General features: G+C 47.6%; 53 protein-coding genes, 2 pseudogenes and 1 riboswitch (1 of these 56 cut by a window edge). Of the genes and pseudogenes, 22 read left to right on the top strand and 33 right to left on the bottom strand.

Features of this window, described 5'->3' with window-relative positions; all coding sequences use genetic code 11:
* Positions 1–57: 57 nt before the first annotated feature.
* Positions 58–1428: a DUF1254 domain-containing protein gene (locus U2F10_RS10050; protein WP_499871917.1), complete on the bottom strand. Its 1371-nt coding sequence runs from the start codon at positions 1426–1428 to the stop codon at positions 58–60.
* A 571-nt stretch (positions 1429–1999) separates the two neighbouring features.
* Positions 2000–2928 (bottom strand): annotated as a pseudogene (locus tag U2F10_RS10045) (IS1595 family transposase).
* Between the two features lie 166 nt (positions 2929–3094).
* On the opposite strand from U2F10_RS10045, the gene U2F10_RS10040 reads away from it, so the two are divergent.
* Entirely contained in the window at positions 3095–3553 is a 459-nt protein-coding gene (locus U2F10_RS10040) for a shikimate kinase (RefSeq protein ID WP_499871916.1), read from the top strand.
* On the opposite strand, the gene U2F10_RS10035 is transcribed toward U2F10_RS10040, so the two are convergent.
* A complete protein-coding gene (locus U2F10_RS10035) occupies positions 3548–4786 on the bottom strand; it encodes an FAD/NAD(P)-binding protein (protein ID WP_499871914.1) in 1239 nt (412 codons plus the stop codon). The genes U2F10_RS10040 and U2F10_RS10035 overlap by 6 nt on opposite strands.
* Before the next feature lie 202 nt (positions 4787–4988).
* On the opposite strand from U2F10_RS10035, the gene U2F10_RS10030 reads away from it, so the two are divergent.
* Positions 4989–6242: a metal ABC transporter substrate-binding protein gene (locus tag U2F10_RS10030; RefSeq protein ID WP_499871913.1), complete on the top strand. Its 1254-nt coding sequence runs from the start codon at positions 4989–4991 to the stop codon at positions 6240–6242.
* Positions 6243–6341: 99 nt separating this feature from the next.
* Here U2F10_RS10030 and U2F10_RS10025 read toward each other — a convergent pair whose 3' ends face one another.
* Positions 6342–6632, bottom strand: coding sequence for a hypothetical protein (locus tag U2F10_RS10025; protein ID WP_499871911.1), 291 nt, complete (start codon positions 6630–6632; stop codon positions 6342–6344).
* A 185-nt stretch (positions 6633–6817) separates the two neighbouring features.
* On the opposite strand from U2F10_RS10025, the gene U2F10_RS10020 reads away from it, so the two are divergent.
* The 3 genes from U2F10_RS10020 (at position 6818) to U2F10_RS10010 (ending at position 11304) form a co-directional block, all read left to right on the top strand.
* Complete coding sequence (locus U2F10_RS10020) at positions 6818–8305, top strand: aminotransferase-like domain-containing protein (protein ID WP_499871910.1); 1488 nt, start codon at positions 6818–6820, stop codon at positions 8303–8305.
* Between the two features lie 2 nt (positions 8306–8307).
* A complete protein-coding gene (locus U2F10_RS10015; RefSeq protein WP_499871909.1) occupies positions 8308–9252 on the top strand; it encodes a M14 family zinc carboxypeptidase in 945 nt (314 codons plus the stop codon).
* A gap of 729 nt (positions 9253–9981) precedes the next feature.
* On the top strand, positions 9982–11304 hold the full coding sequence (locus U2F10_RS10010) for an AAA-like domain-containing protein (protein ID WP_163669639.1): 1323 nt from the start codon (positions 9982–9984) through the stop codon (positions 11302–11304).
* On the opposite strand, the gene U2F10_RS10005 is transcribed toward U2F10_RS10010, so the two are convergent.
* The 3 genes from U2F10_RS10005 to U2F10_RS09995 all read right to left on the bottom strand — a co-directional run bounded on the left by U2F10_RS10005 (position 11301) and on the right by U2F10_RS09995 (position 16531).
* The gene (locus U2F10_RS10005; RefSeq protein WP_163698376.1) at positions 11301–11687 is read right to left on the bottom strand and encodes a PleD family two-component system response regulator; all 387 of its coding nucleotides are present in this window, start codon (positions 11685–11687) and stop codon (positions 11301–11303) included. The two genes, U2F10_RS10010 and U2F10_RS10005, sit on opposite strands and share 4 nt — an antisense overlap.
* A gap of 345 nt (positions 11688–12032) precedes the next feature.
* Entirely contained in the window at positions 12033–15569 is a 3537-nt protein-coding gene (locus U2F10_RS10000) for a WD40 domain-containing protein (protein ID WP_499871907.1), read from the bottom strand.
* A gap of 14 nt (positions 15570–15583) precedes the next feature.
* Positions 15584–16531 (bottom strand): glycosyltransferase family 2 protein, encoded by a 948-nt coding sequence (locus tag U2F10_RS09995; protein WP_499871906.1) that lies wholly within the window; start codon positions 16529–16531, stop codon positions 15584–15586.
* Positions 16532–16657: 126 nt separating this feature from the next.
* On the opposite strand from U2F10_RS09995, the gene U2F10_RS09990 reads away from it, so the two are divergent.
* Positions 16658–17536: a sulfotransferase gene (locus U2F10_RS09990; RefSeq protein WP_499871904.1), complete on the top strand. Its 879-nt coding sequence runs from the start codon at positions 16658–16660 to the stop codon at positions 17534–17536.
* A gap of 27 nt (positions 17537–17563) precedes the next feature.
* Here the strand turns inward: U2F10_RS09990 and U2F10_RS09985 are convergent, their stop codons facing one another.
* From U2F10_RS09985 to U2F10_RS09975, 3 genes are all read right to left on the bottom strand, one after another.
* On the bottom strand, positions 17564–18328 hold the full coding sequence (locus tag U2F10_RS09985) for an SDR family oxidoreductase (protein WP_499871902.1): 765 nt from the start codon (positions 18326–18328) through the stop codon (positions 17564–17566).
* 143 nt (positions 18329–18471) lie between these two features.
* A complete protein-coding gene (locus U2F10_RS09980; RefSeq protein ID WP_499871901.1) occupies positions 18472–18843 on the bottom strand; it encodes a VOC family protein in 372 nt (123 codons plus the stop codon).
* 109 nt (positions 18844–18952) lie between these two features.
* Positions 18953–19303 carry a winged helix-turn-helix transcriptional regulator gene (locus U2F10_RS09975; RefSeq protein ID WP_163669625.1) on the bottom strand — a complete coding sequence of 117 codons (351 nt, stop codon included), beginning with the start codon at positions 19301–19303 and terminating at the stop codon, positions 18953–18955.
* Between the two features lie 210 nt (positions 19304–19513).
* Here U2F10_RS09975 and U2F10_RS09970 point away from each other — a divergent pair, with 210 nt between their 5' ends.
* From U2F10_RS09970 to U2F10_RS09955, 4 genes and pseudogenes are all read left to right on the top strand, one after another.
* On the top strand, positions 19514–20356 hold the full coding sequence (locus U2F10_RS09970) for an enoyl-CoA hydratase/isomerase family protein (RefSeq protein ID WP_163698385.1): 843 nt from the start codon (positions 19514–19516) through the stop codon (positions 20354–20356).
* Entirely contained in the window at positions 20356–20760 is a 405-nt protein-coding gene (locus tag U2F10_RS09965; RefSeq protein WP_499871900.1) for a nuclear transport factor 2 family protein, read from the top strand. Before U2F10_RS09970 ends, U2F10_RS09965 begins: the two co-directional genes overlap by 1 nt.
* A gap of 30 nt (positions 20761–20790) precedes the next feature.
* Positions 20791–21758, top strand: a pseudogene (locus U2F10_RS09960) (LLM class oxidoreductase).
* A 24-nt stretch (positions 21759–21782) separates the two neighbouring features.
* Positions 21783–22580, top strand: a complete 798-nt coding sequence (locus U2F10_RS09955; protein ID WP_499871899.1) for an SDR family NAD(P)-dependent oxidoreductase — start codon at positions 21783–21785, stop codon at positions 22578–22580.
* 143 nt (positions 22581–22723) lie between these two features.
* Here the strand turns inward: U2F10_RS09955 and U2F10_RS09950 are convergent, their stop codons facing one another.
* The 4 genes from U2F10_RS09950 to U2F10_RS09935 form a co-directional block, all read right to left on the bottom strand.
* Positions 22724–23011, bottom strand: coding sequence for a helix-turn-helix transcriptional regulator (locus tag U2F10_RS09950; protein ID WP_499871898.1), 288 nt, complete (start codon positions 23009–23011; stop codon positions 22724–22726).
* Positions 23012–23015: 4 nt separating this feature from the next.
* Positions 23016–23711: a DUF547 domain-containing protein gene (locus tag U2F10_RS09945; RefSeq protein WP_499871897.1), complete on the bottom strand. Its 696-nt coding sequence runs from the start codon at positions 23709–23711 to the stop codon at positions 23016–23018.
* A gap of 362 nt (positions 23712–24073) precedes the next feature.
* Positions 24074–24316, bottom strand: coding sequence for a DUF1816 domain-containing protein (locus tag U2F10_RS09940; RefSeq protein ID WP_163669609.1), 243 nt, complete (start codon positions 24314–24316; stop codon positions 24074–24076).
* Between the two features lie 189 nt (positions 24317–24505).
* A complete protein-coding gene (locus tag U2F10_RS09935) occupies positions 24506–24958 on the bottom strand; it encodes a VOC family protein (RefSeq protein ID WP_163669607.1) in 453 nt (150 codons plus the stop codon).
* A gap of 333 nt (positions 24959–25291) precedes the next feature.
* Between U2F10_RS09935 and U2F10_RS09930 the strand changes: the two genes are divergently transcribed.
* Positions 25292–25510: a hypothetical protein gene (locus tag U2F10_RS09930; protein WP_250565152.1), complete on the top strand. Its 219-nt coding sequence runs from the start codon at positions 25292–25294 to the stop codon at positions 25508–25510.
* Positions 25511–25639: 129 nt separating this feature from the next.
* On the opposite strand, the gene U2F10_RS09925 is transcribed toward U2F10_RS09930, so the two are convergent.
* The 6 genes from U2F10_RS09925 to U2F10_RS09900 all read right to left on the bottom strand — a co-directional run bounded on the left by U2F10_RS09925 (position 25640) and on the right by U2F10_RS09900 (position 30201).
* Positions 25640–26080 carry a VOC family protein gene (locus tag U2F10_RS09925; RefSeq protein ID WP_163669605.1) on the bottom strand — a complete coding sequence of 147 codons (441 nt, stop codon included), beginning with the start codon at positions 26078–26080 and terminating at the stop codon, positions 25640–25642.
* A gap of 61 nt (positions 26081–26141) precedes the next feature.
* Positions 26142–26513, bottom strand: a complete 372-nt coding sequence (locus U2F10_RS09920; RefSeq protein ID WP_250565151.1) for a cupin domain-containing protein — start codon at positions 26511–26513, stop codon at positions 26142–26144.
* A 325-nt stretch (positions 26514–26838) separates the two neighbouring features.
* Positions 26839–27303 (bottom strand): glutathione peroxidase, encoded by a 465-nt coding sequence (locus tag U2F10_RS09915; protein WP_163669603.1) that lies wholly within the window; start codon positions 27301–27303, stop codon positions 26839–26841.
* 68 nt (positions 27304–27371) lie between these two features.
* On the bottom strand, positions 27372–27599 hold the full coding sequence (locus U2F10_RS09910; RefSeq protein WP_163669602.1) for a hypothetical protein: 228 nt from the start codon (positions 27597–27599) through the stop codon (positions 27372–27374).
* A gap of 244 nt (positions 27600–27843) precedes the next feature.
* Positions 27844–28593 carry a class I SAM-dependent methyltransferase gene (locus U2F10_RS09905; RefSeq protein WP_163669600.1) on the bottom strand — a complete coding sequence of 250 codons (750 nt, stop codon included), beginning with the start codon at positions 28591–28593 and terminating at the stop codon, positions 27844–27846.
* A 6-nt stretch (positions 28594–28599) separates the two neighbouring features.
* Positions 28600–30201 carry an alpha/beta hydrolase gene (locus U2F10_RS09900; protein WP_499871896.1) on the bottom strand — a complete coding sequence of 534 codons (1602 nt, stop codon included), beginning with the start codon at positions 30199–30201 and terminating at the stop codon, positions 28600–28602.
* A 378-nt stretch (positions 30202–30579) separates the two neighbouring features.
* Here U2F10_RS09900 and U2F10_RS09895 point away from each other — a divergent pair, with 378 nt between their 5' ends.
* Positions 30580–31140: a TetR/AcrR family transcriptional regulator gene (locus U2F10_RS09895; protein ID WP_163669596.1), complete on the top strand. Its 561-nt coding sequence runs from the start codon at positions 30580–30582 to the stop codon at positions 31138–31140.
* Positions 31141–31303: 163 nt separating this feature from the next.
* Here U2F10_RS09895 and U2F10_RS09890 read toward each other — a convergent pair whose 3' ends face one another.
* On the bottom strand, positions 31304–33022 hold the full coding sequence (locus U2F10_RS09890) for an adenylate/guanylate cyclase domain-containing protein (RefSeq protein WP_163669594.1): 1719 nt from the start codon (positions 33020–33022) through the stop codon (positions 31304–31306).
* A gap of 103 nt (positions 33023–33125) precedes the next feature.
* Positions 33126–34880, bottom strand: a complete 1755-nt coding sequence (locus tag U2F10_RS09885) for an adenylate/guanylate cyclase domain-containing protein (protein WP_163669592.1) — start codon at positions 34878–34880, stop codon at positions 33126–33128.
* A 221-nt stretch (positions 34881–35101) separates the two neighbouring features.
* Here U2F10_RS09885 and U2F10_RS09880 point away from each other — a divergent pair, with 221 nt between their 5' ends.
* The 4 genes from U2F10_RS09880 (at position 35102) to U2F10_RS09865 (ending at position 41494) form a co-directional block, all read left to right on the top strand.
* Positions 35102–35611 (top strand): GNAT family N-acetyltransferase, encoded by a 510-nt coding sequence (locus U2F10_RS09880; protein WP_163669590.1) that lies wholly within the window; start codon positions 35102–35104, stop codon positions 35609–35611.
* A gap of 128 nt (positions 35612–35739) precedes the next feature.
* A complete protein-coding gene (locus U2F10_RS09875) occupies positions 35740–36564 on the top strand; it encodes a class I SAM-dependent methyltransferase (protein WP_163671817.1) in 825 nt (274 codons plus the stop codon).
* Positions 36565–37464: 900 nt separating this feature from the next.
* Positions 37465–40116 (top strand): protein kinase domain-containing protein, encoded by a 2652-nt coding sequence (locus U2F10_RS09870; protein ID WP_499871893.1) that lies wholly within the window; start codon positions 37465–37467, stop codon positions 40114–40116.
* Between the two features lie 604 nt (positions 40117–40720).
* Positions 40721–41494 (top strand): hypothetical protein, encoded by a 774-nt coding sequence (locus U2F10_RS09865; RefSeq protein WP_499871891.1) that lies wholly within the window; start codon positions 40721–40723, stop codon positions 41492–41494.
* 89 nt (positions 41495–41583) lie between these two features.
* Here U2F10_RS09865 and U2F10_RS09860 read toward each other — a convergent pair whose 3' ends face one another.
* From U2F10_RS09860 to U2F10_RS09835, 6 genes are all read right to left on the bottom strand, one after another.
* Entirely contained in the window at positions 41584–42009 is a 426-nt protein-coding gene (locus U2F10_RS09860; RefSeq protein WP_163669584.1) for a universal stress protein, read from the bottom strand.
* Between the two features lie 15 nt (positions 42010–42024).
* On the bottom strand, positions 42025–43584 hold the full coding sequence (locus U2F10_RS09855; protein WP_499866497.1) for an alanine/glycine:cation symporter family protein: 1560 nt from the start codon (positions 43582–43584) through the stop codon (positions 42025–42027).
* Between the two features lie 437 nt (positions 43585–44021).
* Positions 44022–45407 (bottom strand): aminotransferase, encoded by a 1386-nt coding sequence (locus U2F10_RS09850; RefSeq protein WP_499871890.1) that lies wholly within the window; start codon positions 45405–45407, stop codon positions 44022–44024.
* 271 nt (positions 45408–45678) lie between these two features.
* Entirely contained in the window at positions 45679–46401 is a 723-nt protein-coding gene (locus U2F10_RS09845) for a sulfite exporter TauE/SafE family protein (RefSeq protein WP_499061324.1), read from the bottom strand.
* 2 nt (positions 46402–46403) lie between these two features.
* Positions 46404–47183 (bottom strand): SDR family oxidoreductase, encoded by a 780-nt coding sequence (locus U2F10_RS09840; protein WP_499061325.1) that lies wholly within the window; start codon positions 47181–47183, stop codon positions 46404–46406.
* 41 nt (positions 47184–47224) lie between these two features.
* Positions 47225–47404 carry a hypothetical protein gene (locus U2F10_RS09835; protein WP_499871888.1) on the bottom strand — a complete coding sequence of 60 codons (180 nt, stop codon included), beginning with the start codon at positions 47402–47404 and terminating at the stop codon, positions 47225–47227.
* Between the two features lie 691 nt (positions 47405–48095).
* On the opposite strand from U2F10_RS09835, the gene ald reads away from it, so the two are divergent.
* Positions 48096–49187: an alanine dehydrogenase gene (gene ald, locus U2F10_RS09830; protein WP_499871887.1), complete on the top strand. Its 1092-nt coding sequence runs from the start codon at positions 48096–48098 to the stop codon at positions 49185–49187.
* Positions 49188–49280: 93 nt separating this feature from the next.
* Here the strand turns inward: ald and U2F10_RS09825 are convergent, their stop codons facing one another.
* The gene (locus U2F10_RS09825; RefSeq protein ID WP_499871885.1) at positions 49281–49634 is read right to left on the bottom strand and encodes a hypothetical protein; all 354 of its coding nucleotides are present in this window, start codon (positions 49632–49634) and stop codon (positions 49281–49283) included.
* A 138-nt stretch (positions 49635–49772) separates the two neighbouring features.
* On the opposite strand from U2F10_RS09825, the gene U2F10_RS09820 reads away from it, so the two are divergent.
* Positions 49773–51386 carry an IS1634 family transposase gene (locus tag U2F10_RS09820; protein WP_499871633.1) on the top strand — a complete coding sequence of 538 codons (1614 nt, stop codon included), beginning with the start codon at positions 49773–49775 and terminating at the stop codon, positions 51384–51386.
* Here the strand turns inward: U2F10_RS09820 and U2F10_RS09815 are convergent, their stop codons facing one another.
* Together U2F10_RS09815 and U2F10_RS09810 are read right to left on the bottom strand one after the other, a co-directional pair.
* Complete coding sequence (locus U2F10_RS09815) at positions 51387–51701, bottom strand: hypothetical protein (RefSeq protein ID WP_499871884.1); 315 nt, start codon at positions 51699–51701, stop codon at positions 51387–51389.
* 37 nt (positions 51702–51738) lie between these two features.
* Positions 51739–51867: a hypothetical protein gene (locus U2F10_RS09810; protein ID WP_431732036.1), complete on the bottom strand. Its 129-nt coding sequence runs from the start codon at positions 51865–51867 to the stop codon at positions 51739–51741.
* A 455-nt stretch (positions 51868–52322) separates the two neighbouring features.
* Here U2F10_RS09810 and U2F10_RS09805 point away from each other — a divergent pair, with 455 nt between their 5' ends.
* From U2F10_RS09805 to U2F10_RS09790, 4 genes are all read left to right on the top strand, one after another.
* A complete protein-coding gene (locus U2F10_RS09805) occupies positions 52323–52712 on the top strand; it encodes an SET domain-containing protein-lysine N-methyltransferase (protein WP_163669572.1) in 390 nt (129 codons plus the stop codon).
* 37 nt (positions 52713–52749) lie between these two features.
* Positions 52750–53637: a formyltransferase family protein gene (locus tag U2F10_RS09800; RefSeq protein WP_499871882.1), complete on the top strand. Its 888-nt coding sequence runs from the start codon at positions 52750–52752 to the stop codon at positions 53635–53637.
* A 430-nt stretch (positions 53638–54067) separates the two neighbouring features.
* A riboswitch (glycine riboswitch) is annotated at positions 54068–54180 on the top strand.
* A 44-nt stretch (positions 54181–54224) separates the two neighbouring features.
* Entirely contained in the window at positions 54225–55484 is a 1260-nt protein-coding gene (locus U2F10_RS09795) for a D-amino acid dehydrogenase (RefSeq protein ID WP_499871880.1), read from the top strand.
* A 199-nt stretch (positions 55485–55683) separates the two neighbouring features.
* On the top strand, positions 55684–56361 hold the full coding sequence (locus tag U2F10_RS09790; protein WP_163669567.1) for a dienelactone hydrolase family protein: 678 nt from the start codon (positions 55684–55686) through the stop codon (positions 56359–56361).
* A gap of 673 nt (positions 56362–57034) precedes the next feature.
* Here the strand turns inward: U2F10_RS09790 and U2F10_RS09785 are convergent.
* Together U2F10_RS09785 and U2F10_RS09780 are read right to left on the bottom strand one after the other, a co-directional pair.
* Positions 57035–57589, bottom strand: coding sequence for an ester cyclase (locus tag U2F10_RS09785; RefSeq protein ID WP_163669565.1), 555 nt, complete (start codon positions 57587–57589; stop codon positions 57035–57037).
* 40 nt (positions 57590–57629) lie between these two features.
* Positions 57630–57671: the final stretch of an SDR family NAD(P)-dependent oxidoreductase gene (locus U2F10_RS09780; protein WP_163669562.1), read on the bottom strand. 795 nt of this gene lie beyond the right edge of the window; only the last 42 of its 837 coding nucleotides appear in the window; its start codon lies beyond the right edge, outside the window; the stop codon is at positions 57630–57632.

The raw sequence follows: 57671 nt of genomic DNA, 5'->3' as shown, positions 1-57671 counted from the left end.
AAAAGAGACTAGTTATCCCTATATTGGTTGATGACTTAATTAGCATCGAAGATACGCTTAATGGGGGTAGTCACCGGCGCGAAAGAGAGCTAGAAAGATACGCTTAAGCCTGATTGTCCAGTGCAGTGCAGGCTTTACTCGCTTTAGTGGTGGCGTTTGCCAGGTGCCATTAATCGCCTCTTGTTGCGGTAAGTAAAGCCGTAAGGATATGAAGAAGCCCTGATCCGGTGCAGGTAGCCAGTTCTTCCTCTTTTTTTCTTCAGTGGGTTGAGCGTATTGGATATAAAGCGTCAGTCCCCCGTCTTCGTCGAGAACAAGTTCGTTGTTGTCTAACATCGTTGAATTAATCAGGTAGCGCTCGAGTTTGTTCTCGACAAGGAGTTGCTCGGGGAGGTTATACATGGTTGCCGACCAGAAAGCGTCAGCTGGTGGCAATCCACCTGGCTCAAAGCGTAGCGTATAACAGACGTCGCCTGATGCATTTAATTCGTTGCCGTCTGAATCGTTATAGTAGGAGGGATACATGGCCTCTTCAATAGAATTGCCCCAGATGCCAAGAATCGCGCCAGCCAGGCGGTATAGATAAATGTTACCGGTTGCCGTCAAGTGTTCACGGGTGCCAAATAGGTCGGCGGCGGTGACGTCTTGAGTGGCAAGTTTAGTCTTCTTCAGCTCCAGATAAGTCTCCCAACCGTCTTTTATGCCTTGCTCGATGGCCTGTTTCAATTTCTCAGAGAGTTTTGTCGGGTTAAAGGTTAGACCAGGTCCGATGTTGAGCTTAGCGAAGCGTGTCATCAATTCTGTTTCCGATTCGTGTGTTGAACAAAATGTCGTGAGCAGGAAGTTCAACAGGCGAAATATTCTGGGTGACGTTTCGCCCTCGTCAAGCCTTACAGGTCTCGGGTATTTCACCGCTGGTATTTTTGCTGGTGGTTCCGTATTTGTAAACTGGCTCAGCGGCTGAACCTTATACCCGTTCTCAATGATGTTTTTGACATTCTCTAAGTCATCTGAGTCGAAAAGCTGGGTGCGGTACAAGGCTAGGGCAAGACTGGTTTCGCTACGGATAACGGCGGTGATTCCAGCCGGTGTCTGCCCCGTCCAGTCAGGCCCTACCAGCAAGTACTTGCCTCCGCCATTGCCCGTCGTTCGAGTACCAACGTATTCGAAATTGTGAGTGTAAGCATCAATGAGTTGGATAGAGTAGTATCGTTTAGGGTCTATAGTTGGGACCGTCAAAACTAAAGGTTCCGCCCGAAGATCTGCGCCAACCACACAGTAAGGTGTATCCGCGTTCGGTGTCTGGACTGTTGTATCCGATGGTGTGAACAGTCGTGCTTCGCCAAGCAATTGATTCAAGGGTCCCTTGTATTCGGCATTATTGGGCCAAAGAAAGTAGGCAAAAAGAATCCGATAGCTGTCCACCATTGGATACGCGTAAATAAACGCATCTTTTGCGATCAATCAGGCTTCTTGTGGAGTCAGTGTAGACGAACCAATCATTCTCAATTTTCCTTTATGTGGTATTCAATGAACATAGAAAACTGATGGTGAAGCTGAGTTGCAACCAGTAAGTCTATGATTCATATTCAATGTATGAAAATTGCCCATTTCTGCGAAGTATCAGATGTAATACAGGGCTAGGAAGATTTTCATGCACCAACAATGACTTTTTGCATTTATGCACAAAATTGATATCTGTTGACCCATGGTTCACTCAAACTAGAGGGTTAAGGAATGCACCACCCACCAGTTTTCTTTTAATCTTGGGAGATTCTATCTAGTGCAGGGATTCCTCCCCACGCCCCACAGGAGCCAGCAATCCACCTAAATCCGCTGCGATACCTGCATAGCAGGTAACGGACACAAGTAGTGATTATCATTTTCTTTATTCTTATAAGCTATTTCAGCGAAACATAAGAAGGTAAACTTTTAGGACCTTACAAAACCACCGATGCCCTCAGACATTATTCTTAGGCTCAATCGACGTTTCAGGGAGCTAGACAAGCAATGTAGTCAATAGACTGCCTAGCAAGGCTTTACCCCGTTTTCTGGCATTGTGTACAAATTCGAAGAACCCCAAATAAATCGGTAATTTTTCTTGTGAGATGCCTCGATGGGGTCTCAACCATGACCGCAGCAATGACCAGAAGCCTTCCATCGTATTGACATGGACTTCACAGAATCCATCGCCATCGTCATCTCGGGCATATTCTCCGGCACTGTGGCAAACACTTTTGTGAGTATAGCCCCAACTCTCTAAGCGAGCGTAGATGTCATACTCATCAGTATAGATAAGGGTGCCAGGTTCTACTATTGACTGAATAATCGGTTTGATGGTTTGTTGTTGAACATTCGACAGCATTTTAATCACCACCTCTCCGCCTCGCTGAATCATCCCGAAGATCGGCGGTTTTTCCGTTTCGAGCGTACCGCGCCCCCGAAGCCCTTTGAGTTTCCGTCTGCGTCCCTTACGCCCTTTTTTTTGACCTTTTCTGGCTGCCCCTTATGGCCTGCTGTCACATAGACTTCATCAAACTCCACCGTTCCTGATAACTGGACTTCTGGACGCTTATCGGCCACCGCTTGACGTAATTCACTCGTCATCTGATGGACATCATCTTTATGCAGACTCAACTCTTCGGCAATTTGTTGATTAGACACATTGAGACCCATCAAATATAGGCACGCTATCCAGATATGTAACGGTTGATGACGACCGGCAAAGAGGGTGCCGGTTAAGTCATCAAAGTGACGACCACACTCACCACAGATATAGCGTTGCCGTGCCGAATAGGTATCATGCTTCCCTCGTTTGGTAATGCTTTTCGCGCCACAATCAATGCAGCAAACGCCCTCAGGCCAACGCATCGTGCGAATAGTCTCGTAGCATTTGTTCTCATCGATTAACTTAGAAAGCGTTAGCATAGGTAGTCTGACCGGGGGCTTTATTCCCTGACACTACCCTGCTCATCTTGAAGTTAGCAACCTCCCTGAAACAGCTATTGAGCCTATTCTTATTGGCCCCCAAGGGGTTGGCAAATCGACTGTTGGAGAATTATTAGCACAACAATTAGATCTGCCACAATGTTCCATGGATGAACATCGATGGAACTATTACAACGAAATTGGCTATGATGACGCCATCGCCAAACAAAAGCGGGAAACGGAAGGAGCTTGGGGTATTATTCGCTATTGGAAGCCATTTGAGGCCTATGCGGTAGAGAGGTTACTGTCAGAGCATACAAACTGTGTGATTGATTTTGGTGCAGGTCATTCCGTCTATGATGATCCGCTGCTGTTTCAACGGGTAAAACGAGCGTTAGCCCCCTATCCTAATGTTGTTCTTTTAATGCCATCACCGGATTTAGAAGAATCGCTCGATATTTTGAATACGCGTAACCACAAACTGCCAGAGGATATTCGCAGGACTAATGAACATTTTGTTAAACATCCTTCAAATTGCACTCTGGCTAAATTCACGGTGTATACAAAGGCTAAAACACCAGCAGAAACCTGTCATGAGGTGTTGCAAGTGGTGAATGTCTCATGAGCAACGATGCAGACCCACTTGTTTAATGAGTGCAGGCACAATGCGATCGCAACACAATTTGCCACCAAACAAATTTCGGGCCACTGGCCCCACCTGTAATGCCGCCCATGGTCCCATTAGAAACAACTCGCATCCCGGCCATCGCAGATGTTTATCCAAAACAGGTACCCCATTGACTATCTCTACCGGATAGCGAGCCATCACATCTTTGAGTAACGGCTGATTTGCAACATCAAGCTGGTTGCCAGTTGCCAGCCAAATGCGATCAATCGACTGATGATTTAAACAATCATGCACCGCGTAATTCTGACAGTGCACTTGCCAGGCATTCCCCGTCCAAGCCAACTCTTTCACCTGACAATGTTCGTACAATGTCACCTTATCCTCACGGGACAAACGCCTGAGCTTGGTCAACATATCGGGCGTTAAGGAACCACCGTCTCGCGCTTGTTGAATCATCTGACTGCGCTGGTGCCAGTCAGTTTCCGCATGAAATCCCTTGAGATATTTTGGTCCGAGCCAGCCAGGAGCAGCATCAAAAATCTTTTCTTGAAATCTGCGGCGAGCCATTAACAACACCCTGGCCCCTCGCTTCACTGCCCCTATGGCCAGGTGGCCACTAGTGAGCCCGCTGCCCACAATCAAAACAGTTTCTCCTTGTAGTGACGGTAAATTACGAAGATCCACCGCTGTACTATGGCATAGACGACCCGGTGGGGCATCCACTGAAACTGCCCAGTCGGGTAACTTGGGTATGGCATTACCCACCGCTAGCACCACCCGTCGAGCGATCACCTTTTGCCCATTGTCTAACGTTAGTGCAAACCGTCTTCTCTGGTAGATAAGCTCCGTCACCTGTGCTGGTAAAACCCGATCTCGTAATTGCCAGCCTTCAATCACCCTTTCACAAAAGTCTCGAAACAGAGATGTCCCTGGACGATTGTAGGGGTTGTGCAGTTCCAGATAACGCCGGTCTGCAAAATTCAACAATGCTTGGGGTTTAGGGTCTGGATGGTGAACGGCAGGAGAGCGCAAATGGGGAATTTCTTGAGCCGCAAATTGTCGATGCCACTGGGTCAACCACTGACCGCTGGGGTCAAAAACCTGAAACCGCGATCGCATCGTTTTTTTCTTTTGCAACAAGTGGGTTACCAGGGTTAACGCCTGAGGTCCAGCTCCAATGATGGCAATGTCCAAAGGCTTATGAATAGATAATGGATTCGATGGATTCAAATGACTCCTCAACGGTCCTCCGGCTCAATATTTTAAATACTATGAGAATGATTATCATTCTTTCAAATTATTTTTGTTTATAGTCAAAGAAAAATAATCTTTTTTAACCCTCACAAAGAGTTTTGGCAGTATGCCTTGCACCAGGGGCACTCTCCTCTCTTGGATTGACAGATAGATGGAGACGCTTTAGCATTCTTTTGATATGAAAATGATTATCATTTCTTTGAAAGACGCATCGCAAAATTACCAGTATCAGGTTTCAGGAATCCTAAAAATGTTGAGCAATCATCAGGTTTTGAGTTCTAACAAGCGAGGTTCTGGCCTGCTACGTATCAGCAAACTGGGTTGGATAGCCTCCGTATCTATGCTGGTGGGGCTAGTGGGCTGTGCCCCACCGGCTACACAGAATGACACGGCTGCTTCAGGCGATAACACAACCACAGCAGTTAATTTGCCTCAGGTGGTCGCCACCACCAGTGTGCTGTGTGACCTAACTCAACAGATTGCTCAAGACACCGTCGCCCTCACCTGCTTAATGGAGCCCGGGCAGGACCCCCATACCTACGCCGCTGCCCCTTCCGATCGCAAAGCCATTGATGAAGCTGACCTGGTACTTTACGACGGTTATGGGTTTGCCCCTCAACTCATTGCCATGGTCGAAGCCAGCACGAATACGGCCCCCAAGGTAGCGGTTTATGAACAGGCAGTCCCCAATCCCCTCCTGGCTGATCCCCATGACCATGACCATGGCCATGGCCATGGCAAAGAAGACCATGACCATGAGGCCCATGCAGACCATGGCGAAGAAAACCATGACCATGAGGCCCATGCAGACCATGGCGAAGAAAACCATGGCCATGAGACCCATGCAGAGGGAACAGACAAAGAAGAACTCGTTGCGGATCCTCACATTTGGCATAATGCGCTCAACACCAGCAATGTCACCGAAGTCATTGCAGATCAGCTGCAACAGATTAATCCTGACCAGGCGGATCTCTACGGCCAAAACGCAGCACTGCTCACGACTCAGTTTGCGGAGCTACATACCTGGATAGAAGCCCAAGTCACCACCATTCCCGCCAGCAATCGTAAGCTGGTGACCACCCATGAAGCCTTTAACTATTTTGCCGATGCCTACGGTTTAGAGCTTGAAGCGGCCCTGAGTGGCATCAATACCGAAACATCTCCCTCGGCTTCACGGGTGGCCGACCTGGTAGATGACGTAAAAACCTTAGGTGTCCCTGCCATTTTTGCGGAAACCACCTCTAATACCCAGCTGATTGAGACCCTGGCAAAAAATGCAAATGTTAAGGTGGCCCCTAATCCGCTCTTTGTGGAAGGACCTGGCGGACCAGGTACCCGTGCAGAGACCATGCAAGCGATGTTAGTCTCCAACACCTGCACGGTGGTCAATGCCCTGGGAGGCACCTGTGTTGAGGCTGATGCCCCTCTGTAAGTCTCCTGTATCCCCCTTTAGGGACCCCCCTTGTAAGCCCCCCCTTGTAGCTCCCCCTTGTAGGGACCCTGTAGAGCCACCTGTAGGGACTATCCGTGACTATTGATAATATCTCTCTTCCAGCCAGACCCGGACCTCTGTTTCTGATAACCCGGCTATTTTGTGTTGAGTGCTCGGGTCATAGATGCTGTAAGAGATTTGGCCCCTGCGATCGCATTGTTTGTGAATCATGGGTTCAGACGATCCTGTCATTAACTTCAAAACAGATGTCCAGACCTCTTTTGGCATTGACGTGAGACAACGCCCTAATTCTCCGGTGAAGGACCATCGGGGTGGCTGTTTTTGTAGAAAAACAAAATGGGGCTCAGATAAACGACGCTGAAACTTCATGGGACAGACCTCCATTCCCGGTGAACACCCCCTTAAATAGGGCATGGCTATATTTTTGCGAAAAACATCTGACCAGAACAGACTCAGTTGAGCTAAATTGTTATGGGTACAGTTTCAATAAGGTAAACTGTTCTGGTTTTTTGACGCTTAACTGTACCGGTGCCCACAAAGACAGAGCCATAGCCATGTCCACCAGCCCTATTCCCCAACTGTCTCCGCTACAAACCTCTAATGACCAAACCCTCTATGAACAGGTGGCTGAGCGTATTCAGGCCCTGATCCGTGAGGGTACCCTGGAACCAGGGGATCGACTGCCATCGGTACGCCAACTCAAGCAGCAGCTATCGGTCAGCATGTCTACGGTGCTGGAAGCCTATCGCTTACTGGAAGATCGGGGCTTTATTATGGCTCGCCCCCAGTCAGGGTATTACGTCAAGACCACGGCACTGGCGCTTCCTAACGAACCCTCCCAATCTATGCCCACCCCCCAGGTGCGCCCCGTTGATATTTCCCTCATGCTGCGGCTGCTAAGGATGGACCTTTCCCCCGAGACCATCCACCTGGGGGCAGCCGTTCCTGGGTTGGAGCACTTTCCCATTAATACGCTCAACCGATTAATGGGGCAGGTGATGCGAAACAATCCGATGGCGGTGCATACCTATAAAACGGTGCCAGGGTGCGAACCTTTGCGGCGAGAAGTGGCCAAACGCATGCTGAATGCGGGCTGTTCCATTACGCCGGATCAGATTGTGGTAACGGCAGGAGCCACAGAAGCCTGTTATATCGCCCTGCGTACCGTGACCCAGCCCGGAGATACGGTGGTGATTGAGTCTCCGGCATACTACGCGGTCCTCGAAGCCATGAACTCCCTGGGTTTAAATGTCCTGGAGCTGCCCACCCACCCACGGGACGGGATTTCCCTAAGTGCCCTACAGTCTGCATTGGAACATCAACCGGTGGCGGCCTGCATGTTGGTATCGAATTTTAGTAATCCCATTGGTAGCTGTATGGGCGATCGCAACAAGAAAGCCCTGGTGGATCTGCTTAACCAGCATGACGTGCCCCTGATCGACGACGATGTCTATGGCGATCTCAATTTTGAGGGCAGTCGTCCCAAGGCCATCAAAGCATTTGACACCGAAGGCCGGGTGATTTACTGCTCATCGGTCAGTAAAACCCTATCTCCAGGGTTACGGGTAGGCTGGTGTATTCCAGGTCGCTATCAACAACAGGTAGAGCATATGAAAGTTGTCGTTAGCCACATGACGGCCACAGCCCCACAGCTGGCCGTGGCAGCCTTCTTTGCCAATGGCGGCTACGATCGCCACCTGCGCAATTTACGCCGTGCCTATCAACAACAAATGAACCGCATGCTCCAGGCCATTCTAGATTATTTCCCGGCTGAGACCCGGGTTACTCGTCCCTCGGGAGGCCATGTTCTTTGGGTCGAAATTCCCGGTGGTTTTGACGCGCTAGAGCTGTTTGAAGACGCCATTCAATATCACATTAGTATTGCCCCTGGCCCCATGTTTTCGGCCTCCAACGGCTATCGCAACTGTTTTCGTTTGAATACGGGGTTACCCTGGTCGGATGCCATTGACCAGGCGATGAAAACGTTAGGAGATTTGGCCAAGAAACAGCTGGCCCGCACAATTTTAGCAAGCTCACCGTAACCATGAACCCTGTTCAAGCCCTGCACACAATGGAATGGACTGACATAACGCGACTTAACAGTCTCATTAAAGCGACAGAAGCTGATGGCACCAAGCTTGAAGAGATCGGGGTTTCTGGTGAAGGTCGACCGCTGTATGGCATTACCATCGGCGATAGTTCTGCCCCCTACACTGTTGTGATCATAGCTGGCTGCCATGCCAATGAAATTATTGGCCCATTGGCGGCTGTATCACTGCTGCACCGTCTCACTCAGCAGTTATTTCCAACGGTGAAATTTGGCATTGTGCCGGTTGCAGATCCAGATTCTCTAAGTCGCAATGCCAGTGAGCTACCGTCAAAACCCACATTATGCGATCTCCTCCGATTAAACCACTGTCGCGATTTAGAAGGATATTTCATAACAGATACCTATCCTGAGTGCATTGCCATCCGTCAATGGCTACAGCGGTTTGCCCGCATAGATGCTTACTTTTCTCTGCACTCAGCCGGGGTGATCTCACCAGGCCTCTTTTTTTACATCGGTCAGGGTGTCAATCCGAGCTACATAGAGCCTGTGGCAAACTCCATTGCCACGGTGTTGCCCAAGGATCTACCACTATTATCCCATGACCCCACAGGACTCTCTCAAGTAGCTTTATCTCCCGGTTTTTTCGAGCTATCCATTGCCAATGGTAATGTGGGAAACCGAAAATCTCCCGGCAGTTCACTGGCTTTTGTTGCTCAACACTTTCAGCCCCAGTTTATGGGGGCAACAGAGCTGCCTTTAGCCGTATGTCCTGCATTAAAAAATGGCTCTCTCTTAGCCATTGAACAATACAATCGTGAGTTCCAACAAACTGGTCTTGCACAGTATCCATTTCGAGAAATCGACTTAACTATGCAACTATCCATCATGCAGGCATTTATAGTTTCTGTTGCCCAATGCGTTACTGTTATTCATACCTAAGCCATGAAAATCGCAGCCTAAAGCCCAATGCGTTACTGCCATTCATACCTAAGCCATGAAAATCGCAACAGCATTGGTTTCAGGCATCCTAAAGAGGCGTTACAACAAAATCATCCCAAACTGATGAAGCGGGTTTGTGGAGAGTGAGGTTTGTAGAGTCATGATAAAACAACGCATTATCGCTGTGATGGCCGCTTTGTCCCATCACAAGGGTATCCCTATTTAGAAAAGCGGAGGTCCTCTCTGGTAACGATTGGGATCACCCCAGCGATCACAATCCAGTCGCTGCATTGTTCACAGATTATGCATAAAGTCCCTTACCCCTGTGAGGCTTAACCCCTCATACTAGAGATCTATACTTAATAACTAGTTCTTTTTGAAAAATTAAATTATCATTCAGTGCTGGTTTAATTTCGGTGCGATCGCATCCATAGGATACGATCGTTGGAAACACTAGCTTAAAATTTGTCATAGAGGGGGCAAAGTGCCCTAAAGCATGATGCTATATGGGCTGTACAGATCAGCTAGACCTATGGATAGTGAATAAGGCTACAATTATTGATTGGCATAGGTTTCAACGGTTTTCTGTATCAAAAATACACATTGAATCACAAAATAGAACGCAAATGGCCTGATATATTAGTGGCTTCCTAATGTCCAACCATTGTTAATAGGAGAGACATCCACTGATAGTGATTTTCTATACTTTTGATTAATGGTGGTGGCCCTATGTCCCCTGAAGATGCCATCACGCTAGTTGATAAACTCCTTTCACCGTATCGGCTGACGGCTATTCAAGAAGTCGTTTTTCGGCGATGCTGGCAAGGTTCAACCTATGCGCAAATTGCAGCTAGTGAGGGCTACGATGCTGACTATGTTCGCGTTACAGGCTCACGGCTGTGGCAAAAGATCTCCCAAGTACTGGGAGAGCGAGTAACAAAAAAGAATATTCATGCAGTGCTGCGTCAGCAAGCCTATCAGCTGCATCAGCCCAATACACCAGGGCCATGGTGGCCTGGTGCCGATCAATCAGACACCACCTTCCCCGGCAGCCCACTTCCCCTCGGGTCTCCGCTCTACATCGAACGGCCTCCAGTAGAGCAGCAGGCCATGGGGGAGTTGATCAAGCCAGGTGCGCTGCTAAGAATTCGTGCGCCGGAACGTTGGGGTAAAACATCCCTGGTGAATCGCCTGGTCGCCCAAGCTCAAACCTTAAACTTCAGAGTTGTACGGCTTAACTTCCGCCAGGCCGATAGCTGTGTCTTGGCCAATTTTGATAAATTTCTACGCTGGTTTTGCGCCAATATTACCCAGCAGCTGAAGTTCACAGCCCAGCTGGATGATGTATGGAATGTCGACTTAGGCAGTAAGGTCAGTTGTACTAACTATATGCAGAGCAGCATTTTAAATCCGCTGCAGCAGCCACTGTTACTGGTGATTGATGATCTCCAGGCAGTCTTTGAGCACCCGGCCATGGCCCAAGAATTTTTGCCCATGTTGCGGGTGTGGCACGAAGAAGCCAAAAATCTCACCGAATGGGGGTACTTACGCCTCCTGGTGGCCTATGCCACAGAAGCATACATTCCGTTACAAATTCACCAATCTCCGTTTAATGTGGGGTTGCCCCTGCGGCTACCTGCCTTTACTCTGGAGCAAACCCAACAGCTGTCTCTGCGTTATCGTATTGAATGGGACGATAGTTTGATCTCACTTCATACGTTGGTTGAAGGACATCCCTATCTAATTCATTTGGCGCTGTATAACCTGAGCGTACACAAGATGGAACTAAAGCAGCTGATTGATGAAGCCCCTCAGCAAAGTGGCATTTATAGCGATCACCTGCGTAGCTATCTGGCAATCTTTGAAGCGGAACCTAACCTGGCCCGTACCTTTTACAAGGTAATTGAACAAGATACGGCCACAGAACTTGAACCAATGACCGCCTATCGCCTGGAAAGTATGGGGCTGGTTACCTTAGCAGGCAATAGGGCAACCGCTAGCTGTAGCCTCTACAGACAATACTTTGGCGGACGCTTAAGCGTCGATGCTTAAACATCACCCCAGGCTGAGCCGACGACGCTGTCTGACAAGAGGGCAGATAGAGGACGTAGGACCTGAATATTCGCAAACACGTCCTCAGCGGTGTAGGGAGAATATAGGTAGGCATCAGCGCTCCCTTGGCCGAGCATACGGTCGGCACACACAATAACGGGTACGTTGTCTAACAATGAACTATGCTTGATGCGATCGCAAACCAGTTCAGCCGTGGCCACTGAGGGCTCAATAATAATTAACTCAGGTGAAATAAAGCTCAGCAGAGATAGCAAAGCCTCATTTTCATCGACCTGAAAAACGGATAGTCCATGCCAATGCAACAAATCGGCTAGCAGTGTTTGAGACTGAGCAGTACTTCCAACAATTGCAATAGCCTTCATAACCTTATCTCCTGTGATCCTGCAAATCGCGTAGTAATACGGATGGCGATATCTGGACGGCTCTGGGAACGTGGCCAGAAAGTCTTACGAAATAAACCGAAATTGAACAAGCACAAAAAACAAAAACTGTTGAGCACAGGCCCCCTTTAGAGACCTTTGCCCAGCATTGATGTAAATATTATTATTGCTCTAACTGACTACAGACGTGGACGCAACTAGCCTTCGGTCAGTCGAAATTGAATAGACTAGATTGCTATGAAAGCAATTTAAGGGAAAACACGGAAGATGTGTAAGGTGAAAAAAGTAATTTAAAAGAACTTTCTCTTAGTCTTCCTAGATACCCTCCTAAATCCCCCCGCTACATAGCTGACGATCCGCATCAGACAGGTTATCTCCATGGGCAAGGTAATTGTCGAGCCAACGACAGCCATCCTCTAGCAATTGTTCAAAGCTACGGCTATCCTGCCAATCCCACAGGATGATTCTCCGATCATGACCGCTAGACAGCAGCGTTTGACCGTCAGCACTGAAAGCGACCCCCCAAGTAGAACCGTTGTGGCCATACAGGGTTGTTACAAGGGTACCGTCCTGTCGCCAGATACGTACAGTCCGATCGTAGCTGCTGGATGCCAGCAGCTTGCCATCCGGGCTAAAAGCTACACTGTGAACCCTGGCCCGATGACCGTCTAGGGTGGTGATCAGACGCCCTGAAGTCGACCAAATTTTGATCGTATGGTCAGCGCTAGCAGTCGCAATCAGCTGGCTATCAGGGCTGACGGCCACTCCCCAAATGGGGGCTCGATGGCCATGGATACTTCTCAGCAGTTGCCCTTGCCGACTCCAAATTTTGATGGTGTGATCCCACCCTGCTGACACTAGATAACTGCCGTCAGGACTATAAGCAACGCCATAGACCCGATCTTGATGACCCCGTAACGTGCGCAAAAGTTCTCCATCCAGCGTCCATAGCTTAATGGTTTGGTCCCAACTGGCCGATGCCACTTCATCGCCCTCGGGGCTAAACGCGACTCCCCAAACCCGATCTTGGTGACCTCGCAACGTTTGTAATGGGTCTCCTTTAGCAGTCCACAGCTTGACAGTTTGGTCCCAGCTAGCAGAAGCAAGCGTTTGACCATCGGGGCTAAAGGCCACTTGCCAGATCCGGTCAGTATGGCCCTCTAGTGTAGATTTAAAGTTACCTTGCCAGCTCCAAAGCCGAATAGTCTTATCCCAGCTACCGGCAGCAATCGTCTGTTGACTGATGGCTAGATTGGTAGCCGGTCCCTGGTACCCATGCAGGGTTTGCGGAATTTTATCTAAGCGCCATAGCCTGACGGTTGCATCATCGCTGCTGGAGGCTAAGACGTCTCCAGTGGGGCTAAAATCTATGCCCCACGTGCCAGAGTCATGGCCATTTAGAGTAGTTACCAGAGTGCCACTACTGGTCCATAATTTAACGGTGTTGTCGAGGCTAGTCGAAGCAAGTTGACGACCGTCAGGGCTAAATTTCACATGCCAGACACGGTCCTGATGCCCGTCCAGGGTAATGGTTGAGCTCTTGCCAGACTCTCCCTTTTTAAGACTGCCATCGGGGTTAACGTGCCACAGTTTAATGGTCCGATCATCACTGGCAGAGGCTAAGACACGACCGCTGGGGTTAAAGGCCAGGCCATATACCGGGGCTTGATGTTCTTTGAATTCGTTTAATAACTGTCCGCTGGTGGCATCCCACAATTTAATGGTGTTGTCTTCACTGGCGGTGGCCAAAATGAGACCGTCCGGGCTAATGGCAGCCTGCGTGACCCTAGCGTTATGGGCGGGAATATCTAGCAACAACTTGCCCGTCCGATCCCAAAATCTTAGGTGGCCATCGTCACTACCGGTCACCAACGTTTGGCTATCCAAGGATATATCAACATCATTGACTCGTCCCTCGTGCCCCGTTAACGTCACAGGGGGCGCAACCACAGAGAGAATGTCACTATCATCGCTGATGGGCCAAATTTTTGCGGTGTTATCGGCACTGGCTGACACCAAATATTCATTGTCAGGACTAAAGGCCACATCCCACACAGCATTGGTATGTCCGCTCAGGGTGGTAATCAGCTGACCATTGGCACGCCATAGCTTGAGGGTATTATCCCAGCTAGCTGAGGCTAAATAGTTACCATCTGGGCTAAAGGTTACCCCATACACAGGTGCACCATGGCCCCGCAGCTGGTTAGCTTCGGTAATACTTTGAAGAGTGCGGCGGAGAGTTTGTTCTACCTGTTGTTTCACATCGGGTGCAGGCACCGGTAAGCGTTGTAGCTGTTGAGCAGCTCGCACCGCTTCTAGCAAAGATTTCAGACGATTATTCTGGTTAAACAGGGCGTCAGAGTAATAGCTAATGGACAAGGCCTGATTGTTTTCGTTATCTTGCCGAGTTAGCATGGTTTGGCGAGACTGGCGATAGGCCAACATGGCAATACTCGTAATGCTGAGAAACGCCACTCCCATACCCACCAGTAGAAACCGCTGTAGGGTGACATTGCGCTGCTGCGCCTCCAGGCGAGCTTCCAACTCCTTTAGTCTCTCGGATTCTAATGCCTGTTGTACCTCTTGCCGATCAACGGCAACACTGTCTGCTAAAAATTTATAGTCCAGGTCGCTGAGCTGTTGTTCCTTGGCCCAGACCTGGGCTTCAGTGAGAGACTGCCCGCGCAACAATCGGGAACGATCTTGTTGACCCGAGTTAACCCAGGCTTCGAATGCTTGGGAATAGGGACGTAAACGTACCAAATGGTAGTCTACCCATTGGGTGTTAAACACCTCTGAATAAATTCGATTACGAATACTGAGGTGACCTGATTGTTTGACCACCAGGCCTGAGAGTAACAGTTCTTCTTGGAGGTGATTGTCTTCTAAAGATAGGGTTTGACCGGATAACAGTTTTTTGTAACGCCCCAGTAGTCGACTAATCAGCTGCGGGTGAGCCAGTAACCGATCCTGGATAATGCGCAAATGGGGGGGTTCATCTTGGGATTCCCAGTTTTTGATCAGCTGCGATCGCACTAAACCATCCACCCAAGCCTGTTCAACATATATCTCTGTGCGGGGGGCCAGTTTAGCAACTACCAACTGGCACAGCTTCTGCGTCAGGAAAGGCTGACCATTGGTCCAAGCTAAAATGTGTTCCAGGGTCTCAGTGGCATTCTCCACCGTTGGTTTTAACCAGTAACTAAGGGATATGGCCTCTGCAGCGGTAAACCCACTCAGCTCAATGGCTGTACCAATGTTAAATGGGGTGCGGTTAGGATTTTGGCAAAGGTCGGTGGGCGTTGCCACACCAAATAGGGCAAACGTGAGGCGACGGTACTCTGGGCTATCGACTCGCTGGTTATAGCAATAGCGAATCAGGGCAAACAGATCGTCAGCCGCAAACGGCAGTCCCAATACGCTATCAATTTCATCGATAAAAATAACAATCCGTTTCGCCGTAAGCTGCCGCAAAATCACATCCTTTAAAAAGTGATCCAATCGCTGCACGGCAGAAAGACCATCCCCCTGCTGCCACCACTCTTGGAAATCACCGTTTAATTGCAAGCTGCGCCATAGCTCTGCCGCAATTCCCATGTACCACTTTTCAGCAGTAACATTGTCACTACCCAGGTTGGTCAGGTCAATAGATGCACAACAAACACCGTCTTGCTCCAGGCGATATTTTGTTCTCACCCGCAGGCTCGATTTACCAATTTGTCGCGTATTAAATACATAGCAAAACTCACCTTGTCCTAGACTTGCGTATAGGTGATCATCCGCCTGTCGTTTAATATACGTAGGTGCCTGGGGATGAAGACTACCGCCAACTTGGTAAAAAGATAAGGATGTGGTGGTGGCCATAGGAGTTGCGTAATTTATTCAAGCACTAGCTTAGCAATGGGGGGGGTGGACTTTTGCTTGCGAAAGTTAACAGCCTGTTGGAGTAGTTGCCAGGCTTTAGGGGAAAAAATGGCAGGAATGCCAAAACTTAGGGCGCTAGGGATTTGTTTTTGTTTGAGGGCGACGATCATCCAGTGCAGGCTGAGGTATTGCCGAATCGTCTTCAATGTCGGCAGCTTGTCTTGATGTTTGGGGCTAACGTGCTGGTAGATGCGTTCTTTAATCAGGACATTAGTGTCGAGACGACGCTGAAGCGTGATTTTTTGGTCGTAGCCCCCTGGCCACACAGTACGGTAAGTCAGGCATTTATTGATAAATAGGGCATCGCCGTAGTCGGCAACACGAATCCAGGAGTCAATATCATCAAAGCCGGTCATGCCCAGGTCCCAGCCACCCGATTTCATAAAGGCATCGCGGCGCACGGCCACCTGAATGGGGGTGCCGAAGGGGACTACCTCTAAAAACATGCCGTAGTGGATGTCTACCTGGGGAATATAAAATGCCTGACCTGGACCGGTCACAGGGGTGCGACTCAGTTCTTGCCCCTCGCCATTCACCTGGGCCGCCTGACAGGAACAAATCACTGCTTCAGGACGTTGCTGAATCGCCCTGATCAGTTCTTCAATACAGTTGGGGGCCAAATAGTCATCGTCATCCACCAGCTTAATCCAGGTGCCCATGGCTCGTGCCACCCCTGCATTGACAGCCCCGGAGTGGTTGGCATTGGTAGGATTGCGATGGTAAAGTACCTGATCGCCCAGGCTTTCGACATACGCCTGGGTACCGTCAGTGGAGGCGTTATCGATCACGATCACCTGACATGGCACGGTTTGGTCAAGTGCGGTTGCGATCGCACGTTTCAACAGCTCCACCCGGTTATAGGTCGTAATCACAATACTGAACGATAGCGATTCTGAATCCATGATTCCTGGTCTCTTTCGGCGCTCTTCGCTATTGTGCCAAATCTGAGGGGAAATGGGCTTACTAGATTTAGATAGGCATTGGCCACCTTTTCCCATAAATGCCTATGGGCTGATACGAATACCCTAATGAATCTTGCTAGCAGTCAAATTTTAGCCAATACGTTCAGGGCTAATGTTGCCGATAGAGAAATAGATATCCGCCTTAGCCTTAGTCTTAAAAGAGAGTTTTGGGTCTCTAAGGCCAATGCTGTTTTACCAGCCAGTAGAAAACGTTGTTTTCATGCTTACTGTATTGGTACACCAAGGAGCGGTACCCATTCCATAGCCCACATGTTTCAGCACCACTATGGTGCGTTACATGAGCCCCATGCGTATTATGCCATCTACCATTTACTCAAATGGGAAACGGGCCAGTATTCCTATGCGGACATTCAAAGTGTGCTCAAGTGGCGTGACAAAAAAATGTCTTTGGAGCTGGAATCTGCCCATTATCTACATCATGTAGCTGATGTGTTGGCCAAAAGCTTTCCACAGGCCAAGTTTATTTTTACCGTTAGGGATCCCCTCAGCTGGCTAGAGTCAGAAATTAATCGTAATTATGGTAGTCGTCATAAACCGTTTTGGAGAGAATTAGAAGATTATCGCTATGGTCGCTACAGGCGTCCATTTACAAAATATGACGCTGCTCTAGGGCAAGCAGGACTTTATCCTGTTGCTAGCTATTTGTCCTATTGGAGAGACCACAATCAATTTGTCATCAACTCAGTGCCTAAACAGCAGCTTTTAACGTTGAAAACAAAAGAAATTCGTTCAAAAATTGAAGAGATTTCCAGTTTCCTTGGTATAGATCCTGATACTATTAATATTCAGAAAGCCCATGCCGATAAACGAAAGAAAAAATTAAAGTTAATTGAGCTGGTGGATCCAACCTATCTATACCAGCAGCTAGAAAAACTCTGTTCTGATCTGATCGATGCAAGATTTCCTACACTAAAGCGCACTTAGTCTTAGTCATTGCGTAAATAAGCTTGATCACACGCGGTTAATGGATACACCACCATCTACCAGCATGGCTGACCCCGTGGTGAAACTAGCAGCATCTGACGCCAGATAGAGAGCTGATGCTGCAATTTCATGGGGTGTTGCTATGCGCTTCAGTGCATGGAGATTTTGTACAAAGGCTAAGGCCTCTGGCGTATTGGCAAAATCACGTCCCATGGGTGTATCGGTGCCCCCTGGCAGTAAAGCATTGACCCGAATTTGTTGCTTGCCGTATTCAACAGCGAGCACCTTCGTAAGACCAATCAAACCTGCCTTACTTGCTGCGTAGGCTGCCATTCCCGGCATGCCTACAGTGTAGCCAACAAAGGTTGAGGTAAAGATCAAAGAACCGCCACCGCGATTGACCATGGCCGGTAACTGGTATTTTGCCCCCAGGTATGAACTGGTCAGGTTAGTGGCAAGGACATTGTTCCAATCATCAAGGGATAGATCAGTTACAGCGCCAGGTATGCCGGTAATCCCTGCATTATTAAACGCGATGTCTAGCCCTCCGAATTCTTTTAGTGCTAGCGTCACTAGAGCTTTAGCAAATTCCTCATCTTTCACATCTCCTGCCAAAGCAACTGCCTGTCCACCCGAGTGACCAATAAAATCAACCAACTCATCGAGCTTATCCTGCCGTCTTGCTGCAACAACAACTGCAGCTCCTGCTTTCGCAAAAAGTTTGGCAGTTGCGTAGCCAATACCAGCACTAGCACCTGTTACAATAGCAACTTTGTTAGAAAGCACATTCATGATGTCGTCCGTATTGATTAAACGATACAGACATCATTTTCAAGCGTCAGATAGTCATCGACAATCCAAATCTTGCTATCTTGCCACCGAGCCATAAGGTATGAATTCTCGCGATAGATAGTATTTCTTAATCACCCACGTGATCACCCATTGTTTGAGTGTAAAGCAATCAAATTTCCCTCGGTATCTTCGAATTCAGCCACCCACCCCAACTCCCCAATCGATGTTTTGGGATACGCCACTTTTCCGCCTACAGCGACTACCCGACTCAGGGTAAGGTCAATATTAGTCACTGAAAAGTAGAGCCGTGGCCCTTCTTTTGAAGGAATATAGCTTTCTCCCTGAGCCAATGCACCCGATATACCTTGACCCTCTTCCGTGACTGGAAACAGTGCCATGTTTACACCGTCGATCGTCGTGCGTTCCAATGTATTGGAGAAAACAGTCCCATAGAAAGTGACTGCTCGATCCATATCGGTAACAGGTATCTCAAAATATGAAACAAGGGAATTCATTGATGCGTAGATGGATGCGATTGTAGATTTAAGGGATGTACCGGTCTAGAGCTATGACTATTTATGGTGTTTCACCACTAAAGTCATTCTAAGGAGCCGCAATGCCAGATTAATTGTGTTCTGCTTCTTCGGCAAGCCGACGGGCTTTAAATGCATGGCCCCACTCCTGCATGACAACGAGGATGGGCTTCAGGGATTGCCCAAACTCTGTTAGCTCGTATTCGACGCGGGGCGGAACTTCGGCATAGACATGCCGCGCCACCACGCCATCTGCTTCTAACTCGCGCAGTTGTAATGTGATCATGCGCTCTGTTGCGTTAGGAGTAAGACGTCGCAGTTCACCAAAACGCTTGCGCCCATCTAGCAGATGGCAAATGAGTATTGGCTTCCATCGACCGCCAATCACACTCATTGTTGCTTCCACATCGCAACCCGTCTTCCAGTTATATTTCCGCGTCATTGTTGGGTGCCAATACGTTCAAAGATCTCCATTACTTACAAAAATGTGGGTACTTGTCAATATCGTTTTAAGTGACATAGGCTGATGCTGGAACAAGGATGCATCCAATGGAGAACATTGTGTCCTAGCTTACTCCCCCTTCAAGACCAGGTAACTAGCAAAGCCAACTCTTTGACAAAAGCGAACCCTGTAGCCTCTAGGAGACACCCAATGAAAGATAATTTCACTACTTTCAACGTTAAGGTTGAAAATGCGATCGCATGGGTCACCTTTGATTATCCACCCGTGAATATTCAAGGCTTGCCCATGCTTGCCGACCTGAATACGTTGGCCCAAAGATTGGAAACAAATCGCGACATCAAGGTTGTTGTATTCCAATCCGCCCACCCAGAGATTTTTGTAGCCCATGCTGATACGGACTTCCTTAAGGAAATGTCCGCGACTGTAGTCTCCCGTGACGACGTTAAACTGCTCGATCTGCAAACCACGCTAGAACGGATCAGTAAGCTGCCCCAGGCAACCATTGCGAAGATTGAGGGCTTCGCCCGCGGTGGTGGTCACGAATTTGCCCTTGCCTGCGATATGCGCTTTGCCGCCCGCGGCAAGGCAACGTTCATGCAGATGGAAGTCGCCATGGGTATTCTGCCCTGTGGTGGTGGCGCGTCACGCATGGCCCGTCAGATTGGTCTAGGGCGTGCATTGGAGATTATCCTGAGCGCCAGAGACTATGATGCCAACCAGGCCGAGGCCTATGGCACCATCAATAAGGCGCTCGACCCCGAAGAAATCGGCTCGTTTGTTGAAGCGTTGGCTAACCGCATTGCCCTTTGGCCCGCCGAGTCGATCAATGCTTGCAAACAGGCTGTGTATGCCTCCATTGACAAGCCCATTGAGGCAGCGCTAAAGGAAGAGGCCTATTGGCTCTATCAGGCAACAAGTCAAACCCCAGCGCTGAAGCGCTTTAAGTGGGCTGACGACAACGGTGCACAATTCGATATGGACAATCAGCGCGGCTGGGAAGAGGCTCTCATTAGTATTCAGGAGATTAAATAATGAGTATCGAAGATAATAAGAGAATCGTCGCTGATTTCTTCAAATACTTTTCGGCAGCAGACGTACCAGGCGCTCTTGAATTGCTCGATGATGATGCCATTTGGCGTGTGATGGGTCGTGAAGGTGGGCTGCCCATGTCCGGTGAGATGAATAAGGAAGCCATTGGCACGCTGATGGGTAATGTCAAGGCTGCTATCCCAGATGGTATGACGCTAACATCTACTGGATGGACAGCTGAAGGCGATCGGGTGGCCCTGGAAATGGAATCCTACGGCAAAATGGCTAATGGCAATATTTACAACAACCATTACCATTTCTTGGTCACGGTCTTGGACGGTAAAATCACCTCGCTTCGGGAATATATGGATACGCACCAAGTCAAACGGCTTTTTATTGACGCCTAGGATCACGTTCTTTTTGAACAGAACTCAAAAATGCTCAAACATATTGAAGAGATAAGGTTTCAACCCATCAATAGAGGATATAATTCCGTGTTTCGGCCAAATCGGTTGAGCCTTGGATTGGTGGTGCCAATTGAGACCTATGCAAAGAGTCCGGTACCGACCATGGCCCGTCACCTGGAACGTATCCAACTTGCAGAAGAATTAGGATTTTCCGCCGTCTGGTTGCGTGATGTTCCATTCAACGTGCCCTCATTTGGAGATGCTGGTCAGATTTATGATCCCTTTGTTTATCTCGGTCTCTTGGCGGGCCAGACCGAGCGGATTGCCCTGGGTGTGGCCAGTATTATTCTGCCGCTGCGACATCCGGCCCATGTTGCCAAGGCTGCGGCCACCGCTGATGTACTTTCTGGGGGGCGGCTTATTCTGGGGGTGGCTTCCGGAGATCGACCCGAGGAGTATCCGGCACTCAATTTGCCCTTTGCTGACCGTGGTACACGATTTCGCGAAAGCTTTGACTACCTTAGACGCATAGGCGAAGATACCCCATCTTTTGAAAACCGCTATGGTAGCCCTAATGGTGGCATGGATATGCTGCCTAAACCAGTGTCTGGAAAACTGCCGCTGCTGATTACGGGAGGCAGTCAGCAAACTCCCGAATGGATTGCACAGAACGGAGACGGCTGGATGATGTATCCGCGCCATACTGACTTGCAGGCAAAAATAATTTGCGATTGGCAGGCGCGGGTTAAGGCAGCGGGACGATCTACAAAGCCGGTGATGCAACCGCTCTACCTTGATCTGACTGACAATCCTGAGACCCCCCCCAGCCGATCCATTTAGGTTTTCGGCTGGGCACGCGCCACCTGCGTGCTCATCTAAAATTACTGGAAGAGATTGGTGTAAATCATGTGGCGTTGAACCTACGGTTTAATCAAGTAGCTACGGAGACAACGCTCAAACGTCTCGCCGATGACATACTGCCAGACTTCGCTGATTAGAAAAAAAGACAAGGAAACAAAATTATGACAAAGACTCTTCTGGTGACGGGGGCAACCGACGGCATTGGCCTGGAAACGGCCAGGATGTTAGTCTCATTGGGTCACAATGTCTTGTTACATGGGCGTAACCGAGCAAAACTGGAAGAATTAGCAAAAATCCTAGCTACAGACAAAGGACAGGTTGAAAGCTATGTGGCTGACTTCTCTCGCATGGCCGATGTGGAGGCTCTCGCGGAGGCTGTTACTGAACGACACACAAGACTTGACGTATTGATCAATAATGCAGGTGTCTATAGCACATCCAATCCGGTGACGCAGGATGGTCTGGATGTACGGTTTGTTGTTAATGCGATCGCACCCTATCTGTTAACGCAAAAACTGATGCCACTGATGGGAGCATCCGGAAGAGTTGTTAATGTATCCTCTGCTGCTCAAGAACCCGTTGAGCTAGAGGCATTAACGGGCCAGATTAGGCTCAACGAAGACTTTTCAGCCTATGCCCAAAGCAAATTGGCACTGACGATGTGGTCGCGTGCGCTTTCCCGCAAAGAAAATAGTCCGATCATTATCGCAGTCAATCCTGGATCAATGCTCGGTAGCAAGATGGTGAAACAGGCCTTTGGTGTAGCGGGTGGTGATATTCGCATCGGAGCTGAAATACTCACTCGTGCAGCATTCTCAGAAGAATTTGGCACTGCTTCTGGCCAGTATTTTGACAATGATTCAGGTCAATTTGCTGCGCCCCACCCGGATGCACTTGACCCACAAAAATCTGAAGAGATTGTAAGTGTTATTGAGAAGATTTTGGCTGAGATACCATAGGAAGTGAAATTGCCGTCAAATTTCCACAGTTCCAAATCGCCTTTTATCCACCTGGTCATTGGCTTTCTATGGGGTATGGGTGTTTTTGAGTGATGGCTGAGGCAATTTTGCGAAGATGTGCACTAACGTCCCTTGCCAACTGCTTACTCCTTGTTTTTAAGGATCTGGATTAGGGGAGATTCTTTACTGTATCTAGTAACTTTCTGTTGGAGACGGAGAATATATTTCTCAATATTGTGACGGGTTGTGCCTAATTGCTGTGCGATTTGCAGATTATCTCGCCCTGCTATGGTCAACCGAAGGATATCGGTTTCTCTTAGGGTAAGACCAGGGGGGAAAGAGTCATCTTTATAGCCCACCGCTGTGGGTCTGGTGGGTGGCGGCGGCGGTGGCGACTGGACTTCCGTCAGTACATGAGCTTTTGGGTCCATGGATTTAATTCCCATTTAATTCCCAACTATAGGATAGGTAAACCACTTTGAGCGTAGTCGGCAGCTGGGCGGCAGTGTAGTAGCGATCGCAATACTCTACAATCGAATTCGCTGTCGTCAAAAAATCTGCCTTGTACCACTTGAAAATCTTGCTACAGTACAATGTTCTGTTAGCAGCATCGTAGCGAACTTTGTCTGGGTTGTTGATAAAGCGATCGCAATCGTCCCCCAGTTGATCCATCAGCATATCTGGCGTGTAAGCCTCCGCTCTTAGCAATGGGCAGCCAATGGACGCACACACTAGGGAAAAGTGGATACGCGGATCGAGAAACTGCTGGCGCAAAATGTCGTGCTCAATAGTATTCAAGCTCAGAGATTGACCGTTTAAGGTATAGACTCTTTTGGTGAAAAACCGTAAAAAAGCTAGCCAGTTAGGGATGCCTAGAAACTTAGGTCGAATGGAATCGATGGGGTACTCATAAAGCACCTGTTGGATCGTCAGGGCATTGTACAGGTTTAGGAAAGTTGCGATCACCTGCGCCCTTTCCAATCCTCGCAGGTCCACACTGCTCATCTCTGCTAGCCACTGCTCTAGCACTGGCAGTGATGTTTGCCGCCAGCGGCTATAGGCTACTCGGCCTTGACCATCCACATATTTCTGTAGCAGACTGTCCCAGACAGCAAAATTGAGTTGAGTCATGGGGTGAGCCTTCGCATTTTTACCACATTTTACGGTGATACTACATCTCCCTCGTTAGGATCATTCTCAGGACATCCACAAGGGGGTGTCCCGACAGGATTGTCCACATTTATTTAAGCAAGAGCCAATAGTTCTCATAAGCATAAATACTCATCTGCTTTGATGAGTACTATACACGTAACAAGTAAATGAGTATTTATGCTTAACACTTAACAAACCTACTTATTCCTAAAGTCTTTGTACTACAAGGTTTAGGAATAAGTAGTTGATGTTTTGGTAAACCGGAACGGCTATCTAGAGCCTGTTCTTCTGTAGTAGCCTGGAGATACAAAAAATACTGTAAGAAAAGAATATTGCGTCAATTAAGCCGCCTCAGAGTAATTCACCATACGCCTTTTGGGGGCCTGACGGCGGACAACCGATACTAGTAAAACTTCACGTCCCTGGTGTTCTAGAGCTTTTACGTAGCGCAATTGTTCCTGTAGCGCTTCGCTTTCTGAATTAAAGGGACCGAAAAAATATCCACAACTTGGAGATGCAGCCATTATTTCCAGCCACCAAGACTTGTTAAGCAGGTCAAACACCTGATTGATAAGGTTCGCCATAATGATTAGATGGGTCAGTGAGATAAACGTAGCTATGTGTTCTTAAGAACACATAGCTTTTCTTATACTGTGCTCAGTGTCTCATGCCTGTCGGCTTTGATACTTTATGCTACCTAAAAGTCACAGGACTTTAATTTGGATAAACTAATACAAACTATAGAACATCTATCAAAATTTGTCAGATGTGATTTAATTCACTTCTTGGGCGAACTCAACAATGTTACCGTCAGGATCCTTTACCATAGCAATTCTGGTCCCGTTGTTCAGCTGTGTAACGGGTAGCGCAATAGAGATGTTTCGAGCTTTAATCTTGGCCATAATGACATCTAGCTCAGCAACGAGCAGGGTAATATATCGGTAGCCTAGAAATTCTGAGATATCTGTTGGGCCGGGCTTAGAAGGGGGTGTGTGTAACTCCACTAGCTTAATTAGGGACTCGCCATGCTGGAGTTGCACCATACGCCCTTTACCAATGAGTGAGGTTGTTACCTCTGCAACAACTGACAACCCTAATAAGTCTCGATAAAAGCTGAGGGAGCGCTCTAATTTAGCAACAACAATGCCAATATCAACCCCAATACGGACGGTTCTAGCTGTTTGTATCGAGCTATCTGTATTCATCGGTGCCCATGCCGCTGGCATAAATAATTAAAATTTGTGTCTAAATAATATCGACATTGCTCATCCTTGGGATGCCTTTAGTGGTGAAGCATCGTTAAATAGCCATAACTCTAGACCGGTGCATTCCCTCAATCAGCGATCGCATCATACATATCTTGCCTGCTGCCCAAGACTCCTGAAAATGCTTCGGCACCAGGTGCTTATCAACGTATACCTAAACCATCCCAAGGGCACATTTTCAATTTTTCAAGGCAAACAGAGAGGAATCATTGTCAAATCAGAATTATTCTGATTAAAATATAGCTAACTCAGAATAATTCTGGGTTAGCTATGGCCCAAAACATTTAATTATCTATGGCAATTCTCTATGGGTTTCTCAAGTTCCTAGAAATATTGGAGTATATCGCTGAGCATGTTGACTGCTTGACTACACCAGCAGGAAAGACAATCTGGGTGTGCTTAGTAAGCTATCAGATCTGTCTTATGACTGGCTATCACGAATTAACGGCTGCCATGATTGCGGGGTTGATGTCTCTAACGCTGCATTATGAGGTGCATCATTCTGAGTTTTAGGCCATAGATTGTTTGAGAAAATCCATAAAAGCTCGAACTTTGAGGGGGACATAAGCGCGCGAGGGATAGCCCCGCCATTGAATATTGGACTTACGCTACTGCATAACAACTCATTGTTCAGTTATGTGGCTAATAACTCAGAGCGACTTTTGCCGATGAGTCATACACTTTAGAGCTATCTTCAAACGATTTAAATTCTAGTGGGTTGCCACTATAGTCCAGCACAAACATGGTGGACTGCTGTGCAGCTTCCCCTGGATAACGCGTTTGAGGTTTAACTATAAAATCAATGTCAGCAGCCTCTAGCTTCTGTTGTACATATTTGAACTGAGCTTTACTCAACAGACATCCAAAGTGAGGAATAGGCACTGATATGCCGTCGACATTGCCGCAGTAATCAACGTTTGTACTGACGTCACCTACGTGGGCAGAAAGCTGATGCCCAAAAAACTCAAAGTCGACCCAGCTATCGGTTGAACGACCTTCTCGGCAACCTAAAATCTCTCCATAAAATCTCCTTGTGCTGTCAAGATCTTTTACCTTGAATGCATAGTGAAAACTGTTAGTCATAAAATCGATGTCCCTACTGATGGAGAACACATATTATACCTAAATTGCCACCTGGATATCCTTAGATCCAAACATCATTTTGGGCCGTTTTCTCTCCAACAGTGTCTCCTGTGTTCACGACACCACGAGGTTCAATGAGTAACATATGACACTCTTTCTCGGCATGGGGTTTATGTTCTATCCCTTTGGGGACAACAAACATTTCTCCTGTAGATAACTCTACGGCACCATCTCGAAATTCAATGGTCATTTGACCATCGACAACAGTAAATACCTCATCAGTATCTTTATGAGCATGCCAAACAAAGTCACCCTTTACTTTAACTAGCTTAAACTGGTAATCATTCATCTCAGCAATGACTTTAGGAGACCAGCGATCGCTGAATTTAGCTAGCTTTTCTTGAAAATTGAGCGCAGTGTACTTTATTTGCATTGGGAAAAGAGGGGATAAGAATAGAGCCTGAAACTTCGTCAGCCTTGTTCTTAAATTCTATAGGCCGTTTTCTATCTGCCTCGCCTAATTATGTTTTTATTTTGGAGAATGCGGCTGAATTTATATTCTCAGGAAAGAGATTTTTAAGATATCCGGTTATTTTGTAGGGGCGCACCGCAGGGCACCCTGCGGTGTATAGGCAAATGGTTTATCTTCTGCATTGGGCACATATCAATACGCCCCTACGGATTATCCGATTAAATAAAAATGTAAACCCCCTCTATCCAGTTAAGGATAAAGGGGGAAAGCAATTTAAACCTTAGGTTTAACCTAGAGCTTCCTCAATAGCAGCCTTGAGTTCAGGTGCATCAGGAGCTGTCTTAGGATCGAAGCGAGCAACGACATTACCGTCGCGCCCTACTACAAATTTGCCAAAGTTCCAGGTGATATCGTCGCCGTCGCCCACTAGAAACTGGTATAGAGGACTACGATTAGCACCATTAACGTCCTGCTTTTCGAGCAGCGTAAACTCTACATCGTATTTAGTCTTGGTAAAGTCCTTGATTTCATCAGGAGTGCCAGGCTCTTGAGCGCCAAACTGGTTGCAGGGTACACCGACAACGACGAGTCCTTTGGAGCCATATGCCGTGTCCAGCTCTACCAAGCCGCTGTATTGGGGGGTTAAACCGCAAGCGCTGGCAACGTTAACGAATAGTACAACTTTATTTGCGATCGCATCTGGGGACAGGGGGGTACCATCCAGAGTCGTCAGATTAGTGGGTACAGGCATAATGGATTAACGTTTTTGACAACGCTTTCTATTATCAACCATCCTTGCTCTGACAGGTAAGCCGCATTTTAGTTTCTATGGGTGAGGCTGTCGAATGGCAAAACTGCATCATCGGTGCAATCATCGATCGTCATCTTAATGGCTGGTTCGTCATGACAGGGCTCGGCAAAAAGATATGCTGACGAAAAACAGATATTCAGCTGTAAACAGTTGAAGTCATCGCCATGGGCGGGTACAGCTAAGTAGCCCAAAAGGCTAACTATTCCTAAAGGAATAGATTGAAGGCACCTATTCATAAAAACAAGTGAGAGTTTAGAACTGATAGTTTCTAACTCTAAGTCGGCTAGTCAAACCTACCATCAGAATAAATGCGTAAATAGGGGGCATATCACCCAACGATTTACAGTCTCCTCAGCATATGCACGGAAGCCTCACTGCGAAAATGTGGCAGTTCTCGGTTGGGATCAATAAAACCTGGTGGTAAGTAGTGAGTAGTGACTATGGGCAGGGTGTATCAACGCCAATGAGAAACGCGATGCGTTACTGATGACATATCCTGTTGCTCTGACAGGCAAAGATAACAGAAGCCGGCTTACCCGTTTTGGGATGTATCGGTTCAATTAAGTCCTGCAATACCAGGCCACTTTTAGAGAGAAGACCGATCCAGCTTGCCATTGTTCGAAAGTACCAAGGAGCTGGGTCTACAAAGTCTTGACTAAAGCTAGCCCAGGAGCCTGCACGCCAGCCATCTTTATAGGGTTGGTCACCACACGCCATGAGCGGATGTAGTGTTTGGATTATAAAATGACCACCAGGACTGAGTAATGTCGACACCTGTTTTAAGAGCGCGGCTACAGATTCATTGCCAAATAGGGAAAAGTTACAGACAACAACATCGAAGGTGTCTTGCAAGCAGGTGTCTTGCAAGCAGGTGTCTTGCAAGCAGGTGTCTCGCAAGAAGATGTCTCGCCATTTGCCCGCACTAATCTCTTCATAGGACATCACATCGAACCTGCCATCTCCCTTGGCCCTGGCTTGTTTCACCAGGGCTGGAATCCCATCCACACCGTGAACCATAACGTTATGGGCATGTAACGCCCTGGCTAACCAGCCTTCACCACAGCCAATATCCAACACCGTCTTTGGTGAATAGGACACTACGGTCTCTACAATTGCCTGGTTGGTAACTAGCTGACGACTCTCAATCTGTTGTTCACGGACAGCCACCGTCCACGGGGCAGCATTCTGTTGCCATGAGTGGAGAATCTGTTCTTCATTGGAAAAAATCATGGTCGCTTATCGACTGGCTTCTAACGTTTCTAAGGAGACATCCTGCACCAGCGTCAAGGGTAAAGACTCTCGGCTTAAATATTGGGCATAGCCTGCTTGCAAAAATTGGCGATAGTTTGACTGCCCAGCCACATGGGTTTGCATAAATGCCAGACCCAGGGCTTTAAGATATTCGCGGGCAAGGGTCGGGTCGGGACCCGATAGCTCATCAGGCAACGTCTCAGACTGGGCATAGTTATGGTGACCTCCCTGCATGAGCGCCAGGTATTTATCCGACGGCGTTAACCAGGTAAACGGTTGAATTTGTTCCGTTAAGGCCGGAGCCACCGGATCGGCACTGCCTCCCACCATCAATATCGGCGTACTGAGCTGCCCCAGCCCGGCTTCTCCAAACACTAAGCTGGTAATGGGGTTAAAAACAAACGCTGCTTTGACTCGCTCGTCTTGAAGGGGGTGTTCAAACTGACTTTGTAGGGCTAGACACTGTAAAGGTATGGAAATATTAACCGAGTCTGCTTCAATTAAGTCGCTGGTGCAACGGGTTTCTAACTGTTCAACATTAAGCTGAGCACCAGCCAGGGCCAGGGCTGTATACCCCCCAAAAGAATGTCCTATAACACCCACGCTATTGAGGTCAAACTGATGGGTCAGCGCTCCTCTCGTTTGGGTTTCCAGGTAGTCTAACAAATAGGAAATATCCTGGGGGCGATCTACAAATTCGTTGGGGGCCATTGCAGCTGAGGCATTGCCCGCCAGTAAATTTTCCACCTGCTGAAAGTTGCTACCAGGATGCTCAATGGCTGCCACAGCAATGCCATAGCTCGCCAGATGCTGGGCCACATCGACAAAGTTAGTGCGGCTGGCGGCAAACCCATGGGAAATAACCACCAGAGGAACGGGTGCATTGCTCTGGGGGATATACAGATCCACAGGCAATTGGCGATCGCGTTGTAAGTCTCGCAATTCTAACGTCTGGGTTCGCCAGGAGACTGGCCCCGCCTGGGTTAGATCAGGGCGTTGGGCATAGTCGATGGGCTCTGTAGCGGCTATTTCGGTATTTGTTTGGGTGTGGAGCATTGCGATCGCAGTCTCAGTTTGGTCCAGCAGATCTACCACTGTGTTAACCACATCCAAAATCTCAACCGAGTTAATCCGCAGCGTGGGTGTAGGAAACCGGCGTATCAGATTGAGCAGAGTCAGCCCTTCCTCATCATCAGCGGCCAAAATCAGGGCACCCCGCAGTCCCCGCGCCCCATTTTGTCGCGACGCTGTTTGAATGACGTTCCCCAATCGATCTAACCAGAGTTCTCCTAAGGGATCGTAAAGTACCTGGGATAGGGTGACCGCACTCACATCCAGTGGTGTCGTCAAAATCTCTCGCAGATCGCGACGTTCTTCTTCATTGAGAAACTTAAGATAAAACTCTAACTCCTCGCTAACTTGGTTGTCAGTGGCATAGCCTTCCAATGAGGCCACTGATACTGATAGCTCTAACAATCCATAGGATAGGGTGACATCTTCCGCAGCCAGGGTAGGAGCACTGAACACCAGCGGTGCAGCACCGCCTAGAAACAGGGCTAAGTTCCGAAACCAGTGAAGGGCTTTCATAGTTGCTAATAGAGCCTTTAAAAAATAAGCAATTAAATCAGAGAACCGTCAGGATAATAGACGGATAGAATGGACCTGAGTTCGGCACCAAAATCAAGGTTGAGATAATAGTATTGTATGAGTTTTGTCGGAACCCTTAGCCTGGGCAAAGAATTGCCAGACATACACGTCCCTAGCGTAGATACCAGCTCCAATTATTAGGGTAAACCAGCAATAAATATACACACTTGTCTAAGATAAGACATCTTTGTCTCATTAGGCTATACTAGTAGCCGATGGTAAAAATTTGGCGCTATTGCATCCACCCATCCACCCATCCATCCATCGACTCATTCCCATGTGATGGTGGGCAAACTTACGCCATAAAGTACTAGTCTAATGAGTGGTCAATCGTCTCGAAACGCATCTAACAAGCAGGCTATTTTGCACGCAGCTGTTGCTGTATTAGCGAAAAATCCAGGGGTTTCTCTCAGTGATGTTGCAGGCAAGTGCGGTGTTGGGCGAGCGACGTTATACCGCCACTTTTCGTCCCGTGAGGCCCTGATCCGTGAGATCACCTTCGAAGCGATTGAGGCCATTGATCAAATCACAGCTCACATTAGGAATCAAAACCTATCGGCTGCCGATGCCCTACTGGCGTTTCTAGAGGCAGTGGTGCCTCTAGGTGATCGGTTTCACTTTTTGGTAGCAGAATCATCAACCTATACCGACCCAGATATTAATGCGGCCTACGCCCGACAAATGCAAGAACTAAATGACTTTGTAAATGTCCTCAAACAAGATGGGGTGATTGCCCTAGATGTCCCCAATGCATGGGTTGCCACCACCATTGATGCCCTGATCTGGGCAGCATGGTCAGCCATACAAAGTGGTGATATTGCCCGCAATGATGCCGCTAAGTTAACCTATCGAACCCTGATCCAAGGTTTAAAGCATTAGGCATCGTTAAAAACATTCCCGGTCATTATTGACAGTGCCCGTCAATACGATCAGGGCGCAGCATCTGAGGAGGTTAGGTAATCAACGGATAAAACGCGATTGTGTTCATTGCACTCGGCAACCCCAAGCCCCTGTCCGGTGATCCTAAACGTTGTTAGAAAATTTATCTTATATGGACATGCTTTGAAGAACTGCTTGACGTTATTAAATTGAGATAATACGTTGAAGGTCCGTCGTCTGGGACTATGTCTAAACATGCCTGAAACCTTGATATCGCCTCTTCACCAGACATATTTCGATAGACTTCTAATGCCGTCTGAAAACAATCTCGCAACAGAATTAACTTATGATCTGTGCTACCGGCAATACCTAGCAGTTCATAAATAGGCTCAGGTTCTCCAGCGAAGGCAATCCGATCAATTTCCCTAACCTCGATGGTATTACCCGCTAGTTCTCTGGTTTTAGCCGTCATCAAAATGCGAGTCCCGTATACCTTATTTAAGGTTTCTAGTTTCTCCGCCAGTTGGGTCACTGGCCCAATAACCGTGTAAGACTTAGATTGTTCAGAGCCAATATTCCCAGCTAGGGCCTCCCCCGATGCCAAACCAATGCGAATATTAATCTCTGGCAGACCTTTTCGAATACCCAGTAAGTCTGGCAAACTACGCCGTAGCTTAGTAAGCTGGTCAAACTGCTCTAGGGCCGCGTAACAAGCCAGCTTGGCATGATCTGCTGGATCTACAAAGGGGGGAGCCCAAAACGCACTGACCGCATCACCAACAAACTGATTAATCACTCCATGGTGCTCCTTAATGGGAGCAGAAGCCAGGGTGAAATATCGATTGATCAGGGTGACTAACCCTGTTGGTGTGAGCAGTTCGCTAATGCGGCTAAAGTTAGCCATGTCCGAAAAGAACAGCGTCATCATCTGCCGTTGACTCCCTTCAGTTGGGTTGGGTTGTCCCAGCAGCGTTTCTACAATGCGTGGGTCCACATATTGACCAAAGGTGGCTTTGAGCTGTTCTTTTTCACGAATCTTGCTGACCATGTGGTTAAAAGATTCTGTCAGCTGACCAATCTCATCACTAGAGTAGACAGGGACTTCCACATTCAGGTTACCCTGTTCAATTTTCTCGGTATTGTTCACTAAACGTCGCACGGGGCGTACTAGTCCAGCGGTAACCCAAGCAGAAAATAGGAGGCCAATACCGCTGGCAAGACCGGTTAACCAAAAGCTCAGGTTTAGTGTGCGTTGTTCGGTAGCCTGGGCGTGTTTTGCAGATTGTTCAATAAAAGCAGTGAGCTCAAATAAAGTATCCTGAATTCGACGATCAAAATCGTCTTTAAAATCGGTAATTTGATCAATTAGTAGGGTGGCGGCCTCTTGATCACTCGCTTTTAGGCGGTCAATAATGTCCAAGCTATAATGGTGGAGGTTTTGGTGCTCGGATGCAAGCACTTCTAACAGTGGGCGAATGCGAGCAATTTCAAGGATATCCTCAGGAGTGTGGGCCGCTTGAGCGGCCTTGTCAGCAAGGGCGATGGCGATAGCAATATCTTGTTTAACCCGTTCCCCCCGTTCCTTAAAGGCCTCTTCTTCGGCGTTGACTTTAGCGCTGCCGATACCGTCGATTTTGTTGTTGCTAATGGTGTAATACCGAACCATGCGTTCAAAGTGAATCTCCTCTTCAAGCACATGGACGTTAATATTGGCGATATCTTCTGTCAGGGGAGCTAGGTAGTAGGCAATGTCAATCAGTTCATAGTTAACCTGGCGAATGCGGACATGGTTGAGATAGGCCACCCCTAACAGTAGACCTAGCATGCTGCTGGCAATACCAAAAATCTTAGTGCCAATGGAGAGAGAAAAACGGGACTGCATGGTAAGTGTGATGGAGAGGGACTCTGGGGTTGAGGAAGAACGGAGTTTTTAAGGAGATTATTGCTGTTGCTGATTTATGGAAGGATCAGCAATGGCAGATTATTTATTTCTGGGTTAGCTGCCATACTCCGTCCCAGCTGGTGTCAGGTGGATTCGCCTCTAGTTGGTCAACCCGATCTAGATAGAGTAGGGCGGGACGGTCGCCAGGTTTTTGGGCCAAACATTGATTAAAGTGCTGGCGGGCCTGGTTCCATGCCTGTTGTCGATAGGCTGCAAGACCCTGGGCAAAAGCTGCGATCGCAGCCCCATCTGTAGTTGTTAGAGTATCTCTATGACCCAGTAATTCATAAATGTGGATAGGATCTTCTTTGCCCACCACTCGAATCAGGTCTAGCTCTCGGGTGGCCATGACATCTGACACCTGTTGCTGGGTGGCCTCATTGATCACAATGGTCACTCCGTACTGTTGGCTCACACCCTTGAGACGGGATGCGGTATTTACGGTATCTCCCATAACGGTGTACGCCTTAGCCGCCTCTGAGCCCATATTGCCCACGACTAAGGGACCGGTGGAGAGACCAATGTGGAGATTTCCGGTGTGCGTAATGTCTAGCTGGGACAGTTTGGGATATAGCTGGGTAAGCTGGTCAATGCTGGCTAGGGCCGCCTCACAGGCCAGGCGAGCGTGACTGGCCCCATCGGTGAAGGGAGGTCCCCAAAATCCCATAATCAGGGTGCCAATAAATTTGTCGATTACCCCATCATGGTTACTGATGGGGGCCGACATCAGGCTCAGGTAGTCGTTTATGATCCGCTCTTGGTTTGTCGGTGTTAGCGGGGCCAAACAGGTTTCTATACCTTGCACCTGGGCAAAAAAGACGGTCATTACCTGGCGTTCACCATCGGTGGCAGCGGTGTCACTGCTCTGAATAAGGGATTTTACAATGCGCGGATCGACATACTTGCCAAAGGTCTCTTCTAGACGCGCCTTGAGTCTTAGCTCATCCACCATAGTATTAAAGGTACGGGCCAGGGTGCCCACCTCATCGCGGCTGGAGGTGTCTAAGTGAATGTCCAGGTCACCGGCTTGCACAGCGGTAGTACCCACTTTAAGGGAACGCACAGGCCGCACTAACCCTAGGGTGACCAGGGTGGCATAGACCAAACCCACCAAGGTGGCCAAACTTGCCACTGATGCACTGAGGGTTTGCACTACCTGCTGGTGATGTTGTCCCGCTTGGGCCGCTTCGACAGTAAAGGCTTCTAGCTCCAAAAAAATATCGTTAATTGCCTGGTTAAAGTTGGTCTCTTGGGCAATCAGCTTTTCTTCCAGCTGATGGGCAGACTCTAGATCTCCGGCGGCTAACAGCTCCAAAAGCTCACTAGCATGGGTTTGAAACGCTTGATGCTCGGTTTCAATGGCCCTTAACCTGGGGGCAATATGCTGCCATTCGGCCTTGGCTTGGGGAAGAGTCGTCTCATCAATGGCGGTTTGCACCAGTGCGATCGCAGCTTCAATTTCCCCATCGACCTGCTGTCCTCGCTCTGCAAATCCCATTAGCTCTGACTGCAAGCGCTCCTCATGTAGGGGCTCAATTTCATACAGCGTTTGCACCCGCTCAAAGTGCAGCTCCTGTTCCAGCACATGCACATCAATTTGTGCCACCCGATCAGTAATGGGAAGGGCATAATCCGCCAGATTAATAATCTCTTCGTTTACCTGTCTCAGGCGTCGAGTGGAGACCGCCACCACTATTACCATCAGTCCAAGTAAGCTGGCAGTCAGGCCAAATATTTTAAGACCGATGGGGAGGCCCCGCCGATGCGTAGATGGGCTGATGGGCTCAAGGGCGGTCATGGGACAATAAAATAGAGGTTGCTAGTTTAAATTTCCCCACTGACTTTAGAAGAATCAGCTTAATTTGTTAAAAATTTGACCTACAACCATCGACTACATGCCCTAGCCCCTAGCCTGCCAAATTTAGTTAGCGAGTAGAGCTTTTAAAATATATTCACATCCCTGATTTCAATCCGTTAGGCAGCAATTCTGCTGCAGTCTCTTGTTCAAACTCCTTAGCTATGTCAGCCAATAATTACCATAGAATCACGTTCACGCGGCTGAGTAAGATTCCTCCGAACGCAATCATTGACTTGATGAACGATCCCGCAGTCCGGCGGCACCTGCCACTGGCCCAGGATGAGTTTGGATATGTTGAGTGCGATCGCTTTGTCGCCATCAAAGAACGAATGTGGGAGGAGAGAGGCTTGGGACCTTGGGCCTTTGTGCTGGATGACGAGTTCATCGGCTGGGGTGGCCTGCAGCCGGAGGGTGATGATGTAGACTTGGGTCTGGTCCTCAATCAAAAGTACTGGGGAGCAGGACCTGCTCTCTACCGGAGGATTCTGAAACATGCATTCGAAGAGCTCTGTGTTGACTCTGTTACTGCTTTGCTGCCCCCCAGTAGGAAACGGGTCGCAGCGCTGCGGCGGCTTGGTTTCCACAAAGATGGCGAGATTGTGATCCAAGACCAGCGCTTCATCCGCTACCGGCTTATCCGAAGCGAAGTTACCCAGAGTGTAATACGTTGATGATGTTTATTGGGCAGATGGATCGAGAAGATGTTGAAGAATATGGAGATGGCATGTTTTACGCTTTTCTATGTAAGGCATGTGGTATTGCCTGTACTTGGTATCAACAGACCTAATTAGTGGATTATATGGCCGACTCGTCGAGCAATACATACAAGCAACAAGTCCTGAATGACTTTAATAATCGCATAAACTATGAGAACGAATTTCATAGGCAGGCTGCTGCACGATTGGTAGAGCTTTCAACATTACGGCCAGGTCAGTATGTTTTAGATGTTGCCACTGGAACTGGCTTGGCGGCAATTGCCGCAGCTCAGATAGTTGGCTCCACAGGATATGTTCTGGGAACTGACTTTTCTATTGGCATGTTACGCCAAGCGAAACAAAAGCTTGAGACTTTAGGACTGAAAAATATTGAGTTTGCACAAGTAGATGCGGATGAACAAACATTGCCAGAGAAGCGGTACGACGCTATCTTGTGCTCATCTGCAATTGTTTACTTGACGGATATTCCAACTGTACTTCATCGATGGTATCGAGCGCTGCAACCACAAGGAATAGTCGCTTTTTCTTGCCTGGCAGAATCTTCTCCTAGTGCATCTGTCTTATTCAGACAGGTAGTTCGCTCATATGGCATCAATATTCCCAATCCGAATGAATTGCTTGGGTCCCATGAACGATGTCGTGACCTGCTTGAAATGGTCGGCTTTAGGGATATTTCGCTCATAACTGAGCAGTTTGGCCGTTACCTTCAAGATATAGAATCTGTTTGGACTGGTAATGCCAGAAGTGCATTTGGGCTTCAGGATGTGGAATGGTCTAACAAAAAGTTGGAACAGTGCAGGCAAGAGTATTTCGCAGAAATAGAGAAAGTTTCAGATAAAAAAGGGTATTGGAATGATGTCACAATGTTTTTTGTAACAGCTCGAAAACCGAATGAAGTAGTGACATAATAAGTCAACCTATTCCTTTTTGGATATAGTGGTTTTGACGTCTCCGAACTCACTGGGCTGGTGGCTATAAAGGGATATTCCCGCTTAAGCCACATGACTCGGGCTTGCCTTGAGATCCCTTGATCGTCATAGCGCCTCTAGTCCCTCAGTCCAGACCTTTCGATAGGGCTAGGTACCGGTAGTGTGACACGTCGGTAGATAAACACTCGCCAGTTGCCATGGGGTATTGCCATACCGTCTCTCCCCCTTAGTAAACCACTGAACCATAGACTGAATCTACATTCTAGTCTAGCAATCACCCTAACGATTTTTTAAGTGGTATGGCCCATTCTTTAAAGGGTATTCCTTTGTTCATGCCCGAGCTTAAGAATATAAGGAGCACCGCTTTACCATGGTTAATGGAGCTCTGTTTTCTTCCTTTTTCTTCCTTATCCTCTCTCCTTTGCAAGCATACTCACATTCCTAACAAAAAAGAGTGGCATTCAGGTAAGTTTGTTGAATAGCCTTGTTCACGCTACCGATGTCTCCAACTCGGCATTGTAAAGATTTGAATTTAGATTGAAAATCAATCGAGAATAGCATCCTAAGACAATCAAACTAGTTACTTGGGTATAATACAGATTGAATCAGATACAACTGTCCCACTCGATATGCATCAGGACGTTTGCTATAACCAAGGTAGTGTAATAGTTTGGTTTGGAGAATAGGAAATTGGTGGGCACCATAAGGACTGTTGGGCAATTCACTAGCCTGCAGTTCGTAATATTTGCAGCTATTGTTGTAGCTAGTTGTGACCAAGCTTTATAAGACTGAACTCCTATGGCTTATTGCTTGAATCCTCAGTGTTCTGCACCACAAACGCATCACCCTAACATAAAAGTCTGTCCTAGCTGTGGTTTCGTGATTGGTCTTCGAGCTCGTTATGTTGCCATCAAACCCATTGGTCAGGGTGGTTTCGGTAGAACGTTTTTAGCAATTGACCAAGGCTTTCCCACTAAACCTCGATGTGTCATTAAACAGTTTTTCCCAGCGCTCAGGTCAAGCAAGCATCCAGATACAGTTACTAAGCTTTTTTATCAAGAAGCCAATCAACTTAAGAAGCTAGGCCATCATGGGAACATACCCAGACTCATAGACTACTTTGAGCAAGATAATCATCTTTATCTTATTCAGGACTATATAGAGGGGCAAGACTTAGCCCATGAGCTACAAAAGACAGGCACCTTTTCTGAAGCGCAAATCTGGCATGTCCTAAATCAGGTATTGCCCACGTTAAAATTTATTCACAATCACAATATTATTCATCGTGATATTAAGCCTGCCAATATCATTCGTCGCGCCACTGACCAGAGCCTGGTATTGGTAGATCTGGGGGCAGCAAAACATGTCACGGGTTTAGCCCTGGCCCAAACGGGTACAGTCATTGGCAGTGCTGAGTATACAGCCCCTGAGCAGGCGCGGGGAAAAGCTGTTTTTGCCAGTGATATTTATAGTCTGGGGATTACCTGTATTCACCTACTGACAGCTGTTTCTCCTTTTAGTCTCTATGAGACTGGAGAGGGAAGATGGGTTTGGCAAGACTATTTACAGCAGCCCGTCAGCCCGAGACTCGCTCAATTGCTAAATAAGATGATCCTCATGCCAACAAATCATCGTTATCAAACCATTGAGGAAATTCAGACATCTATCGATGGGGAGAATGCTCAATCAGGTCCCGCATCATTCCTCAAGACTCCCGAATCCAAAGCACCCTATGGCAGGGGAAAAAGATCTTCTAATCGCTTCAAGAACAAAGAAGCTTCCCCATCACCTCAGCCGTTTATTGCTAAAACTCCGGAAGAAAGTCCCCTCGCTGTCCCCTCACCATCGTCTGAATTATTAGATACCGATCAGTACACACTCTCATTAGATGCCAGCGATCAATACACACTGCCTAATTCTACCCTCAAGACTCCCGAATCCAAAGCACCCTATGGCAGGAAAAAAAGATCTTCTAATCGTTTCAAGAACAAAGAAGCTTCCCCACCACCTCAGCCATTGATTGCTAAAACTCCGGAAGAAGGTCCCCTCGCTGTCCCCTCACAATCGTCTGAATTATTAGATGCCGATCAGTACACACTCTCATTAGATGCCAGCGATCAATACACACTACCTAAGTCTAATAATACCGACAGGCAAGTTACTCGAAATAGTGCTAATCCATTTAGCTTTATAACAACAATTTCACTTGGCTTACTAGTAGCGTTTTTTGGGGCGGTGGCGGTGGTAATATACTATCCTTCTCTACTCGAAAGTACTTTTCAGCGACATGAAATCACAGGCTGGCTTAATTCGGAAGAGAGGAAGTCGATGTCGACTGATGCAGATATTGTTATTAACAGCGAGGGTTTAGAGCTAGGGCAACCAATCATCAGTAGAGATGGAAAATTGTTGTATGCTATTTCGGGAACTATCGAAGGTTTATATGTCAAAGTCTGGGAACTTGAATCTGGCAATCTGGTAGATGATATTCCTATAGAAGAATCCCATATTGCAATGAGTTATGATCGACATCAATACCTATTAGCAGGTCATAATTATCAGGGGCTAACAATCTTTGATACGACTAATGGGCAGATATTTACATCGGTTGATGATTTTATACCTGCAGGAGGATTTTCTCATAGCCCATCTTTTGGTGACTCGCGTCTTGGACTAAGTGAAAATCAATCCTTCTTAGTAGAAGATGCAGTAACTCAGACGGATCAAGGGGACCCCTTACATAGCACTAGTGTTTGGGATTTAAGGTCACATAAACGATTGATCCATGAAGAAACAATTGATTCATCCGATAATCTCTGGGTAGGGGTTTCCTGGTCTTTGTTATCTAGTAACGTTCATCATAGTAGCCACCTATTTAGTGCTGATAGTCAACATGTTGTTGTTGACAGGCAAAATAGGGTTGAAATTTGGAATGTGGATTCTGGTACCCGATTCTTTTCATTAGAGGCAGATGCTGCTAGCTTTACCACAAAAGAGAATATTCTCATTAGTGAAAAACATAGAGAAGTTGTGGTAGGAAATGATACTACTTCATTTTCTAGGCTAGTTCCCTATGACATTACTGTTTGGGATACCAGCCAGCAACGTCCTATTTTAGAGTTAGGCGAAGGTCGCATTAGCTTTACTGGGACTGGAGAACGATTTGTGTTTTATGATAACCAAACAAATCAGCTCAGCTTATTTGATACCCAGTCAGGAAAAGAAATTCGTGAATTTTCCCAATATGACCTATCTGCAAATAAGCATATCTCTCATATTGCACTCAGTGATGATGGTGATTTACTCGCCACTATTGTGTCCGAAGATCGTGTTGATGCTCTACACACTCGGAAAAAGCACCTGATATGGTGGGATGCTAAAACAGGAGAGGTTTTAGGCAAGCCTCAATCAGTTGATATTGGTTCTTATGATTACAGCATTGTTCAATTTACCCCTGATGGTCGTTATCTTGTGATTGGTGAAGGGTTTGATGCCCCATTGCAAATTTGGAAGACGCCGAAGTGGGACTGAGAAATTTAAGCACCCGATATACCAGGTCACCCTATAGGTGACACGCCTCCCTCGCTTGGTAATGTTTTTTGCTCCACACTCAAGTGCAGCAAATGCCCTCGGCCCAACACATCGTGCGAACAGTCTTGTAGCATTTATCCTCATCGATTCACTTGGAAAGCATTAGCATTGCTGGGCTGACGGGAGGCGGCATGCCCTGACATACCCTGCTCAACTTGAATTTAGCACCCTTCCTGAAGCAGCTATTGAGCCATTGTATATAAGCTGTGTAAATCAAGGTGTTATCACCACGAAAGTGGCGGATAAGATCCAGAATTATGGGCCTGATCTACCAAATCTAATGCTGAATATATAGCTATTTCGGCACGCAAGGTATGCCTGTTAGGGCTTGGGAAACCTGCTTGAAGCGTGCAACATAGTAAATCACTGGAGCCGACGACCCCCGCTAGCCGACGGCAGCGTACTCGGCAGTGTTAGCGGCTTAGCTCAATCGTTGGACGGCAATTGAAAGTCCGCTACCAGAACAATCAAACTTACACTTTCTTTCTGGAAGCGATAATTACATCGCTCCACCACTACCCTAGTTCGCATTTAGGAGGACAAGATGATCAATTGCTACTTGCTGTTTCATAAATGTGGGAATAACTACATCCAAAATGTCCATCGCATCGATAAAAAGACTGGGTTTGTCAAGAGCGTGCAGCCTGATAAGGCTGACAGTGTAGGCGGCTACGACAGGCCTGGGAGCGTGGTGAACATCCGTTGTCGCAACTTCGGTTCCGAGGCACTCGAAGCAACGGGCCTCCTGGGTGTCGAGTCAGCGAGGTTCTTAATTTTTACGCGGGATCCGGCGAGTTTTATCTTCAGCGCAGCGAAGTACCATTTGCGAGGTGGTGAAGCATGGGCGGTAGAGAAAGCTCATGCAGCTCTCGGCGGACAGACTCTGACGCAAGTTCTCCGGGACGCAGAATCTCTTGACGAACAGCATATCGCCATCATGAGGCAATTTGATTGGCTATATGAGCGCCAGGTGTCGCTTCTCGAACACCTGACCGATTCGAGGTTCATGCGAGTTCGCTGTGAGGACATCTTCACTTCGACTGAGGACGCTTACTTCGCCAGAATTGTTAGCTTCCTGCGCTGTTCGGCACGACCGTCGATTCTGGACAGGTTGCTCCGTCAAGCCAGCAACGAGCCACGTTTTCTGAGCGCCCTCAAAGCCGCGTCACCCGCCTTTAAGCAAAAACTTCCGAAGCATTCGACAGGTGCCTTCGCTATCGAGAGACCTTATCATGCGTTGGGGCCCAAAGCGAAGCGTTATTACGATGCTCATTGGCAAGGGTACGCGCGCGCGCTGGGCTACGACTGTGGCGGCTGAGTGGGCTAACCGTCTTACGAAATGTTCTGTTACGAACATCCAGTCATACGAGATTCACCCCACATGCTGAATTAACGTTGCCAAAAAGTTTACTTCAGAATCAACACTGGACAATGAGATAATCGCACCACTTGTTCAGCCACCGACCCAATCAAAAAACGACTGACACCTTTGCGTCCATGGGACGGCATGACAATTAAGTCCGCATCTATCTCTTGGGCATAGTCCACAATTTTTGACGTAGTGTCCCCAATGACCACCTCAATGTGAAGCTTGTCGTAGCCCATTTCGTTAAGCTTTTCATGGGCAAAGGCCTGGACTTTTTGCTTGCGGTCTTCATCACTGACTGTGTCCCACATGGCCGCTGGATCGGCAGGGTGCAACGGTGCAAGCACATGAATCAGTTTCAAAGATGACCCATCGTCCACAAGTTCTTTGGCAGGCCCTAGTGCCTGATAAGAAAGGTCAGAAAAGTCTATGGGAATCAGAACAGATTTTCGCTTAAGCCAACTCATCTCAGTTACCTCCATTTATTTAAAGACTGTTTCCTGAGCAATTGGAGTCTGGGGTAGCATTTCTCCCGAATTGAGCCGCTCCATATAGCTCTTCAACTCCCTAGCAATCAGTCCAGACATCAAGAAGCAACCCAACAGATTAGGCAGCGACATTGCCAGGGCCATAATGTCGCTAAAATCAAGCACGGGACCTAAGTTAACCACTGCACCGACAAAGACACAGAACAAAAAGATGCCCTTGTAAATGTTAACAGTGCTGTCACCAAACAAAAACGCCCAGGACTGTTGTCCATAATAGCTCCAGGAAATCATGGTTGACAGGGCGAACAAGAATCCAGCCACGGCAATCACATAGGGGAACCAGCTAATAACTGTTTCGAAAGATGCTGCCGACAGCTGGGCTCCATTGAGATCAGCAGCGGTGGGATCGGCATAAACTCCGGTCAGAACAATCACCAATGCTGTCAAATTACAAATAAACATGGTGTCGATAAAGGGTTCTAGCAAAGCCACAATCCCTTCTCTAATCGGTTCATCTGTCTTGGCAGCAGAGTGGGCAATGGCCGCTGAACCTAATCCTGCCTCATTGGAGAATGCTGCCCGCTGAAAGCCAATCACCAGGGCACCAATCGCTCCACCTGCCACTGCCTCTGGGCTAAAAGCTGTCGCAATAATTGTACCAATGGCACCGGGAACCTCCGGGAGTTTGACTAACATCACCCAGAAACAAGCGATGGCATAAACCACAGCCATAAACGGCACGAGAACGCCGGCAACAGCACCAATCCGTTCAATACCTCCCAAGATAACCAAACCCACAATCAGAGCTAAGACAATACCAAATAGCCAGCTAAAACCGTTTAGAAATGGCAACACATTAGAAACAGCGGCAAAGGCCTGGTTGGCCTGGAACATGTTGCCAATGCCCAAGCTACCAATGGCACAAAGAACAGCAAAAATGACTGCTAATGCTTTACCCACCGGGGCCATGCCCATGGCCGACAATCCCCGAGATAGGTAATACATGGGACCGCCACCCACGGTGCCATCAGGTTTGATGACGCGATACTTTTGACCCAGGGTACATTCGGCAAATTTACTCGACATGCCTAGAAAGCCTGCCATGGTCATCCAGAATGCAGCGCCTGGACCACCGAGACGAATTGCGATCGCAACCCCCGCGATATTACCAATCCCTACAGTTCCTGAAAGCGCCGCTGCCAGGGCCTGGAAGTGAGAAACATCGCCTTCGTCCTCCTCACTGTCGTATTTGCCCCGCACCACATCAATGGCATGTTTAAAGGCGCGAATATTGATGAATTTAAGCCGGAATGTGAAAAAGACAGCGCCAATCACCAGCCAAAGAACAATAAATGGCATACCATTCTCGCCACCAATCTTGAAGTAAAAGATCAGGTTGAGAACATCTACGACACCCTGAACACCAGCTTCAATGGAACCTAAGAGACCAACGGAGGCAGTATCGTCCTGGGCAAAAGCAACCTGGGGGAGAAAGATAAGTAAAAATGCCAGGGCATAGAGATAGTGTTTCAATCTGAACAGTGGTGTTTTCATGGTATTAACTCCAAACGAGAGAGATAATTGAGAATACTGATTGTCCCATCGTCTTTTTTGAGGAGGACTCAGTGAAAATTTTGATTGATCGAGCTACAATGAGATTGCTGCAATCTTTCCTCTGCTAATAAAGAGGGTTCAATCCATTGGCTAAAACCTTATATTGAGATTGGTTGGATACCTTGAACCCGCATTGGGTGCAGAATTCAATGCTAATTGAGAATTGTTGCTTTAGCAGACAACCTGACTATGGGGCTCTATACATGGATCGTTTACCGATCGCTCAACCCCTTTAGCGAGTTTTAATTTGATCAGCCTTGTGACTTTAAGTCCCAGGCAGGATATCGCTACCCCGCCTGGAGTAAAATATGAGCTAGAGGAACTAGATTAGTGACACCATCTTAATTTAGAGACTTTAGGGATCTAGTGAGACAACATCAGGAACTGGATAAAGCAAAAACAGCATCACAGAGAGTATCTGCTAGCCGATCGGCGTCTTCTCGACTCATCACCAACGGTGGAGCCAGAATTAGCACATTGGTAAAACCAGGAATTGTGTTCGTGTTTCGACCAATAATCATCTGCTTGTCCATGCAGTATTTAGTTACCGAAGCAACGGCATCGCTATCTAAAGGTGTTTTGCTGGCCTTATCTTTGACTAGCTCCACACCCAGCAGCAAGCCTTTGCCTCTAACGTCACCTACATTGGGATGCTCTAACAGCCGTTGCAACTTTTCAAGCAGATAATTACCCATCTCAGCCGCACGCTCACACAGGTTTTCTCTTTCTAGGATTTCGATACTTCTTAGACTGACTGCTGTGCAGACAGGGGTGCCGCCATAGGTAGTAACATGCCGAAAATGGCTATCACTGCCAGGATCGTCTAAGAAAGCTTCGAAGATAAACTGTTTTACCACTGTGGCAGAAAGGGGCATATAGCCACTAGTAAGACCTTTTGCAAAGGAGATAATGTCTGGCTCCACACCCCAGTGTTGATGGCCAAACATTTTTCCAGTGCGACCAAAGCCGTTAACGACTTCGTCGTAGATGAGAAGGATGCCGGTGCGATCGCAAATCTCTCGCACACCTCGCAAATAGCCTTCTGGCGGCACAATCACCCCACCCCCAGAAATGATCGGTTCCACAATCACTGCTGCAACAGATTCAGCCCCTTCATAGAGAATTGTCTGTTCCAGTTCTCGCAAGCAGGCGGCATTGTAAACATCTTCCGGCTGTCCATCACCAAACCGATAGTAGTAAGGTGGGCTTACATGAAGAAAACCAGGAACTAAGGGCTCATACTTGAGCTTACGTTCAGCCTGTGCCGTTGCGCTTAGCGCTCCCATGGTGTGACCATGATAGCCTCGATAGCGAGAGATAATTTTGTAGCGTGGGCCTGAGCCAGCAGGAGCCGTCTGAGCATGGTACTGACGAGCAATCTTAAAGGCTGTTTCATTGGCCTCTGAACCACTTGTGGAGAAAAACACCTTACCCTCGTAACCCAATAGCTCCAATAATTTATGAGCCAAACGAATGCCCGGCTCATGGCTCATGGTGAGCGGGAAATAGGCCAGATCGACCATTTGCTCATAGGCAACTTCCGCCAACTCTTGACGGCCATAGCCAACATTGACGCACCATAAGCCAGAGATACCGTCGAAATATTCGATTCCATTTGTATCAGTCACATAACACCCCACACCCCGTGTCATACACTTGGGAGGCTTCTGAGAAAATGACTTGTGTTGCACCAATGGATGCCAAAGTGATTCAGCATCCATTGTTCCTAAATCAGCCTTTTCTGGACTCAAACTAGCAAACATTAAAAATGATCCTTAAAGCGAAAGAGCATTTTCCAAGAGCCAAGTTACTTTTATCGTGAAGCGAATTCATGGGATGTTTTCAACACAATAAAAGTATTTAAAAGCTCTCTTCTGTATATTTACACACGATTCAATAAAGTTTTTCTTAATAGAAAAACCAATTCGAAAGCAATGCTCGTTAAAGAAAACATGTCTATTTCATGACAGCAAAAAATAGACAGCAAGAACAATGACTGAAAAACTTTGCTGCCCTTTTGATACTTTTATGGATTTATAGATAGATGCCAGAGAGAATAAGCCGCACTCCAATAATTGCTAATAAAATAGTGATAATTTTTCGGAAAACATTAGGGTCAAACTTCTTTGCAAGTATGACACCTAACAATAATCCCAGCATTACACTCGGTACAGCCATTAAAAACTGACGAATAATATCTGCCGAGAGTCGATTTTGAAAGCCATGCCCTACAACAACAATCGCCACACTCACCCAGAAAAAACTGGTGAGGTTGCCTTTGAATGTTTCCGGAGACCAGCGTTGACTCGTGCCATACAAAATGACTGGTGGTCCTGGCAGATTAAAGCTGCCCAACAAAATACCTGATGTGAATCCAGCCCCATAAGCCCACAATTTAGACTTCAAAACAGGCACCGCTGGACTCCTTAAGGAATATAGAGCATAGGCAACAATGATCAGCCCTAGGGTAATCAACATCAGTCCTGGAGGAATGTAATCCAAGGCTAGAAAGCCAATGGGAATCCCTAGGACGGATCCCAACAACAAGTGGGTGACCACTTTACGGTCAAACGATTGGCGGTAATAGATACACAGTATGAGATTGTTCGTTAATGTGGTGAGGGCAACAAGGGGAGCTGCTGCCTGAATACTGGTTATGCCAGACAAAATTGGCATAGCTACCAATGCAAACCCAAATCCCGAAATCCCCTGGATAAAGGCCGCTCCAAACACCGTGATGACAATGATCAATGCCATCGTTATACTGAACTCCGATGAACATGGGTGACCGAAGACTGATCCGTCGGCATGACAAAGATTTCACTGATATTGACGTGGGCGGGACGAGTGACTGAAAACAAAATTGTGTCGGCAATATCATCGGGGGTGAGGGGCGTCATTCCCGTATAAACCGAGTTAGCCTTATCATCATCGCCTCGAAACCGCACATTACTAAACTCAGTTTCCACTAACCCTGGCTCGATGTTAGTCACCCGCACAGGCGTGCCTAACAAGTCTATTTTTAACCCTTCTGATAAGGACTTCACTGCTGCTTTAGTAGCACAATAGACGCTGCCACCCATATACGTTTGCCGGGCTGCAATGGAGCCAATGTTAACCACATGTCCCTGGCCCCGTGTCACCATGCTGGGTACGACGGCACGGGTGACGTATAACAGACCTTTAATATTGGTATCAATCATCTCCTCCCAATCTTGAATCGGGGATTCATACTGTTTTTCCAACCCCCGGCTCAGACCAGCATTGTTAATCAAGATGTCAATGGTTTTCCACTTTTCAGGCAGCCCTTCCATGGCAGTCATGACTGCCTGGCGATCTTGCACATCTATGCACAGTAGAAGGGTTTCGGTCTGATAGTGCTTTTGTAATTCATCCGCAAGCGCTTGCAGTTTCTCTTTACGACGAGCCGCCAGGATCAGGCGGGCACCTGCCTGGGCAAATAATCGGGCACAGGATGTACCGATACCGCTGCTAGCGCCAGTGATGAGAACGCATTGCTCAGTTAGAGATAGTGCCATAGGGAATAATTACTCCTGGTATTGCCTGTTGTTTAGTCATCTTATCCCCCCAATTCTGGGGGGCTAGGGTGGCCTCGATCACCGATGGCTTCTTTACCGGTTATCTTGTTATGGGAATATTCTTCTGCAAAAGAATCAACCCCACCGCCGATCCACACCATGCAGCGATCCCAAGACCAACACCAAGTATCTCCCCACCCAGGAATACTTAGCGCTGGCAAAGGTCAACCTTCCCAATCTGCCCCACATTTTTGGAATTGAGAGGTCTAAGCCCCAGGTAAATGACCTGGAAACATGGTCAGTATCAACAGATGAGAACAAATATTGTACAGGTGCTGCCTCCAACACCAACCGTTTGAAAAGCTTACTGTTAGCCGCCTCAAACTTTCCACAGCTTCCGCTGGAAATACGCTCAGCCTAGAGTTAAACGCAATCACTGTTTGGTCATTATTGACCAACAGCTTTAAGCTCAGCGGATCTAAACTGTCATGTAGGCTTACACAAACACTCCAGCGTAGGGCGAACCGACGCCGTTCCATTTGAGCAAGTGCTTATGAAGCCTCCCTTCTTTGAGATTCAAATTAAAGGGCTCATGACTCGGGCTTAGAGATGAAAAGTAGATAAATAGCACCACCATCTTTTGAGGCCTATGTAGCGAGTCTTCAATATTATAACTCTAGCAAGGGATCGTCATAGTTTTTGTATAAAAATCTACTTATTGAGTTTTTTTACCATTTGTTATCAACAGGCTACAAATTCTATTGATCAATTATCAAGATTAATGCTAACGTTCAATCTGTCAATACTGAAATGAGAGTAGGTGGCTTTCCCCACATCCCCACCTTATATTTCAGAAAGTATTACAGCAACAACGTTAGGACACCCCCCCAACCGATAGGAGGTTAGTTTGTTATGAGAATTGGACTGCCCAAAGAGATTAAAGATCAAGAATTTCGAGTTGGATTAACACCTGCGAGTGTACAGGCCCTGTGCCAACGGGGACACCAAGTCGTCGTTGAGGAAAATGCAGGACATGGGGCTGGGTTTACAAACGCGGATTATGCTGCCGCAGGGGCGACCCTGGTAGCTGACGCTGTTATCCCCTGGTCTCAGGATATGGTGGTCAAGGTTAAAGAACCCCAGCCCTCTGAATATAGCTACTTTCGGCATGATTTATTGTTGTTTACCTATCTGCATTTGGCAGCAGAACCTCAGTTAACTGAGGCATTGATGGCCAGTGGGGTGAGTGCGATCGCATACGAAACCGTCATGACCAGCGACAGCAAACTACCGCTGCTGACACCCATGAGCATTATTGCAGGGCGATTAGCCGTTCAGTTTGGAGCCCGATATTTAGAAAAACAACAGGGTGGTCGCGGTGTTCTCCTCGGGGGTGTTCCTGGTGTACAGCCAGGACGTGTGGTGATTTTAGGTGGAGGCATTGTTGGTACGGAAGCTGCACGCATTGCCGTAGGTATGGGGGCTCAAGTGCAAATTTTAGACATTAACATTGAGCGTCTTGCTTATCTGGAAACCTTGTTTGGGTCACGGGTTGAGCTGCTTTATAGCACCTCAGCTCAAATTGAGCGTGTTGTTCCTGAGGCTGATTTATTGATTGGTGCAGTCTTAATCCCAGGTCGCAAAGCCCCTACCCTGGTTGACAAAGCCTTAGTTTCTAAAATGCGTCCCGGCTCAGTCATAATCGACGTGGCTGTTGATCAAGGGGGGTGCATTGAGACATTGCGACCTACCTCACACACCCAACCCACCTATATTGAGTCAGGTGTTGTGCACTTTGGTGTGCCTAATATGCCAGGAGCAGCACCATGGACAGCTACCCAGGCATTGAACAATAGCACCTTACCCTACATTCTCAAACTAGCTGACCATGGCCAGGATGCTTTATTAAAAGATGCGGCTTTGGCCCAGGGATTGAATGTTGCTAATGGCAAAATTGTTCACCCAGCCGTACAAGAAGCGTTTCCTGTGATGGTTGCGGCATAGGGCCTAAGCTCACATCGCTCACCAAATTAATGGCATCGGTTCATTTTTCCAAAAGAGCCATCGACGTGACTCTAAATGGTGATTGGTGCCAATTCAGTTAGGTGCTGGGGTACCTGCACCTAACTGAATAATCGAGAGAAACCCGGCATAGGTAGAAACAACAAGAGTTTTGCCATCCGAGGATAAGTCCATACTACTAATAGCAGAGCCAATAAATAGCTGCCATCGAAAGTCTCCAGCAATGCTAAATGCTCGGATATAGCCAGAGGCATCACCCACAATAAACTCATCCTGGTGACTCACTCCAGCATATACTCTGGCTCCATCCTCTAGTTGAGCAATGCGATTATCTTCCTCATAGAAGTCAGTCTTCATCCCTTTTAAGGCATCGGTAAGTATACCGATTGTTGTGCCGTTATAGAAATGACAAGCATTGAATGCCACCATACGCCCATCTGCACTGAACAGAGCATAGTGTGGATATTCACTGTGGGGACCAATCTCACTGATCAGGTTCAGCTGAGCATCAAAACGCGCATTCCGCAGGTTAGGTTTGAAAATCAGGTAATTTAAGCGGTAACGTTTTTGCAGAGCCGCTTAAAGAAGATGCGTGTCGAGGATATTGATCACTTAGGCATCATTGCAGGGATTGTAGACCAAATCGGACTCGAAGCGCTGGTGAATGGTTGTCTAGGGACCCATGTGCAGCAAAAGGTGAGTCCGGGACAAGGGATCAAAGCCATGATTCTGAATGGATTAGGCTTTGTGAGTGCACCGTTGTATCTGTATGAAGAATTTTTTGTGGGCAAAGCAACGGAGCATCTGCTTGGCGAGGGGATTGCGCCCTCCCATCTGAATGATGATTACTTGGGTCGATTACTCGACAAAGTGTGGGCCTATGGACCCAGCAAATTGTTCAGTGTCGTCTCGATGGCAGCCTATCAAGCCTTTGGCTTAGATAGCCGTCGTTATCATCTTGATAGTAGTAGCCTGAGTGTGCATGGGGCGTATGAAAGCGCGAACAAAGAGCCGGGTTGCATTGAAATCACCCATGGGTATTCGAAAGACCACCGACCTGACTTAAAACAGTTTGTAGTGGAGACAATCTGTACGAATGATGGGGGAGTCCCCTTAGCGTTTGAGGTCGCCAGTGGCAATCAATCCGACAAAGCGGTGTTTGCAGACCGATTAAAGACGTTTGCAGAGCACTGGAGTGTCGAGGGAATCTTGGTGGCTGACAGTGCCTTATACAGTGCCGATAACTTAGCCATTTTGGGGGCACTGCGTTGGATTACCCGTGTCCCGTTAACGCTATCCGCCGCCCAATCGGTGGTTACTGAGATCGATCCAGAGGCCTTTGTGGCAAGTGAACGGGACGGCTATCGATTGGCTCGTGTGTGCACAACCTATGGGGGAATTCGACAAGGGTGGGTCGTGGTCGAGAATCAGACACGGGTCGAGACGGATTGCCAACAGGTGGATAAACAGGTTGCCAAACACCTCGTCAAGGCAACAAAACAACTGCGTCGTCAACAGACCATTGAGTTTAATTGTGCCGCCGATGCTCGCCGCCAGGCCGAGGCCCTAGCGACCCGCTGGCCCTATCACTGTTTGAGCCAGTTAGACGTGGTCGAACAGCACCACTATGCCCAGTCAGGACGCCCGAAAACAGGGGCGACACCTACCCACACCACCTATCGAATTACCGCTCAAATCGTCGCCGATGACGCTGCTATTCATCAGGCAAAGCGAAAGGCAGGACGCTTCATTTTGGCGACCAATGTCATCGATGATGACACCTTGACTGACGAAATCATTCTCTCCGATTACAAAGGGCAATCGGTCTCTGAACAAGGCTTCGGTATGCTCAAGGATCCCTTGTTTTTTACCTCCAGTGTTTTTCTCAAAACACCTGAACGCATTGTAGCTTTGGCGACCATCATGGGATTGTCCCTGATGGTGTACACTTTAGCTCAACGGCAGGTGAGACACGCCTTGGATCAGGCGAATGAAACCCTTCTCGACCAACGCAAGCGACCGACTCAAACGCCGTCCTTACGGTGGATTTTTCAGAAGTTTCAGGCAATTCACCTGGCTTGGCTCAATGAGCAACCTCAGGTTTCCAACCTCTCACCTGAACGGCTGAATATCCTCAGATTTCTTGGCGCGCCCTGCCAGAAATATTATTTGATTTGCTGACTAACCTGCGGAATGTCCGTCAAAAACTAAGTGACAACTGTTTTGCGCACCCACGGCAATCAAGTGACCATCTTTAGATAGCGTCCCATGCTCCATACTTAAGTCCAGAGATAACTCGTCATCTGGGTGATTCTCCTGTAACAAATGGATAAACGGTTGATGCGCTGGTGGCCATTGCTCCCTCAGTCCTACCCAATCACCTGTCTGATTGGCCTGGCGTATAGCCTCAATGACGGCATTCGCCAAATGCTCACGGCCCGGTTCTTCAGGTTCCTCCCCAGCCTTGTCCCAACTGGCTCGCAAACCCACTTCCACAAACGCATTAATTGCCGCAATATATTGCAGCGTTTTTTCACACCATTCTGCTTGAGAAGATACCTAATTCATGAAGAAAGGTTGCGATCGCGCCTCGTATCATCACAACAAGATCTGACGGTTTATACACTACTGCATTCCCCATCAGTAGTGCTGGAATAAACACATTTGAACTCACAAAGTAAGGATAATTCCAGGCTGCAATATTAGACTTAAAAAGTAATCAATCGAGGGATATCCAGCCTTCGGGTCGAGGTTGAACATCAGAGTGGTGGCATCAAACGCTGTCAGATTTTGGTGCAAAAAATCCGTAATCGGGTTGAGGCATTTGTGGCTGATGTGATGCAAACAGCTTGCGGACTTCACAACGTTCATTTAGAGTTACGTACGGATGTTACGCTATAGCGGGGTAGACGAAGAGGGCAGAGCAAAGCTGTAGATGCCTTTCTCTAGTTCCGATAATGTCTAATAGTTATCGGGTGAACTTGAGCTCGCTTGGGGACTTGCGAGATTTCTATTAACATTTAGTGCGTTTCTATTCTCTAAATCTGAGATGTAAGTCTTCTACAAAAAATAGGTTGGGACATTATAAGAAAAGTCAAGCAATATGGGGCCTAGACAATGACCTGCACAAATCTATTAGCTATAGAATCTATTGCCATTAAAGGGCGCGGTGTGGTTACTACAAAAGCCATTGCTGCTAACACCGTGCTTGAAATTGCTCCCGTTGCCTCATTTCCATCAACAGAACGTAAAATCATTGATACAACTCAAATTGCCAAATATTACTTTGTTCAACCAGAAGCCTATCAATGCAATCATGAGGTTGATGGGTATTTTGTTTTTGGTCTTGCTTCGCTATGCAATCATGACAGCACTCCAAATTCAAAAGTTGAGTGGGTAACCGATGAAATTGGCCTATGGTCACATCTCACGAGTATTAAAGATATTGCATCAGGTGAAGAAGTAACCTTGTATTATACCAATATAGATGAGTATGATTTCTCATAAGTATCATTGAGATATATCGAGAATCAGAACAATATAGATGCAAAAAATGGGTTTTTATTTGCTGACTGATGCAAGTATTTTATGTAGTTACTTAACCAGCCGCTGGTGGACACAATTTGAGAAACATCCTGAATTTCGCGGTGTTGTGGTCAGGGAAAAACGTCCAGATGTATCTATACTACAAGCACGCCATGCGTTTCATGCGCGATATGCAGGACAACATAAACTCTCAGCAGATCAGTGGAAGGAGCTGATAGAACTGTATCCAAAAATCAGTGAAGCAGAACAAGCAACAATACAGGCTATAGTAAACACATATGGCCTGTGTTCTGATGCAGTTAGCCATCATCCAGACACAATCTTTCTTGATGATGATGTAAACAGCGAAACTGCTCGACAATGGCTACAGTCAATTACCCAAACAGGGTCATTACCTTGGCTGTTTAGCTGTATCGGGCAACTTTTCAAACCACAGTGGGTCGATACACTGGCTGGGTGTTTGGTGAATAGTCACACTGCTGTGTTGCCCTATGCAAGAGGTATTTACACAATTGAAAATATAGCTGCAACACAAGATATTGTGGCATTTCGGCAAGCTGCGGGGTTTACCATTCACTATATTGATGCACAAGTGGATACAGGGGCAATTATTCGTGCCGAACGTGTTGTTGATCCTTTCAGATTTAAAACTTTATGGGATTTAAAGGCATACCTTTATATGAGCAGTTTCGATTGTTACATCAATACAGCTGAGGTAATGCTAAATTGTTCTGAAACTGTTCCTGCTGGTATTATTCCTGACCCGGCGTTGCGTGGCAAAAATTTTAAGAGCAAAGATTTTTCTGCGGCTAAGAGACATGGGGCCGAAACAGGTTACTTAGCAATGAAGGAAATAGTTCAGCTATCTGCCTGCTCGGTGCCATGAGTTTTGGGCTTTAACTAATCTGGGAATAGTGCTAGGGATTTGGAGGGTTGTAGGGCACTGGCGCTACTCCATTACTCATCTGCCCATCTACAGCCCCAACCAGGGCCTTTATTTTTGTGCAGTCCCCTATGTGCTGTTGATGGCCATGGAATTGCATAGCTCCCGATATTTTTGATGCAGGCGCACTTAGACTCTAGTGAATTAGCGTCTATTCTCCGATCCGAAATTCCGATCCGAAATAACGAATACTCCCCTTTATATTCTATTCTAAAGTAGTGCTAAGTTTCAGATCGCTATCAAGCTAAGTTAAAATTTATTGGTAGTGTATACATATTCAGGTTCATGCAGGAGAGTCTTGGTAGGGTTTATCCCCTGCACTGACACCGAAGGCGCATTCCCAAAAACGCTCAGGTCGATTTACTGCTGAACTGTAGGAAAATCTGGAGAGTGCTGTTTTAGGCAGCCACCGAAGGGGCAAACAGAGTAGTCCTAGTTTTAGGCCTACTCTGTGAATCTCTCAGGTAAAAGGACAGAGAGGGGCGTTATCGAATGCTGTCTTTTTGCGGCGATTTGCCGAGAGGTTTCCCATGGAAGTTTGTGTCTTAGGGGCTGGTGTTGTTGGGGTGACTACGGCATGGTTTCTCCATAATGCAGGGTTTGACGTTACGGTTATCGAGCGGCAGCCAGCCGCCGCTTTGGAGACTAGTTTTGCCAATGGTGGACAAATCTCCGTTTCCCATGCTGAACCTTGGGCAAATCCAGGTACACCCGAGAAAATTCTCAAGTGGATTGGCCGTGAGGATGCTCCCTTGTTGTTTCGGTTACGGGCCGATGTGGGCCAATGGTGTTGGGGATGGCAGTTCTTGCAGGAATGTGTGCACTCCCGAGCCCGTCATAATTTGATCCAGCTGTTGAATCTGGGCACATTTAGCCGTAGCGCTTTGCAAGCCCTGCGCTCAGAAACAGGCATCACTTACGATCATCTCACGAAGGGCATTCTGCACTTTTATACTAGCCAGCGAGAGTTTAATGCGGCCATTAAGTCGACCAAGATTATGCAAGACTTTGGCTGTGATCGTCAGGTGGTGACAGCGGAGGATGCTGTTCGTATTGAGCCAGCACTTAAAACTGTTCAGGACAGAATTGTGGGGGCAACCTATACCGACGCTGACGAGTCTGGAGATGCCCATCGGTTTACGCAAAACTTAGCTCGACTATGTGAGCAGAGAGGGGTTAAATTCTTGTGGAATACCCAGGTGCATCTGCTGGAAACACTTGGTGAGAAGGTGGATGGATTGCAAATTTCCCAGGCAGATGGCAGTCGCGCCACCCTTAATCCAGATGCTTGCGTAGTCTGTCTGGGTAGCTACAGTCCACAACTAGTTAAGCCGTTGGGTATTAATTTGAAAATTTACCCAGTTAAGGGGTATTCAGCCACATTTCCAGTGGAATGTGAGGATTTGGCCTACACCACCAGTCTTACGGATGATGAGTATAAGGTGGTTTTCTCTCGACTGGGCAATCGGCTACGGGTGGCTGGCACAGCAGAGTTGAATGGCTATGGGTTAGCGTTGAATGCAGCCCGTTGCAATGCCATTGTTGATCGGGTGATGGAGCTATTTCCGGGGGCCACTAATCCAAAGCTGGCCAAGTTCTGGACTGGCTTACGCCCCTCAACGCCCTCTAATGTGCCCTATATTGGAAAAACTCGTTACTCTAATTTATTTGTCAATACAGGTCATGGCACCCTGGGGTGGACCCATGCTTGCGGTTCTGGGAAAGCGATCGCAAATATCATTTCAGGTAAAAAACCTGAGGTGAACTTTCAGTTTACTCAAACGCTATAGAGAAAGTTTTTGATGAGTGTACTCTAGGGATTGAACTAATTCAACTGTACCTGACCCAAGGGATTTTCAGCGTTCTACCTATAGATGTCGCAAACGTTCAATACATTCAACTCTAAAGGCTCTACGCTCGTAGCGTTACTTTTGGGAGCCTACAGTGAACTCAATATCAACAAATGCAGCAACATACGAGTTACATGGAATGGAATTCGATCTGTACGTTGCCCAACCAGAACGCGGGACGAAGGCTCTGCCGGCCATTTTTGTAGCCCATGCATGGGATGGTTTGAACGAGCCTATGGAGAATATCACCCAACGTGTAGCACAACTGGGATATGTCGCCGTTGCCGTCGATGTGTACGGTAAGGGTATGCGCGGTGATCCCACGGGTGACAACTCGCACTTAATGACTCCCCTGCTTGAGGATCGAGGTGTTTTGCGAGATCGCTTACAGGCTGGTTATGCGGCTATTAGAGAGATAGAGACGGTGGATACTACCCGAATTGGTGCCATAGGGTATTGTTTCGGCGGCTTGTGTGTACTCGACTTGGCGAGGTCAGTGCCAGATGCCCTTCAGGGTGTTGTTAGTTTTCACGGCGGACTCACTGGAAATAACCTGAAGAATACGAAGCCAATGAAGGCAAGTATTCTTATCGAACATGGTTGGGCTGATCCGTTAGTACCCACCGATGATTACCTGGCATTTGCCCATGAGATGGACGAACGTAAGGCTGATTGGCAGGCGCACATTCATGGTGGCGCAGTACACGCGTTTACGTTTGAGGGTGCAAATATGCCAGAGAATGGCCTGCAGTATCATGAAGCAGCGGCTCGACGTTCATGGAAATCTATGATTGATTTTTTTGATGAAGTTTTCTGAGGCTGCTGTTGACCAAAGACGAACACAACAGTAGCTGGGACCATGGGAGCCCGATACCATTGGCATGCTAGCGAATGCCTTTATTTCCGATTAAGTCTATTCTCTACTTTTCAGTTCAGTATGGAGCATTGGAAAGCAACGGTTTATGGATGAGTATTAGCAGTTTTTGGGATTATCTGTAAATGTCACAGCATAATAATCGCGTTCAGAAGATCGAACTGAAATTTCAGCTTTGGGGATGGGCTTTATTTATCCTATCGGCAAGCTTTTTTATGGCGGCAAGTATCAGGGTGGGAGATGTATTAAGTCTCTTGGGTAGTTTATTTTTTCTCTTTGCTTGTATCTTGTTTCTGATTCCCCTAGTTATTATGCGAAAGTCATGAGTTGCCTAATCAATTGGTAGCGATTCGATGATTCTCTTCAGAATACGCTAGCGGTCGGTCGGACAATGCTGATGCCTTGTTTAGTGTATTCTACAGCACCCGCTTTAGTCAGTCCGACAACAGCATACTTAGAAGCGTAATATTGTGTAGCATAGTGAATGCCATAGCCAGCCTTTGATGCAGGCTCCGGACAGCTTGAAAATTTGGCGATGTCGCATGCCATCCGGCTGGCAATCGACTTTTGTCTGGTGGCGAAGGGCTAAGTCACTTCGCCACCAGACAATGGGCTATCACTGTTCCAGAAGTTCCAACTGGAAGAAGATGCTGAGGATATCCTCGGCGAACCATGCCTCGGTGATTTTGCCGTCGCGAATACGGTAGAAGGCCATTCCGTCCCACTGCGCGCGCCGGTTGGTAGTCTCATAGCTCATGAAGGATGCAGAATTCATTCCGCTGTTGGTAAACCGGTCGATCACAAGATCATCGCCAATCGCATGGATCTCGTCGATCTCCAGATACATGTCCGTGAAGGCGGTTCCAGCGGTTGCACGCACGAAGTCCATATAAGCTTCGATGCCATGATACTCTCCAAGGCTACCGCCGCGCCAAACCATGTCGTCATGCCAGTAGTCCGGAATGGCATCGATATTGCCACCATTGACGACTTCGGCCACGAAGTCACGGATCAGGGTGATGTTTTCATGTTCGACGCAATCCGTCGCGTCTTCGGGGCATCCCGTCCTGCTGACGGTGTCTTCAGCATAGACCGGGAGCGCGGACCAGGAAAGGGTCAGCGCGGTCAGTGCAACTGCGATGTGGTTACCAAGAAATGGGCGTATGGTCATGGTGCTCTCTTGTTTTATTCGGTTTGAAAGGGGGAAATGCCTAAGTGACCTCGTCGTAGTTCACTGAGGTCGATACATCGCG

It is taken from the genome of Leptothoe sp. EHU-05/26/07-4 (assembly GCF_043421015.1).
Taxonomy (GTDB): Bacteria; Cyanobacteriota; Cyanobacteriia; order Phormidesmidales; family Phormidesmidaceae; genus Leptothoe; species Leptothoe turfae.
This window is presented reverse-complemented; position numbering and strand designations above follow the sequence as displayed.

Excerpts from the sequence above, each read along its gene's own strand:
- U2F10_RS09965 (WP_499871900.1), top strand. The coding sequence starts at position 20,356 with ATGAGTATCGAAGATAATAAGAGAATCGTCGCTGATTTCTTCAAATAC.
- U2F10_RS09985 (WP_499871902.1), bottom strand. The coding sequence starts at position 18,328 with ATGAATGTGCTTTCTAACAAAGTTGCTATTGTAACAGGTGCTAGTGCT.
- U2F10_RS09805 (WP_163669572.1), top strand. The coding sequence starts at position 52,323 with ATGACCTGCACAAATCTATTAGCTATAGAATCTATTGCCATTAAAGGG.
- U2F10_RS09855 (WP_499866497.1), bottom strand. The coding sequence starts at position 43,584 with ATGAAAACACCACTGTTCAGATTGAAACACTATCTCTATGCCCTGGCA.
- U2F10_RS09900 (WP_499871896.1), bottom strand. The coding sequence starts at position 30,201 with ATGAAAGCCCTTCACTGGTTTCGGAACTTAGCCCTGTTTCTAGGCGGT.
- U2F10_RS09905 (WP_163669600.1), bottom strand. The coding sequence starts at position 28,593 with ATGATTTTTTCCAATGAAGAACAGATTCTCCACTCATGGCAACAGAAT.
- U2F10_RS10020 (WP_499871910.1), top strand. The coding sequence starts at position 6,818 with ATGTCCACCAGCCCTATTCCCCAACTGTCTCCGCTACAAACCTCTAAT.
- U2F10_RS09895 (WP_163669596.1), top strand. The coding sequence starts at position 30,580 with ATGAGTGGTCAATCGTCTCGAAACGCATCTAACAAGCAGGCTATTTTG.
- U2F10_RS09910 (WP_163669602.1), bottom strand. The coding sequence starts at position 27,599 with ATGAATAGGTGCCTTCAATCTATTCCTTTAGGAATAGTTAGCCTTTTG.
- U2F10_RS09825 (WP_499871885.1), bottom strand. The coding sequence starts at position 49,634 with ATGGTGGCATTCAATGCTTGTCATTTCTATAACGGCACAACAATCGGT.
- U2F10_RS09850 (WP_499871890.1), bottom strand. The coding sequence starts at position 45,407 with ATGTTTGCTAGTTTGAGTCCAGAAAAGGCTGATTTAGGAACAATGGAT.
- U2F10_RS09845 (WP_499061324.1), bottom strand. The coding sequence starts at position 46,401 with ATGGCATTGATCATTGTCATCACGGTGTTTGGAGCGGCCTTTATCCAG.
- U2F10_RS09840 (WP_499061325.1), bottom strand. The coding sequence starts at position 47,183 with ATGGCACTATCTCTAACTGAGCAATGCGTTCTCATCACTGGCGCTAGC.
- U2F10_RS09795 (WP_499871880.1), top strand. The coding sequence starts at position 54,225 with ATGGAAGTTTGTGTCTTAGGGGCTGGTGTTGTTGGGGTGACTACGGCA.
- U2F10_RS09925 (WP_163669605.1), bottom strand. The coding sequence starts at position 26,080 with ATGACTAACAGTTTTCACTATGCATTCAAGGTAAAAGATCTTGACAGC.
- U2F10_RS10000 (WP_499871907.1), bottom strand. The coding sequence starts at position 15,569 with ATGGCCACCACCACATCCTTATCTTTTTACCAAGTTGGCGGTAGTCTT.
- U2F10_RS10030 (WP_499871913.1), top strand. The coding sequence starts at position 4,989 with ATGAAAATGATTATCATTTCTTTGAAAGACGCATCGCAAAATTACCAG.
- U2F10_RS09790 (WP_163669567.1), top strand. The coding sequence starts at position 55,684 with ATGGAATTCGATCTGTACGTTGCCCAACCAGAACGCGGGACGAAGGCT.
- U2F10_RS09945 (WP_499871897.1), bottom strand. The coding sequence starts at position 23,711 with ATGACTCAACTCAATTTTGCTGTCTGGGACAGTCTGCTACAGAAATAT.
- U2F10_RS09995 (WP_499871906.1), bottom strand. The coding sequence starts at position 16,531 with ATGGATTCAGAATCGCTATCGTTCAGTATTGTGATTACGACCTATAAC.
- U2F10_RS09890 (WP_163669594.1), bottom strand. The coding sequence starts at position 33,022 with ATGCAGTCCCGTTTTTCTCTCTCCATTGGCACTAAGATTTTTGGTATT.
- U2F10_RS09955 (WP_499871899.1), top strand. The coding sequence starts at position 21,783 with ATGACAAAGACTCTTCTGGTGACGGGGGCAACCGACGGCATTGGCCTG.
- U2F10_RS09970 (WP_163698385.1), top strand. The coding sequence starts at position 19,514 with ATGAAAGATAATTTCACTACTTTCAACGTTAAGGTTGAAAATGCGATC.
- U2F10_RS09980 (WP_499871901.1), bottom strand. The coding sequence starts at position 18,843 with ATGAATTCCCTTGTTTCATATTTTGAGATACCTGTTACCGATATGGAT.
- U2F10_RS09785 (WP_163669565.1), bottom strand. The coding sequence starts at position 57,589 with ATGACCATACGCCCATTTCTTGGTAACCACATCGCAGTTGCACTGACC.
- U2F10_RS10050 (WP_499871917.1), bottom strand. The coding sequence starts at position 1,428 with ATGGTGGACAGCTATCGGATTCTTTTTGCCTACTTTCTTTGGCCCAAT.
- U2F10_RS09930 (WP_250565152.1), top strand. The coding sequence starts at position 25,292 with ATGGCAATTCTCTATGGGTTTCTCAAGTTCCTAGAAATATTGGAGTAT.
- U2F10_RS09935 (WP_163669607.1), bottom strand. The coding sequence starts at position 24,958 with ATGCCAGCGGCATGGGCACCGATGAATACAGATAGCTCGATACAAACA.
- U2F10_RS10040 (WP_499871916.1), top strand. The coding sequence starts at position 3,095 with ATGGATGAACATCGATGGAACTATTACAACGAAATTGGCTATGATGAC.
- U2F10_RS10025 (WP_499871911.1), bottom strand. The coding sequence starts at position 6,632 with ATGAAGTTTCAGCGTCGTTTATCTGAGCCCCATTTTGTTTTTCTACAA.
- U2F10_RS09915 (WP_163669603.1), bottom strand. The coding sequence starts at position 27,303 with ATGCCTGTACCCACTAATCTGACGACTCTGGATGGTACCCCCCTGTCC.
- U2F10_RS09920 (WP_250565151.1), bottom strand. The coding sequence starts at position 26,513 with ATGCAAATAAAGTACACTGCGCTCAATTTTCAAGAAAAGCTAGCTAAA.
- U2F10_RS09800 (WP_499871882.1), top strand. The coding sequence starts at position 52,750 with ATGCAAAAAATGGGTTTTTATTTGCTGACTGATGCAAGTATTTTATGT.
- U2F10_RS10005 (WP_163698376.1), bottom strand. The coding sequence starts at position 11,687 with ATGAAGGCTATTGCAATTGTTGGAAGTACTGCTCAGTCTCAAACACTG.
- U2F10_RS09990 (WP_499871904.1), top strand. The coding sequence starts at position 16,658 with ATGAATCTTGCTAGCAGTCAAATTTTAGCCAATACGTTCAGGGCTAAT.
- ald (WP_499871887.1), top strand. The coding sequence starts at position 48,096 with ATGAGAATTGGACTGCCCAAAGAGATTAAAGATCAAGAATTTCGAGTT.
- U2F10_RS09885 (WP_163669592.1), bottom strand. The coding sequence starts at position 34,880 with ATGACCGCCCTTGAGCCCATCAGCCCATCTACGCATCGGCGGGGCCTC.
- U2F10_RS09950 (WP_499871898.1), bottom strand. The coding sequence starts at position 23,011 with ATGGACCCAAAAGCTCATGTACTGACGGAAGTCCAGTCGCCACCGCCG.
- U2F10_RS09940 (WP_163669609.1), bottom strand. The coding sequence starts at position 24,316 with ATGGCGAACCTTATCAATCAGGTGTTTGACCTGCTTAACAAGTCTTGG.
- U2F10_RS10010 (WP_163669639.1), top strand. The coding sequence starts at position 9,982 with ATGTCCCCTGAAGATGCCATCACGCTAGTTGATAAACTCCTTTCACCG.
- U2F10_RS09975 (WP_163669625.1), bottom strand. The coding sequence starts at position 19,303 with ATGACGCGGAAATATAACTGGAAGACGGGTTGCGATGTGGAAGCAACA.
- U2F10_RS09875 (WP_163671817.1), top strand. The coding sequence starts at position 35,740 with ATGGCCGACTCGTCGAGCAATACATACAAGCAACAAGTCCTGAATGAC.
- U2F10_RS09865 (WP_499871891.1), top strand. The coding sequence starts at position 40,721 with ATGATCAATTGCTACTTGCTGTTTCATAAATGTGGGAATAACTACATC.
- U2F10_RS10015 (WP_499871909.1), top strand. The coding sequence starts at position 8,308 with ATGAACCCTGTTCAAGCCCTGCACACAATGGAATGGACTGACATAACG.
- U2F10_RS09880 (WP_163669590.1), top strand. The coding sequence starts at position 35,102 with ATGTCAGCCAATAATTACCATAGAATCACGTTCACGCGGCTGAGTAAG.
- U2F10_RS09860 (WP_163669584.1), bottom strand. The coding sequence starts at position 42,009 with ATGAGTTGGCTTAAGCGAAAATCTGTTCTGATTCCCATAGACTTTTCT.